Source organism: Microbacterium sp. GXS0129 (assembly GCF_044769785.1).
GTDB classification, from domain to species: Bacteria; Actinomycetota; Actinomycetes; order Actinomycetales; family Microbacteriaceae; genus Microbacterium; species Microbacterium nymphoidis.
On sequence record NZ_JBIZVZ010000002.1, the window covers coordinates 168,113 to 225,783 of the forward strand.

At 67.9% G+C, this 57,671-nt stretch carries 49 protein-coding genes (2 of these 49 running past the window's edge); 30 read left to right on the forward strand and 19 right to left on the reverse strand.

Annotation, left to right across the window (positions count from 1 at the left end; translation table 11 throughout):
- The 3 genes in view from ACIQJ5_RS07190 to ACIQJ5_RS07200 are tightly spaced (at most 1 nt apart) and all read right to left on the reverse strand, a layout consistent with a single transcriptional unit that may run on beyond the window.
- Window positions 1–1,141: the 5' portion of a M1 family metallopeptidase gene (locus ACIQJ5_RS07190; protein WP_231089993.1), read on the reverse strand. Its footprint begins 269 nt before the window's first position; only the first 1,141 of its 1,410 coding nucleotides appear in the window; its start codon is at window positions 1,139–1,141; its stop codon lies off the left edge, out of view.
- The gene (locus tag ACIQJ5_RS07195; RefSeq protein ID WP_402842363.1) at window positions 1,138–5,061 is read right to left on the reverse strand and encodes a Pls/PosA family non-ribosomal peptide synthetase; all 3,924 of its coding nucleotides are present in this window, start codon (window positions 5,059–5,061) and stop codon (window positions 1,138–1,140) included. Before ACIQJ5_RS07195 ends, ACIQJ5_RS07190 begins: the two co-directional genes overlap by 4 nt.
- Window position 5,062: 1 nt before the next feature.
- Window positions 5,063–5,866 (reverse strand): histone H1-like repetitive region-containing protein, encoded by an 804-nt coding sequence (locus tag ACIQJ5_RS07200; protein WP_402842366.1) that lies wholly within the window; start codon window positions 5,864–5,866, stop codon window positions 5,063–5,065.
- Window positions 5,867–6,043: 177 nt separating this feature from the next.
- Between ACIQJ5_RS07200 and ACIQJ5_RS07205 the strand changes: the two genes are divergently transcribed.
- Entirely contained in the window at window positions 6,044–7,645 is a 1,602-nt protein-coding gene (locus tag ACIQJ5_RS07205) for an alginate lyase family protein (protein WP_402842368.1), read from the forward strand.
- On the opposite strand, the gene ACIQJ5_RS07210 is transcribed toward ACIQJ5_RS07205, so the two are convergent.
- Entirely contained in the window at window positions 7,642–8,556 is a 915-nt protein-coding gene (locus ACIQJ5_RS07210; protein WP_402842371.1) for a 3-methyladenine DNA glycosylase, read from the reverse strand. The two genes, ACIQJ5_RS07205 and ACIQJ5_RS07210, sit on opposite strands and share 4 nt — an antisense overlap.
- A 55-nt stretch (window positions 8,557–8,611) precedes the next feature.
- Between ACIQJ5_RS07210 and ACIQJ5_RS07215 the strand changes: the two genes are divergently transcribed.
- Complete coding sequence (locus ACIQJ5_RS07215) at window positions 8,612–9,706, forward strand: hypothetical protein (protein WP_402842374.1); 1,095 nt, start codon at window positions 8,612–8,614, stop codon at window positions 9,704–9,706.
- A 406-nt stretch (window positions 9,707–10,112) separates the two neighbouring features.
- Here the strand turns inward: ACIQJ5_RS07215 and ACIQJ5_RS07220 are convergent, their stop codons facing one another.
- From ACIQJ5_RS07220 to ACIQJ5_RS07235, 4 genes are read right to left on the reverse strand one after another with little or no spacing between them, the layout of a single operon-like run.
- On the reverse strand, window positions 10,113–11,804 hold the full coding sequence (locus ACIQJ5_RS07220) for a cytochrome bc complex cytochrome b subunit (protein WP_402842377.1): 1,692 nt from the start codon (window positions 11,802–11,804) through the stop codon (window positions 10,113–10,115).
- On the reverse strand, window positions 11,801–12,871 hold the full coding sequence (locus ACIQJ5_RS07225; RefSeq protein ID WP_231090000.1) for a ubiquinol-cytochrome c reductase iron-sulfur subunit: 1,071 nt from the start codon (window positions 12,869–12,871) through the stop codon (window positions 11,801–11,803). Before ACIQJ5_RS07225 ends, ACIQJ5_RS07220 begins: the two co-directional genes overlap by 4 nt.
- Window positions 12,872–12,907: 36 nt before the next feature.
- Window positions 12,908–13,708, reverse strand: a complete 801-nt coding sequence (locus ACIQJ5_RS07230; protein ID WP_231090001.1) for a c-type cytochrome — start codon at window positions 13,706–13,708, stop codon at window positions 12,908–12,910.
- A 20-nt stretch (window positions 13,709–13,728) separates the two neighbouring features.
- Window positions 13,729–14,367 carry a heme-copper oxidase subunit III gene (locus tag ACIQJ5_RS07235; protein ID WP_231090002.1) on the reverse strand — a complete coding sequence of 213 codons (639 nt, stop codon included), beginning with the start codon at window positions 14,365–14,367 and terminating at the stop codon, window positions 13,729–13,731.
- Between the two features lie 187 nt (window positions 14,368–14,554).
- Between ACIQJ5_RS07235 and trpD the strand changes: the two genes are divergently transcribed.
- From trpD to ACIQJ5_RS07250, 3 genes are all read left to right on the forward strand, one after another.
- Entirely contained in the window at window positions 14,555–15,619 is a 1,065-nt protein-coding gene (trpD, locus tag ACIQJ5_RS07240) for an anthranilate phosphoribosyltransferase (protein ID WP_231090003.1), read from the forward strand.
- A gap of 19 nt (window positions 15,620–15,638) precedes the next feature.
- Entirely contained in the window at window positions 15,639–16,625 is a 987-nt protein-coding gene (locus tag ACIQJ5_RS07245; protein ID WP_402842383.1) for a PHP domain-containing protein, read from the forward strand.
- Window positions 16,626–16,744: 119 nt separating this feature from the next.
- Window positions 16,745–17,977, forward strand: coding sequence for a CynX/NimT family MFS transporter (locus tag ACIQJ5_RS07250; RefSeq protein WP_402842386.1), 1,233 nt, complete (start codon window positions 16,745–16,747; stop codon window positions 17,975–17,977).
- Here ACIQJ5_RS07250 and ACIQJ5_RS07255 read toward each other — a convergent pair whose 3' ends face one another.
- Window positions 17,978–18,883: a 5'-3' exonuclease gene (locus tag ACIQJ5_RS07255; RefSeq protein ID WP_231091357.1), complete on the reverse strand. Its 906-nt coding sequence runs from the start codon at window positions 18,881–18,883 to the stop codon at window positions 17,978–17,980. It lies immediately after the preceding gene.
- An 84-nt stretch (window positions 18,884–18,967) separates the two neighbouring features.
- Here ACIQJ5_RS07255 and ACIQJ5_RS07260 point away from each other — a divergent pair, with 84 nt between their 5' ends.
- The 3 genes from ACIQJ5_RS07260 (at window position 18,968) to coaE (ending at window position 21,653) form a co-directional block, all read left to right on the forward strand.
- Entirely contained in the window at window positions 18,968–19,339 is a 372-nt protein-coding gene (locus tag ACIQJ5_RS07260; protein WP_402842389.1) for a TraR/DksA family transcriptional regulator, read from the forward strand.
- 180 nt (window positions 19,340–19,519) lie between these two features.
- Window positions 19,520–20,968 (forward strand): 30S ribosomal protein S1, encoded by a 1,449-nt coding sequence (gene rpsA / locus ACIQJ5_RS07265; protein ID WP_231090007.1) that lies wholly within the window; start codon window positions 19,520–19,522, stop codon window positions 20,966–20,968.
- 85 nt (window positions 20,969–21,053) lie between these two features.
- Window positions 21,054–21,653 (forward strand): dephospho-CoA kinase, encoded by a 600-nt coding sequence (gene coaE / locus ACIQJ5_RS07270; RefSeq protein WP_231090008.1) that lies wholly within the window; start codon window positions 21,054–21,056, stop codon window positions 21,651–21,653.
- On the opposite strand, the gene ACIQJ5_RS07275 is transcribed toward coaE, so the two are convergent.
- On the reverse strand, window positions 21,641–22,243 hold the full coding sequence (locus ACIQJ5_RS07275; RefSeq protein WP_402842394.1) for a DUF4126 domain-containing protein: 603 nt from the start codon (window positions 22,241–22,243) through the stop codon (window positions 21,641–21,643). The two genes, coaE and ACIQJ5_RS07275, sit on opposite strands and share 13 nt — an antisense overlap.
- Before the next feature lie 151 nt (window positions 22,244–22,394).
- Here ACIQJ5_RS07275 and ACIQJ5_RS07280 point away from each other — a divergent pair, with 151 nt between their 5' ends.
- The 3 genes from ACIQJ5_RS07280 (at window position 22,395) to uvrB (ending at window position 27,928) form a co-directional block, all read left to right on the forward strand.
- Window positions 22,395–24,428, forward strand: a complete 2,034-nt coding sequence (locus ACIQJ5_RS07280) for a DUF1800 family protein (RefSeq protein ID WP_402842397.1) — start codon at window positions 22,395–22,397, stop codon at window positions 24,426–24,428.
- A gap of 7 nt (window positions 24,429–24,435) precedes the next feature.
- On the forward strand, window positions 24,436–25,806 hold the full coding sequence (locus ACIQJ5_RS07285) for a DUF1501 domain-containing protein (RefSeq protein WP_402842400.1): 1,371 nt from the start codon (window positions 24,436–24,438) through the stop codon (window positions 25,804–25,806).
- 64 nt (window positions 25,807–25,870) lie between these two features.
- Window positions 25,871–27,928, forward strand: coding sequence for an excinuclease ABC subunit UvrB (gene uvrB, locus ACIQJ5_RS07290; RefSeq protein WP_402842403.1), 2,058 nt, complete (start codon window positions 25,871–25,873; stop codon window positions 27,926–27,928).
- Between the two features lie 383 nt (window positions 27,929–28,311).
- Here uvrB and ACIQJ5_RS07295 read toward each other — a convergent pair whose 3' ends face one another.
- Window positions 28,312–28,536, reverse strand: a complete 225-nt coding sequence (locus ACIQJ5_RS07295; RefSeq protein WP_231090013.1) for a hypothetical protein — start codon at window positions 28,534–28,536, stop codon at window positions 28,312–28,314.
- Window positions 28,537–28,577: 41 nt separating this feature from the next.
- Between ACIQJ5_RS07295 and ACIQJ5_RS07300 the strand changes: the two genes are divergently transcribed.
- From ACIQJ5_RS07300 to ACIQJ5_RS07375, 16 genes are all read left to right on the forward strand, one after another.
- Complete coding sequence (locus ACIQJ5_RS07300; RefSeq protein WP_402842406.1) at window positions 28,578–29,018, forward strand: MarR family winged helix-turn-helix transcriptional regulator; 441 nt, start codon at window positions 28,578–28,580, stop codon at window positions 29,016–29,018.
- Window positions 29,019–29,073: 55 nt separating this feature from the next.
- Entirely contained in the window at window positions 29,074–29,796 is a 723-nt protein-coding gene (locus ACIQJ5_RS07305; RefSeq protein WP_402842409.1) for a DUF4129 domain-containing protein, read from the forward strand.
- Window positions 29,793–30,272 (forward strand): hypothetical protein, encoded by a 480-nt coding sequence (locus ACIQJ5_RS07310; RefSeq protein ID WP_402842412.1) that lies wholly within the window; start codon window positions 29,793–29,795, stop codon window positions 30,270–30,272. The genes ACIQJ5_RS07305 and ACIQJ5_RS07310 overlap by 4 nt, the downstream gene beginning before the upstream one ends.
- Window positions 30,269–31,252 (forward strand): AAA family ATPase, encoded by a 984-nt coding sequence (locus ACIQJ5_RS07315; protein WP_402842415.1) that lies wholly within the window; start codon window positions 30,269–30,271, stop codon window positions 31,250–31,252. Before ACIQJ5_RS07310 ends, ACIQJ5_RS07315 begins: the two co-directional genes overlap by 4 nt.
- Complete coding sequence (locus ACIQJ5_RS07320; protein WP_402842418.1) at window positions 31,249–32,523, forward strand: DUF58 domain-containing protein; 1,275 nt, start codon at window positions 31,249–31,251, stop codon at window positions 32,521–32,523. The genes ACIQJ5_RS07315 and ACIQJ5_RS07320 overlap by 4 nt, the downstream gene beginning before the upstream one ends.
- The gene (locus ACIQJ5_RS07325; protein WP_402842421.1) at window positions 32,520–33,056 is read left to right on the forward strand and encodes a hypothetical protein; all 537 of its coding nucleotides are present in this window, start codon (window positions 32,520–32,522) and stop codon (window positions 33,054–33,056) included. Before ACIQJ5_RS07320 ends, ACIQJ5_RS07325 begins: the two co-directional genes overlap by 4 nt.
- A gap of 9 nt (window positions 33,057–33,065) precedes the next feature.
- Window positions 33,066–35,951 carry an excinuclease ABC subunit UvrA gene (uvrA, locus tag ACIQJ5_RS07330; protein WP_402842424.1) on the forward strand — a complete coding sequence of 962 codons (2,886 nt, stop codon included), beginning with the start codon at window positions 33,066–33,068 and terminating at the stop codon, window positions 35,949–35,951.
- Window positions 35,951–37,876 (forward strand): excinuclease ABC subunit UvrC, encoded by a 1,926-nt coding sequence (gene uvrC, locus ACIQJ5_RS07335; protein ID WP_402842427.1) that lies wholly within the window; start codon window positions 35,951–35,953, stop codon window positions 37,874–37,876. Before uvrA ends, uvrC begins: the two co-directional genes overlap by 1 nt.
- Before the next feature lies 1 nt (window position 37,877).
- Complete coding sequence (gene rapZ, locus ACIQJ5_RS07340; RefSeq protein WP_372459770.1) at window positions 37,878–38,834, forward strand: RNase adapter RapZ; 957 nt, start codon at window positions 37,878–37,880, stop codon at window positions 38,832–38,834.
- 77 nt (window positions 38,835–38,911) lie between these two features.
- On the forward strand, window positions 38,912–39,889 hold the full coding sequence (gene whiA, locus ACIQJ5_RS07345; protein ID WP_231090022.1) for a DNA-binding protein WhiA: 978 nt from the start codon (window positions 38,912–38,914) through the stop codon (window positions 39,887–39,889).
- 191 nt (window positions 39,890–40,080) lie between these two features.
- Window positions 40,081–40,707: a superoxide dismutase gene (locus ACIQJ5_RS07350; protein ID WP_231090023.1), complete on the forward strand. Its 627-nt coding sequence runs from the start codon at window positions 40,081–40,083 to the stop codon at window positions 40,705–40,707.
- Window positions 40,708–40,809: 102 nt separating this feature from the next.
- Entirely contained in the window at window positions 40,810–41,817 is a 1,008-nt protein-coding gene (gap, locus tag ACIQJ5_RS07355) for a type I glyceraldehyde-3-phosphate dehydrogenase (protein WP_231090024.1), read from the forward strand.
- Window positions 41,818–41,820: 3 nt separating this feature from the next.
- Complete coding sequence (locus ACIQJ5_RS07360) at window positions 41,821–43,035, forward strand: phosphoglycerate kinase (protein WP_231090025.1); 1,215 nt, start codon at window positions 41,821–41,823, stop codon at window positions 43,033–43,035.
- Window positions 43,026–43,817, forward strand: a complete 792-nt coding sequence (gene tpiA / locus ACIQJ5_RS07365) for a triose-phosphate isomerase (protein WP_231090026.1) — start codon at window positions 43,026–43,028, stop codon at window positions 43,815–43,817. Before ACIQJ5_RS07360 ends, tpiA begins: the two co-directional genes overlap by 10 nt.
- Before the next feature lie 89 nt (window positions 43,818–43,906).
- The gene (gene secG / locus ACIQJ5_RS07370) at window positions 43,907–44,152 is read left to right on the forward strand and encodes a preprotein translocase subunit SecG (RefSeq protein WP_231090027.1); all 246 of its coding nucleotides are present in this window, start codon (window positions 43,907–43,909) and stop codon (window positions 44,150–44,152) included.
- Window positions 44,152–44,505 carry an RNA polymerase-binding protein RbpA gene (locus ACIQJ5_RS07375; RefSeq protein WP_231090028.1) on the forward strand — a complete coding sequence of 118 codons (354 nt, stop codon included), beginning with the start codon at window positions 44,152–44,154 and terminating at the stop codon, window positions 44,503–44,505. The genes secG and ACIQJ5_RS07375 overlap by 1 nt, the downstream gene beginning before the upstream one ends.
- A gap of 126 nt (window positions 44,506–44,631) precedes the next feature.
- On the opposite strand, the gene pgl is transcribed toward ACIQJ5_RS07375, so the two are convergent.
- From pgl to tkt, 6 genes are read right to left on the reverse strand one after another with little or no spacing between them, the layout of a single operon-like run.
- Window positions 44,632–45,399 (reverse strand): 6-phosphogluconolactonase, encoded by a 768-nt coding sequence (gene pgl, locus ACIQJ5_RS07380; RefSeq protein ID WP_402842435.1) that lies wholly within the window; start codon window positions 45,397–45,399, stop codon window positions 44,632–44,634.
- 4 nt (window positions 45,400–45,403) lie between these two features.
- Window positions 45,404–46,345: a glucose-6-phosphate dehydrogenase assembly protein OpcA gene (locus ACIQJ5_RS07385; protein WP_231090030.1), complete on the reverse strand. Its 942-nt coding sequence runs from the start codon at window positions 46,343–46,345 to the stop codon at window positions 45,404–45,406.
- A complete protein-coding gene (zwf, locus tag ACIQJ5_RS07390; RefSeq protein WP_231090031.1) occupies window positions 46,342–47,889 on the reverse strand; it encodes a glucose-6-phosphate dehydrogenase in 1,548 nt (515 codons plus the stop codon). The genes ACIQJ5_RS07385 and zwf overlap by 4 nt, the downstream gene beginning before the upstream one ends.
- Before the next feature lie 19 nt (window positions 47,890–47,908).
- Complete coding sequence (locus ACIQJ5_RS07395; RefSeq protein WP_402842440.1) at window positions 47,909–49,537, reverse strand: glucose-6-phosphate isomerase; 1,629 nt, start codon at window positions 49,535–49,537, stop codon at window positions 47,909–47,911.
- A complete protein-coding gene (gene tal, locus ACIQJ5_RS07400; RefSeq protein ID WP_231090033.1) occupies window positions 49,534–50,643 on the reverse strand; it encodes a transaldolase in 1,110 nt (369 codons plus the stop codon). The genes ACIQJ5_RS07395 and tal overlap by 4 nt, the downstream gene beginning before the upstream one ends.
- Complete coding sequence (gene tkt, locus ACIQJ5_RS07405; protein ID WP_402842443.1) at window positions 50,640–52,769, reverse strand: transketolase; 2,130 nt, start codon at window positions 52,767–52,769, stop codon at window positions 50,640–50,642. The genes tal and tkt overlap by 4 nt, the downstream gene beginning before the upstream one ends.
- A gap of 213 nt (window positions 52,770–52,982) precedes the next feature.
- On the opposite strand from tkt, the gene ACIQJ5_RS07410 reads away from it, so the two are divergent.
- Window positions 52,983–53,921: a heme o synthase gene (locus ACIQJ5_RS07410; RefSeq protein ID WP_372459787.1), complete on the forward strand. Its 939-nt coding sequence runs from the start codon at window positions 52,983–52,985 to the stop codon at window positions 53,919–53,921.
- Window positions 53,922–53,982: 61 nt separating this feature from the next.
- Here the strand turns inward: ACIQJ5_RS07410 and ACIQJ5_RS07415 are convergent, their stop codons facing one another.
- Both ACIQJ5_RS07415 and ACIQJ5_RS07420 read right to left on the reverse strand, forming a co-directional pair.
- The gene (locus ACIQJ5_RS07415; protein WP_402842445.1) at window positions 53,983–54,510 is read right to left on the reverse strand and encodes a hypothetical protein; all 528 of its coding nucleotides are present in this window, start codon (window positions 54,508–54,510) and stop codon (window positions 53,983–53,985) included.
- Between the two features lie 83 nt (window positions 54,511–54,593).
- On the reverse strand, window positions 54,594–55,553 hold the full coding sequence (locus ACIQJ5_RS07420) for a heme A synthase (RefSeq protein WP_402842448.1): 960 nt from the start codon (window positions 55,551–55,553) through the stop codon (window positions 54,594–54,596).
- Window positions 55,554–55,807: 254 nt separating this feature from the next.
- Here ACIQJ5_RS07420 and sufB point away from each other — a divergent pair, with 254 nt between their 5' ends.
- Window positions 55,808–57,226 (forward strand): Fe-S cluster assembly protein SufB, encoded by a 1,419-nt coding sequence (sufB, locus tag ACIQJ5_RS07425; RefSeq protein ID WP_231090037.1) that lies wholly within the window; start codon window positions 55,808–55,810, stop codon window positions 57,224–57,226.
- A gap of 1 nt (window position 57,227) precedes the next feature.
- Window positions 57,228–57,671, forward strand: partial view of a Fe-S cluster assembly protein SufD gene (sufD, locus tag ACIQJ5_RS07430; RefSeq protein WP_231090038.1) — the 5' portion only. Its footprint extends 738 nt past the window's final position; the window shows 444 of its 1,182 coding nt (coding positions 1–444); its start codon is at window positions 57,228–57,230; its stop codon lies beyond the right edge, outside the window.

Consider the following 57,671-nt stretch of genomic DNA (forward strand, 5'->3'; position numbering starts at 1 on the left):
CGAAGAAGGCGTCGTCACCCACTGCCACACGGACCGCATGGAGGGCGAGCGCGCCCCGCTTGTAGACACGGTCGTCGAACATGGCATCCGGCCCGGGATCGGAGACGACGAGGTCCTGACTCTCGGTCAGCATCCGCGCGTAGTGGGCCAGCGCCTTGCGGTGTGCCGTCGGTCCCGCCGAGGCCTCCGACCAGATCCACTCGGCGTAGCAGGCGAACCCCTCATTGAGCCAGATATCGCGCCACTGCGCGAGACCCACGCTGTTGCCGAACCACTGGTGGGCCAGCTCATGCGCGATGAGCCGTTCCAGTCCGCCGTTCCCATCGATGTGATTGGCACCGAAGATGCCCATGGCCTGAGCTTCCAGCGGGATCTCCAGGTCATCAGGGGTCACCACGACGGTGTAGCGCTCGAACGGATACGGGCCGAACAGCGTCTCGTAGGTGCGCATCATCGCATCGAGATCGGCGAAGTCGCGGGATACCCGTTCTTGGAGAAGCGGGGGATACAGGATGGTTCCCGTGGTACTCCCCAGACGGACGTCGGTGCGGGCATAGCGACCGATCTGAACGGTGGACAGGTAGGTCGCCATCGGTGCGGCCGGCGTGAAAGTCCACACCGACCGGCCCTTGGCCTGCCGCCGCGTGGCGGGGGCTCCCGTGGCGACGGTGTACAGCGGATCGGTGGTCAGCACGAGGGTGTGCCGCGCCTTGTCGCGGGGAACGTCGTTGCACGGGAACCAGGTGGCCGCACCGGTGGGTTGCGAAGCCACCAGGACGCCGTCCTCTAGCTCTTCCCAACCGAGTGCTCCCCAGCGTGTGCGGCGCGGCCGTGGCGACCCGCCGTACGAGATCGTGATCTCGAACTGCTCGCCGCGCTCACACTCCGTGCTCAGCGAGATCTTCACTTTGCGATCGGACTGCGTGAACGTCGCTCGGGCATCGCCGGCCACTTTCACCTTGGACACGGCGAGTCCCACGAGGTCGAGACTCATCGTGCGGGTGACCTGCCGGAAGCTCCCGCGGATGACGGCCGTGCCGGTCAGCCGGTTCGTGGACGGCTTGTAGTCCAGGTCGAGGTCGTAGGACGAGACCTCCAGGGCCGCATCTCCCGAGTGCGGTGTGTAGTCGTCCGCGCTCACGCGTCGGCGTCCTGGTAGGACCGCACGCGAACCGCTCGCCACGGACCGATGGGATTGCCGCTCCAGCGGCTGCCGACGGGGACCGTCTCCCCGCGCATCACGAGGGAAGCCGGACCGACGGTGGCGTGTTCTCCGAGCGTCGCCGCGGGCAGGACCACGCTGTGCGGGCCGAGCGTGGCGCCCTCTTGCAATGTGACGGTGTCGAGGCTCATCACTCGATCATGGAACAGATGGGTCTGAACCACACAACCGCGATTCACCACGGCGCCGTCCTCAAGACGCACGAGGTCGGGCTCGGGGAGCCAGTAGCTGTCGGTCCAGACACCGCGGCCGATCTTGGCGCCCAGCGATCGCAGCCAGATTGCGAGGGCAGGGGTTCCGGCTGCCGCGTTGGCGAACCACGGTGCAGCGAGCATCTCGGTAAACGTGTCCGACACCTCGGTGCGCCAGACGAAGCTGGACCACAGGGGATGCTCTCCCGGACGGATCGGACCGACGATCAGCCACTTGGCCGCCGTGGTGATGACGGCGGCCAGGGCACCGGCGGCGAGCAGTACGGGGCCCGAGGCGACGACGGCGACCCATAGTGCGCTGTTCTCGATGATCCAGGCCAGGACGACGAGAACAGCGAGTCCGAGGGCGCACGAGACGACAACGGGAAGAATGCGGCACAGCTCCCATGCGGCTCGTGCCCAGCGGAGCGCGGGACGCGGTCGGTAGGTGCGTTCGAGCTCTGCCGTGTTGACGACGCGCCTCAGTCGCACCGGCGGCGAGCCGAGCCAGGATGATCCCGCTTTCGCCTTGTCGGGAGCGACCGACAGCACCGCGACCAAAGCGTCTTTCGGCACCTTGTGGCCCGCGCCCGCCATACCGGAGTTGCCGAGGAACGCTCGCTTGCCGATGCGCGCCGGCGCCAGCCTCATCCACCCGCCCCGGAGCTCATAGGTGGCCACCATGGTGTCGTCGGCGAGGAACGCACCGTCGTCGATCGTGGTGAGCGAGGGGAGCAGCAGCACGGTGGAGGCCTCGACATCCCGGCCCACGGTGGCGCCCAGCGCCCGCAGCCAGATCGGTGTGGCGAGGCTGGAGTAGAGGGGAAACAGGATGGTCCGGCTGGCATCGAGCAGGCGTTCGGTACTCCACGCCTGCCAGGCCACTCTGCTGCGTACGGGATGCACACCCGGGGTGAGACCGACCGCCAGCAGCCGTACTCCGCCGAGGACGAGCAGCGCGAAGGTGATTCCGACGGACAGCACTGCCGGTACGAGCCAGATGAGGAGGCCAGGAACCGCCCCCGCGATGTCGTCAGCCCCGCGGGTGCCCGCGGCGAGCACGAGCCCGCCCACACCGAACGAGACCAGGGGGAGGAGGCCGAGCGCGACCGAGGATGCGGCGTAGGCCCACAACCAGCGGCGGCGTACGGGTGGGCGCTCGGCGGCGAGAGGGCGGGACTTCCCGCTGATGCGAACGGCGGGTGACCCGGCCCAGCGCTGGCCCGCCCTGACACGACCAAAGACGGCAGAGCCGGGAGCCACCTCCGCACCGCGCCCGATGCGCGTGCCGGGGGCGAGAGTGCTCCGGGCCCCGATGGTCGCGCCGGCCCCGATGCGGATCTCCCCGATACGCACATTGTCGCCGTCGATCCAGTAGCCGGCGAGGTCCACTTCGGGCTCGATGGCAGCCCCTGCGCCCACCTGGAGCATGCCGGTGACAGGCGGCAGAGTGTGCAGATCGACGTCGCGGCCGATCTTCGCGCCCAGTGCGCGAGCGTAGTAGGTCACCCAGGGCGCACCCGCGGAGCCGACGGGATCGATCTGCTGCGCGATTTGCTCGGCCAGCCAGAGGCGAATGTGCACCCCGCCCCCACGCGGGTGGTCGCCGCCACGGACGCCCGCGAGCAGGAGCCGGGCCGCGATCGCGGCGATAGCCATCCTCCCGAACGGCGTCGCGAACAGGAGGAGCCCGGTGAGGAGCACCCAGCCGGGTACCGCAGGGAGGAAGCCGAACCCCGGGACGAGTCGCAGCAGCCACGAGGCCGTGAGCAGCCAGAGCACCCACTTGATGCCGCTCAGAACGAACAATGGCCCGCCCGCGATGGTCTGTACGATCCGCATCGTGAGCGGAGTCGGTGCGGCCGGGGAGAAGGACTCAGCCGTGGGAGCTTCCTCGTCGGCCTCGATCGCCGCCGCCATTCGGCCCAGACGCGGCAGATCGTAGACGTCGGCCATGGTGAACTCGGCGGCGCGCTGCCGGATGCGGGACACCAGCTGGGCCGCGGCGAGCGAACCGCCGCCCAGGGCGAAGAAGTCCGCGTCCTCGTCGGCTGGCCGTTGCCCGAGGACGCCGAACCACTGTTCGGCAAGCCACGCGGCGGTCCCGGTGAAGCCGGAAGCCGCCTCATCCGCGCCGTCGTCGAGCGGCCAGGGGAGGGCTGCCTTGTCGACTTTTCCCGAGGTGCGCACCGGGAGGTCGCTCATCACCGCCAGGAGCGGGATAAGCGGCGTCGGGAGGGTATCGGCGAGCCGTGCACGTGCCTGCTGCCGGTCGAAGCCCGCTGCGGGCACGACATAGCCGACCAGGAGCGGGACCCCGGCGTCCGTACGACGGACGGCGACCGCTGCGGCAGACACGTCGGGGAGATTCTGCAGCGCTGCTTCAACCTCACCGAGCTCGATGCGGCGCCCGCCCACCTTGACCTGATCGTCGGCGCGACCGAGGAAGACCAGGCCGGCGGGTTCGGCACGCACCAGGTCGCCGGATCGGTACGCTCGCTCCCAGCCCAGCGAGGGCATCGGCGCGTACTTCTCGGCGTCCTTGACGGGATCCAGGTAGCGCGCCAGTCCGACACCGCCGATGATGAGCTCGCCCGACTCGCCATCGGCGACCCGATGACCGTCGGCGTCCACCACGGCAAGGGCCCAGCCGTCGAGGGGGAGACCGATGCGGATGGGAACCGAACCGTCCATCAGGGACGCGCAGGCGACCACCGTCGCTTCGGTGGGGCCGTACGTGTTCCAGACTTCCCGGTCGGGGCCGACCAGGCGCGCCGCCAGCTCGGGAGGGCACGCCTCGCCACCGAAGATCAGCAGGCGGACGTTCTCCAGGGCGTCCTGCGGCCAGAGGGCGGCGAGGGTGGGCACGGTCGAGACCACCGTGATGCCGTGTCCGAGAAGCCACGGACCGAGGTCCGATCCCGCGCGCACCAGCGCGCGAGGAGCGGGAACGAGACAGGCGCCGTGCCCCCAGGCGAGCCACATCTCCTCGCAGGACGCATCGAATGCGACCGAGAGCCCTGCCAGCACGCGATCACCGTCACCGATCGGCGCGGACTGCAGGAAGAGACGACGCTCAGCGTCGACGAAGGCGGCAGCGGAGCGATGCGACACGGCGACGCCCTTGGGGACGCCGGTGGAGCCGGAGGTGAAGATGACCCACGCATCGTCGTCCAGTCGCGGCCGATCCAGGATCGGCAGCGCGCGCGTGGTCGGATGGGGGTCGTCTCCCGAGAAGAGCGACTCCGGCGTGAGCGGATCGCCCTGTGCGGTGACGAAGGTTCCGCCGGCGACGATCACCCCGCGGACATCCGCCTCGGTGAACACCAAGGTGGCGCGTTCGTCCGGATCGTCCACGTCGACCGGCACATACGCGGCACCCGCGGCGAGGGTGCCCAGGATCGCGATGTACAGCCAGCGCTCGCCCGACGGCAGGCGGATGCCCACCCGGTCGCCACGGCGCACGCCGGCATCGTGCAGCCGCTGCGCGGTACGCCACACCTGGGCGAGGAGCTCCGCATAGCTGAGGGCGGCCTCGCCGTCGTCGATGGCCGAGGCATCGGGGGATGCGGCAGCGGATGCCTGGAGCACATCCAGCAGGGTTCGTGCGGGGGCGGCGTCCGCTGCGCGGTCGAGGTAGTCCTGCATGTCAGACGAAGAGAGCGATCAGCTCGGCCTTCGACAGCCGGCTGTAGCCTGTGCGTCCCTCTGCCTTCGCCCGCGCGCGCAGAGACGCGACCGTCATGCTGTGCAGGATCGTGGCGCCGTTGCTGGCCCTGACGTCGGGGAGGGGACGGGATTCCGTCACGGGCTCGGTTGCGGCGGGCGCCGCTGCCGCCGGTTCGATCACCTGCACCGCCGGCACGGGGGAGGACTTCCGCTTCCGCGCCTTCTTGGCGTCGGTCTTGGCGCTGGTCTTCTTGGCGTCGGTCTTCTTGGCGTCGGTCTTCTTGGCGTCGGTCTTCTTGGCGTCGGTCTTCTTGGCGTCGGTCTTCTTGGCGTCGGTCTTCTTGGCGTCGGTCTTCTTGGCGTCGGTCTTCTTGGCGTCGGTCTTCTTCGCGTCGGTCTTCTTCGCGTCGGTCTTCTTCGCGTCGGTCTTCTTGGCGTCGGTCTTCTTGGCGTCGGACTTCTTCGCGTCGGACTTCTTCGCGTCGGACTTCTTCGCGTCGGACTTCTTCGCGTCCGCCTTCTCCGCGAGGCGGCGTTCGATCTTGGCAGTGGCGTCCGCGAGGGCGAGGATCGCATCCGTTGCCGTGCGCTCGATGCGACGGGGCTTGTCCTCCAGCTGCTTCTTGGTGACAGAGCCCGCCTTCTTCGCGTCCTTGATGAGCGGTGCCAGCTTCCGGGCTTGCTTGTCCGGAAGCGACTTCGAGAGCGTTACGGCCTTCTTCGCGGCCGCCAGTGCAGAATCCGCCGCCGTCGTCGCGCGACGTGCCTTGTCCGTGGATGCCATCTGTTCCTCACTCTGTCGAAGCCGCAGGGGCACTGCGGTGCCAGGATCATAGTGGGTGTGAGGAAACAGCCGGTGTCGTCGCGGAAACGACTGACGGTGTCAGGGGATGCACGGGGTGGCACCAGGTGAGTTCCACTCGCGTATGCCTAGGCTGACGGAGTTCCCCTCGGAGGCCATATGACACACCGGTCCTCGGCATCGACTTCCCAGACGTCGGCGGCACCCCTCGCCATCGCGACCGCGATCATCCTCGTGCTCGTCATCATCGGGGCCACGATGATCGGCAACGGCCAGGCCGGTGCTGCCATCGCATCCGACCCGTCCTCGTCGAGCACGCCGACGCGAACCGGCACGGCTCAGCCGTCCACGACCAGACCGACGCCGAGCACGGCAGCTTCTCCGAGCAGTCCGACGCCCACCTCGCTGCCGACTCCGGCCACCATCGCCCGGCTCGACGGCCTTCGTCCCATCACGTCGGCTGCGGGCTTCACGCACCCTGGCGTGCTCGTGGATCTCCCCGGACTCGCTTCGACGCGGGCCCACATCCTGGCGGGGGATTCGCCCTGGACCGCCCTGTTCCACGATCTGCGCGCATCTCCGTATCTCGGCCGCGACGCCCCGGACTTCACCGGGTTCGCGCCCGCCGGTGCCGCAGGGCCGGATGCGCCGCCCTGCAGCGCGGCACACTCCGGGGGCTGCGTGTCCTACTGCGGCTCCTTCAACGTGCCGGACGTCGGGTGCTCCCTCCAGCAGTCGGACGGACGCGCCGTCTACGGGCTGTCGCTGATGTACTCCTACACCGGAAAGAGCGTCTACGCTCATCGCGCCATCGCCATCCTCAACGGGTACGCCTCGCACTATCGCGGCAGCGAGGGCTCCAACGGGCCGCTGATCACCGCCTGGATGGCGGAGCAGATGATCCGCGGCGCCGAGTTGATCCGCTACACGTACACGCCGGGGAAGGGCCAGCCGGCCTTCGACGTCGAGGGCTTCAGCTCGATGCTGCGCGCGAGTGTGGTGCCGACGCTGACGACGTTCGACTACGGCCGCAACAACGGCAACTGGAAGCTGTCGGCCGCGGACGGTCTCATGAACGCCGCCGTCTTCCTCGACGATCGCGGGCTCTACGACCAGGCGGTCGCGATGTGGCGTGAGGCGACCCGCGCCTACATCCATCTCAGCTCGGACGGCGGGCAGCCGATCACCCCCGTCGGCGGAGACGGACGTTTCGATTCACGTCCGATGCTCAGCTGCCGCTGGCTCGCGGACAAGCCGAGTGCGTGCCAGACACGTCCTAAGACCGACCCGAATCTGGCCGTGCAGCATGGCCAGAATCAGGAGTCCTGCCGGGACTTCGGGCACGCATCGATGGGGCTCGCGGCAATCGTCAACGCGGCACAGACCGCCTCCCTGCAGGGCACCGACCTGTACGGGGAGGAGCAGGAGCGCATCACCACGGGCGTGCTCTACACGGTGCAAGTGGCCCAGAACCAATCGCGGTACGGGTGGCCCGCCGGCTTCTGCGCGGGAACCACGGAGCCGGCCAACGGGATGAGCCTGACCGAACTGGCGGCTACGCTCGTCTACCGCGAGTACGTCATCCGTCGGGGCATCTCCATGCGGCCCATCGCCATCCCCGGCTATCCCGCATCGTCGGATGCGAACCCGCTGGGGAGCTTCATCGCAGCCCATCGCACCTCGTCCAGCCCGGTGCGCAACGTCAGCTCGTGGGAGGCACTGACGTTCTTCGACGCGCGGATGCCTCGCCGCGGTGGCTAACGGCGAACGAGCGAGGCGTCACCGGCACCGGCTGCCTGACGCGAGGCGAGGACCGCGGCGATGAGGTCATCGCGGAGACGCTGGCCACGCCCGGCGAATGCTCGCTGCTGGCGGACGTAGTCCGCCTTGCCCTCGGGGGTCTCGACCGGGACGGCGGGGAACCCCCACGCGGCGAGGTCATAGGGAGAGGCGCGCATGTCGAGCTCGCGGATATCGCGAGCGAGCTCGAAGCTGTCCAGCAGGATGGGACCCGGCACCAGCGGTCCAAGCTTCAGAGCCCACTTGTAGAGGTCCATGCCCGCGTGGAGGCATCCGGGCTGCTCGGTGAAGGGCTGGGAGGCGCGCGTCAGGAGCTGTTCGTTGCGGGGCTCGGCTTCCGGCGTGAAGAAGCGGAACGCGTCGAAGTGGGTGCATCGCAGTTCGTGTGCCTCCACCACGGCGTCGGTACCCGTCTGACCGAGCCGCAGCGGAACGTCGTGGCGGTGCTCGCGCTGGCGGTACACCATGGCCCATTCGTGCATGCCGAAGCATCCGAATCGCGCCGGTCGTGTGGAGGTCGCTGACAGAAGGTCCAGCACCTGCTGGGCGCTCTCGCCACGATCGCGCCAGAACGATTCCACGTCGACGCCGAGGTCGTGGCCATTACGGGTGGATGCATACCAGCGCCAGGAGGCGTGAGGGGAATCGGCCGCATCCTCCAGGATGGCACCGGCGCCCGGATGCCAGCGTCGCATCACGGACGGCTTGTACGAGTAATAGGTGAAGAGGAAGTCCCACACCGGATGCTTCTCGCGACGCGCCGCGCGCTCTCGATGCGCCGCGGTGAGCTGATCCGCGCGGGACACGTGGGCCTCCTGCAGCTCCTGCCACTGCGCGCGGGGGAGCACCACGGCGGGAGATGAAGACACCATGGTTTAATTCTCGCGCAATTCCGGCGACGATCGGGTGTGTCAGTACCATCTACTCATGCATTCATACCCGACCGGCGGGGCTCCGACGGAACGCGTGTTCCGGCAGTCCCAGACGCGAAAGATCATCTCCGCGATCTTCGTGATCGCGATCCTCGCCGTCCTTGCCTTCCTGTTCATCCCGAAGTTCCTCCCGAACACGATGACGCACGCCCTGCGGTTCACGGTCGCCGGGGCCCTGGTCGCCGTAGTGGCATTCCTCATGCTGGGCTCCGCCCTGGTCTGGACGAACATGCGCGTCGTCGTCACCCCGACGACGGTGGAGGTGCGCCGACCGGGCAAGGTGCTGCACACCTGGGATCGTTCGGTCACCGGGTTCTCGACGCACATCGTCAAGCACAGCACCAACGGCATCCCCACCAACACCGAGCGATCGCTGATCGCCCACTATCCCGGTGGCGAGACGAAGGTCACGTTCAACGCCATGAGCCGCAACGCCTTCAACGAGATGTACGCGCTGCTGACCGCGGAGAGCCGCGCCGCCATGGCGCAGGCCGAGGCCCAGGCGATGGCCGCCACGGGGCAGCCGGTGGTCGATGCGGCCGCAGCGCCGCTGCCGCAGCAGTTCGCTGCGGCGCAGGGCATGGCCGCAGCCGGCCTCCCGCGCACTTTCGAGGTGAACCTCGCTCCCATGCGCAAGCGCGGCCGGATGGCGCTCATCGTGGCCGCCGTGGTGGCGGTGATCGCGGCGGGATTGACGTACATCGGCCTGCAGTCGCCCGATGACTTCGGGCTGCTGATGGGGGCGTTCATCGCCTGGTTGGTGGCCGTGGTGTGCGTGCTGGTCTGGCTCGGTACCGAGACCGAGGGGCGCAAGTACCCGAAGGTGACCGAGGTGAGCGCGGGGGGCATCACCATCGATGGCACCGTGTACCCGTACTCGGGCCTCAGCCGCATCTGGCTGACTCCGGAGACCTACCAGCAGCGCAGGCTGCAGCTGGTGGGTCCCACCGGCGTGCGCAAGAAGTACTCGTACGGCGCAGCGACCGCGAAGCCCGACGTGCAGCCGATGCCGCAGTGGGCCGAGCTGGTCCGTGCCCTTCAGGTGGCCACGGCCCACAACCCCGGCCTGGTCTCCTTCGACCTCAACTGACGCGCTCCGTTCACGGGGCGGCGGACTCGTTCCGCCGCCCCTTTTGCGTGCTGTCCTGTCGGCCCCCAACATCCCGGCGCGGGCCGTTCGCGCGCACGAGAGAGAACGCAGCGCAGAAACTCCGCGAGCTGCGTTGTTTGATCTTCCATCCGCCGTACCGCGACGCGATCCGCGCGGTGCAGTTCGGTGGCCGTCGCGAGCGAGCGGTGGTGCGCATGCTGACGTTCGGAAACGGCGGAGGGCGACGTTCGAACGCGGCGGAGGGCGACGTCCGAAAGCGGCGGAGGGCGCGGAGGCGAGCCGCGCGGTGCAGCTCCTGCGGCCGCGAGAGAGCGGGGGAGCGAGTGCCTGCATCCGGAAACGGTGAAGGGCCCCGACCGAAGTCGGGGCCCTTCATGCTTACTGCTTACTTGTGGTCTTCGCCAGCGCCGATCGCGGCGTGCTCGTCGCCGTGCGATCCCTCGACACCGTGCGCGGCGTGAGCCTCAGCGGCCTCGATCTCGGCCTGGGTGACCGGAGCGAGACGGTCCTCGAAGAACCAGCGCGACAGCGATGCGCGGAGGTTCTGCGTCCACGGAATACGACCCTGAGCGTTGGGACGCACCACGAGAGGAGCGTAGGTCTCGTAGTCCACGAGCTTCACACGCTCGTAGGCATCGACCGGCTTGTGGACCTCGATGAACTCGCCACCGGGGAGACGCACGATGCGACCCGACTCGTAGCCGTGCAGCGCGATCTCGCGATCCTTCTTCTGCAGGGCGATCGCGATGCGCTTCGTGATGAAGTACGCCAGGATCGGGCCCAGGATGAGCGAGACCTGCAGGAAGTGGATCACACCCTCCATCGTGAGGTGGAAGTGCGTCGCGATGAGGTCGGACGACGCCGCCGCCCACATGACCGCGTAGAACGTGACACCGGCCGCACCGATCGCCGTACGGGTCGGCGCGTGACGCGGACGCTGAGCGATGTGGTGCTCGCGCTTGTCACCGGTGACCCAGGCCTCGATGAACGGGTACAGCGCGACCAGCACGATGAATCCGCCGAGGATCACGATCGGGATGATGATGTACCACGTGAACGAGTAGTTGCCGATGATCGTCTCGAGGTGCGGCGGGATGAGACGCAGCATGCCGTCGGCAAAACCGATGTACCAGTCGGGCTGAGTACCGGCGGAGACGGGGGATGGGTCGTACGGGCCGTAGTTCCAGATCGGGTTGATCTGGAAGAGCGAGGCCACCAGCACGATCACACCGAACACGATGAAGAAGAAACCACCCATCTTCGACATGTAGACCGGCATCATCGGGAAGCCCACGACGTTGTTGTTCGTGCGGCCGGGGCCGGCGAACTGCGTGTGCTTGTTGATGATCATCAGCACGAGGTGCAGACCCACCATCGCGATGACGAGCATCGGCAGCAGGAGGATGTGCAGCGTGTAGAGGCGGCCGACGATCTGGTCGCCGGGGAACTCGCCGCCGAAGAGGAGGAACGAGGTCCACGTGCCGATCAGCGGGATGCCCTTGACCATGCCGTCGATGATGCGCAGACCGTTACCGGAGAGCAGGTCGTCCGGCAGCGAGTAGCCGGTGAAACCCTCGGCCATCGCGAGGATGAACAGCACGAAGCCGATCACCCAGTTCAGCTCGCGCGGCTTGCGGAACGCGCCGGTGAAGAACACGCGGAGCATGTGCACGCCGATGCCTGCCACGAAGACGAGCGCCGCCCAGTGGTGGATCTGGCGAACCAGCAGACCGCCGCGGATGTCGAACGACAGGCGCAGCGTGGAGTCCATGGCCGCGGACATCTCGACGCCGTTCATCGGGAGATAAGCGCCCGAGTAGTGCGTCTCGACCATCGAGGCCTGGAAGAAGAACGTGAGGAAGGTTCCGGAGAGGAACACGACCACGAAGCTCCACAGCGCGATCTCACCCAGCATGAACGACCAGTGGTCGGGGAAGATCTTACGACCGAGCTCCTTCACGAAGCCGGAGAGGCTCGTGCGCTCGTCGAGGTAGTTCGCGACGCCGCCGACGAACTTGCCGCCGAGAGGCTTGTTGGCGTTGGCCTTCTGCTCGAAAGGCTCGCTTGCGGTGCTCAATGACGCTCCCAGAAGCTCGGGCCGACGGGCTCCGTGAAGTCGCTGCGCGCGATCAGGTATCCCTCGTCGTCAACGGTGATGGGCAGCTGCGGCAGCGGACGAGCGGCCGGGCCGAAGATGACCTTGGCGTGCTCGGTGATGTCGAACTGCGACTGGTGGCACGGGCACAGCAGGTGGTGGGTCTGCTGCTCGTACAGGGCGACGGGGCAGCCGACGTGGGTGCAGACCTTGGAGTAGGCCACGATGCCCTTGTACGACCAGTCCTTGCGCTCCTCGGTCTCGATGAGCTGCTCGGGGTGCAGACGCACCAGGAGCACGATGGCCTTGGCCTTCTCCTCGAGGTAGCCGTCGTGGTGGGAGACGCTCGCGAGCGACTCCGGGATCACGTGCACGGCCGAGCCGAGGGTGAGGTCGGCCGCACGGATGCGGATGCCCTCGGGGTCACTGGCGAGGTACTCGCCTTCCTTCCACATGGTGTGCTGCAGAAGCTTCACCGGGTCGCCCTTGATGGGGTCTTCCTCGCTGGAGTGCGGTGCCAGGCCGCGGAACAGCGTGATGCCGGGGATGATGGAGGCCGCCACCGCTGCGATGAGCGAGTTGCGGATCATCGTGCGACGGCCGAAGCCGCTCTCCTCGTTTGCAGCCGCGAACGCCTGGACAGCAGCTTCGCGGGTGCTCTCCTTGCCACGGGTGCTGTGGCGCTCCTCGATGAACTCCCGGTCGGACATGAGCGCCTTCGACCAGTGGATGGCGCCGATGCCGATCGCCAGCAGCGCGAGCGCGATGCCGAGACCGATGTAGAGGTTGTTGTGGCGCACATCGATGAGGCGCCCGCTCTCGATCGGGAACAGCATGTAAGCGGCGACCGCCCAGATGCTGCCGGCGAGAGAAAGGTAGAACAGGGTGTAGACCGTGCGCTCCGCGGCCTTCTCGGCCTTCGGGTCCTTGTCCGTCATCCGCTCCCGGTGCGGGGGGAGTCCGGGGTTGCGGGCAGGGTCAGAGACCTCGACGGCGAGACCCGCTGAGGGCTGGTGCTCCAGCGCCTTCGAGTCGTCCTCGTGTGCCATTGTGCTCCTCGTACGTGACTTCTTCTGCGGACCGGGTCAGTTGGACTTCGCCGTGATCCACACGGTGATGGCGACGAGCGCGCCGATACCGAAGATCCAGATGAACAGACCCTCGGAGACGGGGCCGAGCGAACCGAGCGTCGCGCCTCCCGGGGAGACCTCCTGCTGCGTGTACAGCAGCGAGGAGATGATGTCGCGCTTGTCCTCATCGGTGAGCGTCATGTTGTTGAACACCGGCATGTTCTGCGGACCGGTCACCATGGCGGCGTAGATGTGAAGGGCGCTGGTGGACGTCAGCGGCGGGGCGAACTTGCCCTCCGTGAGTGCACCACCTGCGGCGGCGACGTTGTGGCACATGGCGCAGTTGATGCGGAACAGCTCCGCACCGCGCGCGACATCGCCTTCGCCGTCGAGAACGTGGTCGGCCGGGTACGTAGCACCCGGGGCGACGGACTGCACCCAGGCGGCCATCGCCTTGATCTGGTCCTCGGTGAACTGCACCGGCTTTTGCGGCGCCTGCGGACCCTGGAACTGCAGGGGCATGCGACCGGTGGAGACCTGGAACTCGACCGACAGCTCGCCGACGCCGACGAGCGACGGGCCGCTCTCGCTGCCTTCGAGGTTCATGCCGTGGCAGGTGGCGCAGTTGGCCTGGAACAGCTTCTGGCCGTCCTCGATGGTCAGCGTGCTCGCTGCGCTGGTATCGGTCGTCGCGGCGACGGCCGCGGATGCTCCGGCGTAGACGCCGCCCGTGACGATGAGGCCCAGGCCGATCATCGCCACCGCGGCGAGGCGGGAACGACGACCCTTCGCGCGAGTCTTCTTCTCTCGTGCCATGTCGGTATCAGCTCCGGTTCTTACTTGAGGAAGTAGATGACGATGAACAGTGCAATCCACACGACATCGACGAAGTGCCAGTAGTACGAGACCACGATTGCGGTGGTCGCCTCCTTGTGGCGGAAGTTCTTCACGGCGTAGGCGCGTCCGATGACGAGGAGGAACGCGATCAGGCCACCCGTGACGTGGAGGGCGTGGAAGCCGGTGGTGAGGTAGAAGGCGGACGCATAGGAGTCGGCCTGGATGGGCATGCCCTCGGCGACGAGCGTGGCGTACTCCCACACCTGGCCGGTGACGAAGATGGCCCCGAGCACGAAGGTGAGCCAGAACCACTCGACCATTCCCCAGCCGAGGATGCCGCGCTTCTTGGTGGAGTACGGCTGCATACGCTCGGCGGCGAACACGCCCATCTGGCAGGTCACCGAGGACAGCACCAGGATGGCGGTGTTCACGAACGCGTAGGGCACGTTCAGCATCTCGGTGCGGCTACCCCACAGATCGCCCGAGGTGCTCCTCAGGGTGAAGTAGATCGCGAAAAGGCCTGCGAAGAACATGACCTCCGAACCGAGCCACACGATGGTGCCAACGGAGACGGGGTCGGGTCGCTTGATGGTTCGCGCCACGGGGGCATGCGTCACTGTGCTCGTCACAAGTCCCATTATTGCTGATTTTCTGTCAGGGTTTTCGCAGTTGACGCCTTTCGGGCCAGGGGTCGACACTCAGGCGGGCGTGCGCGGACCCTGGGAACCAGCAGTGCATCAGGGGCGGACCAGCCGAACGCCTGCGTGGAAGCCGTCCAAGATGCCGACGCACTGTCGGCGTGTCGCTCGCTTATAGGATCGGCACATGACCGAATCGCTCACCTGGCCTGACCTCCTGACCGCTCTCCTGGAGCGTCGTGACCTCAGCGTGTGGGAGTCGACGTGGGCGATGCGGCAGGTGATGGCGGGCGAGGTGAGCGATGCCCAGCTCGCCGGATTCCTGGTCGCATTGCGAGCCAAGGGCGAGACCGTCGACGAGATCGTGGGCTTCCGGGACGCCATCCTCGAGGCCGCTCTGCCGCTGCCCGTGCCGGTCGACGTCCTCGACATCGTCGGCACCGGGGGAGACCGCCACAGCACGGTGAACGTGTCCACGATGGCGTCCATCGTCTGTGCGGCCGCTGGTGTTCCGGTCGTGAAGCACGGCAACAAAGCCGCGAGTTCCTCTTCCGGCGCTTCGGATGTGGTGACCGCACTGGGCGTGGATCTCTCGCTCTCGCCCGACGGCGTCGCGGAGGTGCTGGCCCGCACCGGGCTCACCTTCGCCTGGGCGGCCGCCTTCCACCCCGGCTTCCGTCACGCCGGAGCGACCCGCAGCCAGCTCGGTGTGCCGACGGTTTTCAACATCCTCGGGCCGTTGTGCAACCCGGCCCGCGCCGAGGCGAATGCGGTCGGCGTCGCGCAGCTCGACCGCGTCCCGCTGATCACCGGAGTCTTCCGGACCCGGGGGGCCACCGCGCTCGTGTTCCGGGGCGATGACGGACTGGATGAGATGACCACCACCGGCCACAGTCGTGTTTGGGAGGTCACGCGCGGCGACATCCACGAGCACGACATCGACCCGCGGGACCTGGGCATCCCTTTCGCGCAGCTGTCGGATCTGCGAGGCGGCGATCCGCAGCACAACGCCGGCGTCGTTCGCTCGGTGCTCGCCGGAACGTCAGGCCCTGTCCGGGACATCGTTGTGCTGAACGCTGCGGCCGGCATGGTCGCGCACCGTCTCTCGCATGATGCGACCCAGGTCCAGCGGCCGATGCTCGAGCGTCTGGCGGAGGCTGCGGACGACGCGCGCGCCGCCATCGACAGCGGTGCCGCGCAGGCGCAGCTTGCTTCGTGGATCGACGTGACACGGGAGCTCGCGACCGCCTGATGGCGCTGCGGAGCAGGCGATGGAACCCGTTGACGCCCTGACCGAGATCGCGACCCTGCTGGAGCGGGAGCGCGCCTCGAAGTACCGGTCGAAGGCGTTCCGCTCGGCGGCAGCGGCCATCGACGGACTGTCGGGGGCGGAACTGGGTGACCGGTTGCGCACCGCACACATTCCGGGCGTGGGGGACACGAGCCGTACGGTGATCCTGCAGTCGCTTGAGGGTCGGGTCCCGGACTATCTCGCCGAGCTCCGTGCACGATACGCCGTGACGGAGAGCACGCTGCGCACCCAATTGCGTGGCGATCTGCACGCTCACACCGATTGGTCGGATGGAACGGCGGGCATCGAGGCTATGATCGACGCCGCCGCGTCCCTGGGGCACGAGTATCAGGCGATCACGGATCACTCGCCACGGCTGCGCGTCGCGCGCGGGCTGACCGCGGAGCGCCTGGCCGCCCAGCTCGACGTGATCGAGCGGATGCAGACGCCCATCCGGGTGCTTCGCGGGATCGAGGTCGACATCCTCGAGGACGGCACCTTGGACCAGACGGACGAGATGCTCGCGCGCCTCGACGTCGTCGTCGGCTCGGTGCACTCGAAGCTGCGCAGCTCGCGTGAAGAGATGACCAGGCGGATGGTGCGCGCGATCGGCTCGGGACGCATGCACGTCCTCGGCCATGTGACGGGTCGTCTCGTGACCGGTGAACGGGGAACGCGCCCGCCCTCCGAGCTGGACGCCCGCGCCGTGTTCGCGGCGTGTGCCCAACACGGTGTCGCGGTCGAGATCAACTCCCGACCGGAGCGTGCCGACCCGCCGGACGACCTCATCGCCGTCGCCCTGGAGGAGGGGTGCCTGTTCGCCATCGATTCGGACGCGCACGCGCCGGGTCAGCTCTCGCTCCTGGACCATGGTGCGGCGCGCGCTGAGGCCTGCGCGGTGCCCGCCCAGCGCATTGTCACCACCTGGCCGCTCGCTCGCCTGGAGGCGTGGCTCGCTCGCGACTGAGGCGAAGCGGCTCGCGATGAGACAGAAGCCGCGGCGTGGCCGATCGCTCGCCTGCAGGCGAGGCTGGCGCGTGGCTGGCGCGGGCCTGAGGCGAAGCGGCTCGCGCCTAGACTGAAGTGATGTCCTCTTCAGCGGTGCGCCGATCACTTCCCTGGCTCGCACTGGCGGGCGTGATGGTGGCTGCTCTCTCGATGCGGTCGCCCATCGTGGCACCGACTCCCGTGATGTCACGCATCACGGCCGATTTCGGCATCGACGCGGGGACGGCCGGTCTGCTGACCACGGCACCCGTGCTGATGTTCGCGCTGATGACTCCGGTCGCGGCACTCGTGATCCGCCGTCGTGGTGCCGAGTTCGCCCTGATGACGACGCTCGTCGGCGTGCTGATCGGCACGTTCGTGCGCGGTCTGCCCGGGTTCGGCTGGATGCTGGTCGGAATGATCATCATCGGCGGCTCGATCACGATCGGCAACGTGGTGGCCCCCGTGATCATCCGCCGCGAGGCCCCGCCGGCGCGCGTGGCGACGATGACGGCCGCCTACACGGCGATGCTCAACGTCGGATCCCTGATCACCTCCCTGGCGACGGCGCCGCTGGCGTCGGCGATCGGATGGCAGTGGGCGCTCATGGCCTGGAGCGGTCTGACGGTGATCGGGATCCTGCTGTGGAGTGCACACATGGCCCGCCGGCGCGCGATCGTGCCCGCCGCGGCTGACGCCCTTCCCGAACGTGATGCTGTCGCGACCATCACAGGCCCCACCCCCGTCGTCGGTGCCGGATCGAGGCAGCGGGTGCTGCGACCGATCACCGTGCTGCTGATGCTCGCCTTCGGATGTCAGTCGGCGGCCTATTACGCGCTGACGACGTGGCTGCCGACGATCGGCGCCGATCGGCTGGGGCTGGACGCGAATGCCGCCGGCGCGATGTCCTCGGTGTTCCAGGGCGTGGCCATCATCGGCGCCTTCCTCGTTCCGGTGCTGGCCCGGTACACGCCGCCGCTCGTTCCGGTGATCGTGGTCGGTGCGACCTGGGTCACCACGACGCTCGGGCTCGCCGTCGCTCCCGAGCTCATGCTGCTCTGGATGTGCGTCGGTGCCGTCGCGCAGGCGGGCGGCTTCGTGGCGATCTTCGCCATGATGGTGCAGATCTCGCGCTCCGACGCCGAGGCTGCTGGCATGAGCGCGCTGGTGCAGGGTGTCGGCTACGTGATCAGCTCGCTCGGTGCACCCCTGACGGGCCTGCTCCACGACCTCTCGGGAGGCTGGACACTGCCGCTGTGGTCGCTCGTCGGCGTGACTGTGGCCTACGCGATCATGCTGATCGGCGCCGCCCTCACGGCACGGCGCGGATGATCAGGCGCTGATCGCCGCCAGGTATCGCTCCAGGGCGGATGCGTAGCCGTGCTTCTCGGCGAGTTCGCGCGCGGCGGCGGCCCGATCGTCGCCCAGCGCACCGACGGAGCCCGCAACGACGTCGATGTCCACGGCCCGGGCGACAGCCACGACCGTGGGGGCGACTTCCAGGTAGACGGCCGCCGCGAGGATCTTCTTCTGCACTCCGGCGCTCATGCCGGTGCCGCTCTCCGCCGCGGTCAGGATGCCCGCCAGCGAGCCATGCTGCTGAAGGAGTGCTGCGGCCGTCTTCTCGCCGACCCCGGCGACGCCGGGGAGACCGTCGGAGGCATCGCCGCGCATGGTGGCGAAATCGGCGTACTGATCGGGGCGGATGCCGTACTTCGCGACGATGGTCTCGTCGGTCACGACTTCGAGGTTGCTCATGCCGCGTGCGGTGTAGATGACACGGACGCCGCGCGCGTCGTCCACGAGCTGGAACAGATCACGATCGCCCGTGACGATGTCCACGGCGCCGGAGGAGCGTGTGGCCAGGGTGCCGATGATGTCATCGGCCTCGTACCCGGCGGCACCCACGATCGGGATGCCCAGCGAATCCAGCATCGCGCGGATGGCCGGAATCTGCGCGGTGAGGTCGTCCGGCGTCTCCTCGACATCCGGCTCACCGGTGCGTTCAGCGATCACCCGGTGCGCCTTGTACGTGGGGATGAGGTCCACCCGCCACTGTGGACGCCAGTCGTCGTCCCAGCAGGCGACGATCCCATCGGGCCGGTAGGTGGTCACGAGCTTGGTGATGATGTCCAGCAGCCCCCGCACCGCGTTGGCCGGGCTGCCGTCTGCCGCGCGTACGGTGTCGGGGACACCGTAGAACGCGCGGAAGTAGAGCGAGGCGGTGTCAAGGAGCATCGTGCGGGTCACGAGGCCATCATGCCCTGTTCGGGGCCCGTGGATGCGCGGCCACGCTGCGGTGGGGCGCGGTACGGTACGAACATGGTGCAGCAGCCGAATGACCCGGCCCGCGCCGGCGACCTTCTCGCGCAGCGGCGCATTGCAGCGGAGGAACGGGCCGCCGGCGTGGCCGAGGTGCTCGCGCACCTCGGCGGACTTCGAGACAGTGCCGGCGGCGATGATGAGCACGACCCCGAGGGCGTGCCGTTGTCGGAGGAGTGGGCGCGGCTGGTCGCGCAGCGCGACGCGGCCGAACACGAGGTCCGGGAGATCGCCGCCGCGCAAGCCCGTCTTGCCGAGGGGCGCTACGGCATCTGCATCGACTGCGGCCGCGAGATCCCCCAGGGCCGCCTGGACGTTCTGCCGTTCGCGCTGCGCTGCGTGCCGTGTGCGGAGAAAGCGGGTTCGCGCTGAGCGAGCCACGACGCGCGCGGGCTACGTCCTTCTGATAGTGTTGACTGTCACGGATTTGTGGCGGTTTCGCCGCGCCGTGATCAGCAACACAATCATCCAATCGCCTCGCGGCTGAGACGTGCTCGCACGTCATCGACGTCGTGCGGCCCGAGAAACATCCACACAAGGACAACCCACTACATGACTAACGCAAGCGCCCCGGCCACCAAGCAGGTCGCGATCAACGACATCGGATCTGCGGAGGACTTCCTGGCCGCGGTCGAGAAGACGCTCAAGTTCTTCAACGACGGCGACATCATCGAGGGCACGATCGTCAAGATCGACCGCGACGAGGTCCTGCTCGACGTCGGCTACAAGACCGAGGGTGTCATCCCCTCGCGTGAGCTTTCCATCAAGCACGACGTCGACCCCAACGAGGTCGTCAGCGTCGGCGACCAGGTCGAAGCCCTCGTTCTTCAGAAGGAGGACAAGGAAGGCCGCCTCATCCTGTCGAAGAAGCGTGCGCAGTACGAGCGCGCGTGGGGCGACGTGGAGAAGATCAAGGAGAACGACGGCGTCGTCACAGGTTCGGTCATCGAGGTCGTCAAGGGCGGCCTCATCGTCGACATCGGCCTGCGCGGCTTCCTCCCGGCTTCGCTCATCGAGCTGCGTCGCGTCCGCGACCTGACCCCGTACCTGGGCCAGGAGATCGAGGCGAAGATCCTCGAGCTGGACAAGAACCGCAACAACGTCGTGCTCTCGCGCCGCGCTCTGCTGGAGCAGACGCAGTCCGAGACCCGCACGCACTTCCTCAACAACCTGCACAAGGGTCAGGTTCGCAAGGGTGTCGTGTCCTCGATCGTCAACTTCGGTGCGTTCGTGGACCTGGGCGGCGTCGACGGTCTCGTCCACGTCTCCGAGCTGTCGTGGAAGCACATCGAGCACGCTTCCGAGGTCGTCGAGGTTGGCCAGGAGGTCACCGTCGAGATCCTCGAGGTCGACCTCGATCGTGAGCGCGTCTCCCTGTCGCTGAAGGCGACGCAGGAGGACCCGTGGCAGGTCTTCGCCCGTACCCACGCCATCGGCCAGGTCACCCCGGGTAAGGTCACCAAGCTCGTTCCGTTCGGTGCGTTCGTTCGCGTCGCAGACGGCATCGAGGGCCTCGTCCACATCTCCGAGCTCTCCGGCAAGCACGTCGAGCTCGCGGAGCAGGTCGTCTCGGTCGGCGAAGAGGTCTTCGTCAAGGTCATCGACATCGACCTGGACCGTCGTCGTATCTCGCTGTCGCTGAAGCAGGCCAACGAGTCGGTCGACCCGTACGGCACCGAGTTCGACCCGGCCCTCTACGGCATGGTGGCGGAGTACGACGAGAACGGCGAGTACCAGTACCCGGAGGGCTTCGACGCCGAGACCGGTGCCTGGAAGGAAGGCTTCGACGCCCAGCGCGAGAAGTGGGAGCAGGAGTACGCTGCTGCCCAGGCTCGCTGGGAGCAGCACAAGGCTCAGGTCCTCAAGGCTGCCGAGGCCGAGGCGCAGAACGACTCGTTCGACGCGTCCTCGTCCTTCACGAGCGACTCCAACTCGTCCGGCACGCTGGCCGACGACGAGGCTCTCGCGGCTCTGCGCGAGAAGCTCGCGGGCAACGCCTGATCCAGCCCTCACACAACGGGGTCGGGACCTTCGGGTCCCGGCCCCGTTGCCGTATGTGCACACGGGGCGGTGGCAGGATGGACCCATGCCCCTGATCGCACTCACCGGCGGAATCGCGTCCGGGAAGTCCACCGTCGCGGCTCGCCTCGCATCTCACGGTGCGATCGTCATCGATGCCGACGCGATCGTGCACGAGCTCCAAGCCCCGCATCAGCCGCTTCTCGACGAGATCGCCGACGCCTTCGGGACCGACATGGTGGTCGATGGCGTTCTCGACCGTGCGCGGCTCGGACGGGCGGTCTTCGGCCGTCCAGACCGGCTCGCGAAACTCAACGCGATCGTGCATCCGGCGGTGAAGCGTGAGTCGCAGCGGCGATTCGCGCAGGCACGCGCCGACGATCCGAACGCCGTGATCGTCTACGACGTGCCTCTGCTCGCCGAGGCGCGCGGCACGGGAGAGTGGGATCTGGTCGTCGTGGCCGATGCTCCCGCTGACGTGCGGGCGGATCGTCTCGTGTCCCTTCGCGGGATGTCCCGGGAGGACGCCCTGCGGCGCATTGGATCCCAGGTCGGAGACGATGAGCGCCGCGCTCTCGCGGACGTGGTGATCGACACCAGCGGTTCGCTCGATCACACCCGTGCGCAGGTCGACGCGCTCTGGGCTCGGCTGACTCAGCCGGCCTGAGCAGCTCGCAGCTCGCGCCGTCGCCGCCGGCCGCGCCGGATCATCATCACCCCCGCGACGACCAGCGCCACGACCAGGAGGATGGCGAGGACCGGCAGCAGGATCGCCAGGACGGACACCACGGCCGACACCCCGTCCTCGATCGTGCTGAGGACGGGCGCAGCGACTCCGCCGGTTGCGATGTTCGCCACCGGGCGCGCAGTGGCCTTGATCCCGTGAACCACCAGGGCGATGACCACACCGGTGATGACCGGCCCCCAGTCGATCGCGCCCCACGAGGAGCCGTCGTCGAGTGACAGCGCCTCGGCGCTGGCCCCGGCGCCGAAGACGATGCCACCGGCGGCAGGACGGATGGCTGTGTGGACGATGTCGTTCACCGTGTCCAGCGCAGGGATCTTGTCCGCGACCACCTCCACGACCAGGAGCGCGCCGATGATCCACAGCGCGAGATCGGATGACAGCCACTGCCACGTTGCAGGCAGGGTCACGAGATCGGTGAACCGCGACAGCAGGCCCAGCACCAGGAGGGGGATCCACGCGTTCAGCCCCGCCGCAGCGGCGAGTGAGGAACCCACGAGAGTCTCGATCACTCCGCCAGCCTATCCAGCGTGAACGTGCTCTCATGAGCGTGAGAGAACCCTCATGCTGGCCTGCGCCCCGCATTCGTGCTGAGTCGCTAGTCTCTAAATACCTCCCTGCGTCCCCTCGTTGAATCTCATTCAGCTGCAGAGGTACCCCACGATGCATCCCGAAGCGGACGTTCCGCACGACATCGTCCCCGCCACTCGTCGCGACGCGCGTCGCCTGCGTGGGGATGCCGACGCCGTAGGAGCGGCGGACGGCACACCAGAGCCGTCGCCTCCACGGCGCGCCGTCGTTCGGCTGGGTGTGGCCGCCGCGGGCACCGCCGCACTAGCGGCGGTGGCTGCGCTGCTCCTTCCGAAGCCGGGATCCGCCCCGGTCACGGCCCCGGCCCCGCGGCCGAGCACGCCGCCAGGCGGTGCCGCCGGTGCGCCCGTCCCGGTGCCGTCATCGCCGGTGCCCCAGCCGTCTCGGGTACCGGATCCGACCAGCACCCCGCAGCCGATTCGGAGCCCGGAAGACAGTGTCGGCCCGGAGGCCCCGAAGGATCGCGATGATTCACTCACGCGTGCGGAGCCCGAGCCGGCAGCACCGCAGCCGGTCGATCCGCCGCTGCCGCGCAATCCCGCCCCCCTGCCTCCGGACGATCCCGAAGATCCCGACGATCCCGCCTCGCCGGAGGACCCGGGTGAACCGAGCACTGAGCCCACGCGTCCGTCTGATCCTGTCGAGCCGACCGCCCCCGCCAAGCCCGCACCTCCGCGACGACCTGCGGATCAGCTCAGCATTCCCGTCGCCGACACCGCCGAGGCCCGCCGCCACCTGCTGCGCCGGGCCGGACTCGCGGTGGGGGCGGGGGCGCTGGGCGAGATCGAGAGCGCAGGGCTGCAATCATGGATCGCTCAGCAGCTCGATCCTTCCGTGGAGGACGTGATCGAGCCGACCTTGCGTGCGTGGTATCCCGCGTCCTACTTCACCATTGACGAGGCGCGCGAGACGCTCGCGGACGACGGCGATCCCACCGCGGCCAGCGAGACCGAGCAGTCCACGCTGGCGCGACGCATGTTCGGATCCCGTCAGATCTTCGAGCAGATCGTCGACGTCTTCGCCAACACCCTCAATGTGCCGCCGGCCTACGGCAACAGCATGACCTGGAGTGTGGCCGACTACCACCGGACGGTGATTCGCGCGCACGCACTGGGCAGATACGCGGACATGCTGCATGCCGCCGCCCGGCACCCAGCGATGATGGTGGTACTGGACAACCGGCGCTCGACCGCTGCCGACGTGAACGAGAACTACGGTCGCGAACTGCTGGAACTGCACACCGTGGGCTATGGCGCGTATACGGAAGCGGAAGTGCGCAGCTCGTCGATGATCATGTCCGGTCGCCGGATCGCCGATCAGGCGTTCAGCTGGGAACCGCAGCATCACGCTCTGGGTCCGGTGAGCGTGCTGGGATTCACCGATGACAATGCGGACCCCACGGCCGGGCTCGACCTCGGTGACCGGTACATCGCCCATTTGGCGCACCACCCGCGTACCGCGGAGACCGTGGCACGCAAGCTCGCCGTCCGCTTCGTCTCCGACCGGCCGTCCGCGGACCTGATCGCGGCGCTGGCGGACGTGTACTTGGCGACGGCTACGGACATCAGGGCCGTGATGGTGGCCTTGTTCGGCAGTGATGAGTTCTGGGATGCCCAGGGAACGAAACTGCGCCGTCCGACGGACGACCTGTGCGGCGTGATCCGGTGCATCGGGATGACCATCGACCGCACCAACATCGACGAAGTGCGCCACATGTTCTGGACCGTCGACAACCTGGGCGACGCGCCGCTGCGCTGGGGGCCACCGAACGGGTACCCGGACGTGGCCGAAGCCTGGCTCGGCGCCGGGCAGGTCGCGGGGCGCTGGGATCATCACCGTGAACTCATCAACGGCGACCGCCTCACCTTCTCGCCCTCCGAGGAATTTCTCGCCGGCATCACCCCGGGCCTCGGGCAGACGGCAGGCAGCTGGGCGGACCAGGTGAGCCGCATCACGCTCGGCGCTCCGATCGATGACCGCGACCTCGCGGCTGTCACCGCCTTCCTGGGTCTGTCCGCAGACGCGGTGGTGGAGCCGCGCCATGCCAATCAGAAGGCGAGCGTGGCTGCTCTGCTCTTCGACTCACCCCGCTACCTCCTGCGATAGGACCCCGATGAGCAACGACTTCATGCCGCACCCGGACTGCCCGGACTGGCGAGACCTTGGTCCGAACGACGACGAGGCGATGATCCGCCTGATGGGCGAGGCCGTTCGCGCCGATGCCGACGAGCGGCCCGAGCAGTGGCGGCGGGGCTTCACCCGTCGGCAGGTGCTCGCCGGCGGTCTTGGTTTCGGCGTCGCGGCCCTGGGGGCGCAGCTGGTGACCACCCGTGTGTCGTATGCCCAGGCTGCGGACGGCGCCGATGAGGTGGGTACACGGCGCACCCTGGTTGTCGTGTTCCTGCGGGGCGGCATGGACGGGCTGTCCGTGCTGGTCCCGGCTGACGACCCGCAGCTGCAGATCTGGCGCCCCGATATCGCCGTCCGCCCGGGCAATCTGATGCGGATGGACGAGAGGTTCGGACTTCACCCCGCCCTGGGCGCCCTGAAGCCCATGATCGACCGAGGGCTCGTGGCCGCGGTCCCCGACATCGCGACGCCGCAGCTGACGCGCAGCCACTTCCAGGCACAGGACTGCCTGGAGCGCGGTGGCTCCGGCGGCGCATCGTCCCGCGGGTGGCTTGATCGGGTGCTGGAAGCCAGCGGAGAGGGGACCACCTTCCGCTCCATGTCGATGACCTCGAACCTCACGCGCTCGCTCGCCGGCGTAAGCCGGTCACTCGTGGCCGAGCACCCGTCGGATCTGACCTTCCGTTCGCCACGTGAATGGGGCGGTGCGACCCGCGATGCCCTCTCGGTGCTGTACACGGGGCTGGATCATCCGATCGCGGTGCATGCCCGCATCGCGCTCGACGTGGACGCACAGGCGGCCACGATCGCCGCCTCGCAGGACTCGCGCCCGGACATCTATCCCGAAGGGGAATTCGGTCAGCAGCTGCGAATGCTCTCGACGCTGATCCGGGATGACATGGGCGTGCGCGTCGCGACCGTGGACCTCGGTGGCTGGGACATGCACACCGGGGTCGGCGATGAGGGCAGCGGAGACATGAAGGACATGCTGACTGCGCTCGGCGATGGACTCGCCGCATTCTTCACCGACCTCGGAGAGAAGGCGGACACCACCACGGTCATCCTGATGAGCGAGTTCGGGCGCCGGGTGAATCAGAACGCGAGCGGGGGTGTGGACCACGGCCATGGCGGCCTCGCGATCGCGATGGGCGGCGGTGTCCGCGGTGGCGTGTACGGCGAATGGCGCGGGCTCGACAGTGCGATGCTCGAGACCGGTGATCTGCCGGGAACGAACGACTTCCGCGACTTCCTGAGCGAGGTGGTGCAAGGGACGGTCGGGCTGAGCAGCGCGCAGACGTCCGCCGTGTTCGATGGCTGGCGGCCGACGACGATGGGCTTCCTCGCGCCGGTCTGAGTGCCGCCGTGCGCCGAGAGCGGACGACGAGCTCAATGTCGGAGGCCCGCTCTAGGCTGGATTCATGCAACCAACCCGTGCCGTTCGTCCGTTCGAGGTCGTCAGCGAGTACATGCCCTCTGGCGACCAGCCCCAGGCCATCGCTGAGCTTGCGGCACGCATCAACGCGGGTGAGACGGATGTTGTGCTGCTTGGCGCCACGGGTACCGGAAAGTCGGCGACCACCGCATGGCTCATCGAGCAAGTCCAGCGCCCGACGCTGGTGCTCGCCCACAACAAGACCCTGGCCGCACAGCTCGCCAACGAGTTCCGTGATCTCATGCCGCACAACGCGGTGGAGTACTTCGTCTCGTACTACGACTACTACCAGCCTGAGGCGTACGTGCCGCAGACGGACACCTTCATCGAGAAGGACTCCTCCGTCAACGCCGAAGTGGAGCGGCTCCGCCACTCCACCACCAACTCGCTGCTGAGCCGTCGTGACGTGGTGGTCGTCTCGACGGTGTCCTGCATCTACGGCCTCGGCGCGCCGGAGGAGTACCTGCGGGCGATGGTCGCGTTGCAGGTGGGGGAGCGGTACGACCGTGACGCCCTCATCCGCCAGTTCATCGCCATGCAGTACAACCGCAACGACGTTGACTTCTCGCGCGGCAACTTCCGGGTGCGCGGCGACACGATCGAGATCATCCCCGTCTACGAGGAGTTCGCGATCCGCATCGAGATGTTCGGGGACGAGATCGAGGCGCTGTACCGGCTCCACCCGCTCACGGGCGACGTCATCGACAAGCTGGACTCGGTGCCCATCTTCCCGGCGTCGCACTACGTTGCGGCCACGGACGTCCTGCAGCGGGCGATTGGCTCCATCGAGGAGGAGCTGGCAGAGCGCCTCGCCGAACTCGAAGGGCAGGGCAAGCTGCTGGAAGCGCAGCGCCTGCGCATGCGCACCACCTTCGATCTGGAGATGCTGCAGCAGCTCGGCTTCTGCTCGGGTATCGAGAACTACTCCCGTCACATGGACGGGAGGCAGGCCGGGGAGCCCCCGCACACGCTGCTGGACTTCTTCCCCGATGACTTCCTTCTCGTGATCGACGAGTCGCACGTCACCGTTCCGCAGATCGGTGCGATGTACGAGGGAGATGCTTCCCGTAAGCGGACGCTCGTGGAGCACGGCTTCCGGCTCCCGTCGGCGATGGACAACCGCCCGCTGCGGTGGGATGAGTTCAAGAACAGGATCGGCCAGACCGTGTACCTGTCAGCCACGCCCGGTCGTTATGAGATGGGCATCGCCGATGGCATCGTGGAGCAGATCATCCGCCCCACCGGGCTCATCGACCCGGAGATCGTGGTGAAGCCGTCGAAGGGACAGATCGACGACCTGCTGGAGCAGATCCGGTTGCGTGTGGAGAAGGACGAGCGCGTCCTTGTGACGACACTCACCAAGAAAATGGCGGAAGAGCTCACCGACTTCCTGGGCGAACACGGGGTGAAGGTGCGTTACCTGCACTCGGACGTCGACACCCTGCGTCGTGTCGAGCTGCTGACCGAACTGCGCGCGGGCGTGTACGACGTGCTCGTCGGTATCAACCTGCTTCGCGAGGGCCTCGACCTGCCGGAGGTCTCACTGGTGGCCATCCTCGACGCGGACAAGGAGGGGTTCCTGCGCAGCGGCACCTCCCTGATCCAGACGATCGGACGCGCCGCACGAAACGTGTCGGGCGAGGTTCACATGTATGCCGATGTGATGACCGACTCCATGAAGACGGCGATCGATGAGACCACCCGCCGCCGGGAGAAGCAGCGCGCCTACAACCTGGAGCACGGCATCGACCCGCAGCCACTTCGCAAGCGGATCGCGGACATCACCGAGGTGCTCGCCCGGGAGGGGGCGGACACCAAGGAACTGCTCGAGCGTGCCAAGAAGGGCAAATCCGGCACCAAGTCCAAGCGCGCGGGTATCGGCGCCGAGGGGGCGGAGCAACTGGAGCAGACCATCGCGGATCTCAGCGACCAGATGCTGACAGCGGCGTCCGAGCTCAAGTTTGAGCTCGCGGCGCGACTGCGCGATGAGGTGCAGGAGTTGAAGAAGGAGCTGCGCGCGATTGAGCGTGCGGGTCACGCCTGAGTGACTCGCCGCGGCGCTGGCGTTGCTCGTCAGTGCCGCGGCGAGTTCTCAGACCCCCGGGAGGATCTGGCGGCGTGCGCCAGGCCTGCCGGGGTGGCCCGGCGCGATCCGCTGCCGCGATCCGCTGCCGGTGTGCCGTCCGCTCTGCCGCCGCGATCTGCCGTCCGGTTTGCCGGTCTGCTGACGCGATCTGCCGCGCCGTCTGCTGACGCGATCTGCCGCGCCGTCTGCTGACGCGATCTGCCGCGCCGTCCGCTGCCGCGATCTGCCGCGCTGTTCGCTCTCGCGATCTGCCGCCAGGTCCGTTGCCGCCAGGTCCGCTGCCGCCTGGTCCGTTGTCGCGCGCCTCACCGCGGCGGGTGCCGAACGCGCGGGAACCGCCGTCACGGGCAATGCATGAGGGGCTTCGGGCCGGAGCGGTCGAAAGTGTGCTCGGACATGGGGTGTCCGCACAGCGGGCACGGGGCGCTCTGACGCGGTGCCGGGGGTTCACTCTCGTAGGGTCCGACCGTCGCCGGCCCGGCGAAGCGGATCAGCGAGGAATTGAACCAGGCGTAAAGACCCCCGGCCTCGCGGATACGGTCGCGCAGACGCTGCTTGTCGCTCATATTCTTAGTGTACTAACTATTTGTCCACCTAAGATCGAACCATGGCTGAAAAGGACGAGTATCTGAAACTCGATGCGCAGCTCTGCTTCGCGCTCGTGACCGCCGCGCGAAACGTGGTCGCGATCTACCGGCCGATCCTGGAGCCGCTGGGGCTCACGCACCCCCAGTACCTGGTGATGCTCTCGCTGTGGGAGCAGTCTCCGCGCACGCTGGGGGAGCTGGCCGATTCGCTTGCTCTCGAATCTGCCACCGTGTCGCCGTTGGTCAAGCGCCTCGAGGCGCAGGGACTCGTTCTCCGTCAGCGCAGCGCTGCGGACGAACGGCGCCTGGAGATCGTCGTCACCGAGGAGGGGCGAGCATTGCGGGAGCGGGCACTGGATGTTCCGCCCGCCGTCATGAACGCCGTCCACATGGACGTGGACCGGGTCAGGGAGCTGCGTGAAGCTCTGCGTCCTTTCGCGGGCGGTCACGACAGGCCCTGAGCCACACCCTTCGTGTCCTCCATCTCCGCGCGGGCCGCTGACGTAGGGTGGGCGCATGCGCAGCCGCCCGGAGACGACCGAGCTCCCGCGGAGGGCGTTGCCAGCTCCCGCAGCCATCGCGCTGGTGACGGCGATCATCGCGATCGTCGCGCTCGTCAGCACTCTGCAGGGAGTTCCACGGGTGGATCCCCCCGATTTCGCAGCCGCGTCGCCACCCCCGCTCACGGCCGCTCCGGCGCCCTCGACCTCCCCGGGAGCACTGCCGACACCACCACCGGTCGACCCCGGCGTATCCGCAGCGATCCAGCTCGTGCTGGCGCTCCTGCTCGCCGCCGTGATCGCGGTGATCGGATTCTGGCTCATCCGCCGGCTGGTCCAGTGGGTTCGGGGGCGCCGTGTCTATGCGCGCACCGGCGTCGCGGTGGCCTCCAGCAGTGGTGGCGCGCCCGAGCCCACCGCCGACGTGCAGGCGATCCGCCGCGGGATTGCCGCTGCCCTGGTGCGAATGGATGCCGATCGTCACCCCTCGGACGCGATCGTCGCGGCGTGGGTCGGCCTGGAGGAATCGGCGGCCGACGCGGGCCTGCTGCGCAGTCCGACCGAGACGGCGGGAGAGTTCGTGACGCGGATCCTCGCGCGTGATGCTGCCGCCGCTGCCGACGTGGACACGCTGTTGCACCTGTACGAGGACGTGCGCTTCGGGGAGCGGAGCATCGGCGATGCAGACCTGCGCGTCGCCCGGGCCGCGCTCGGGCGCATCGAGGCGGTCTGGTCGTGATCCGTCCGTCTGCCGGGGCCTTCGCCGGCGCTCTTCTCGCGGGAGGCGCGGTGATCGCGGGTTGCGCGTTCTTCGGCGTCGAGCTGATGTTCGCACTCGCGTGGGGCGCCGCGGTGAGCGTGGTGGTCGGGGCCCTGCGCATGTTCCAGCCCGGTGACCTCCCCGCCTGGCCGCCGCAGCCTCCCGACGACGATCGTGTCGGTGTTTCCGATGTGGCCCGGCTGGCGTGGACCATCAGCCCTGCCTCGGGAGCCCCGGGCCGCAGTGCGGTACTCCGGGTCACCGACGTCCTGCGTCGTCGGTTGCGCGTTCACGGACTCGAACTCGACGATCCACACGATGCCGCCCCCATCGACGCACTGCTGGGGGCGGGCGTGCGCGCGGGCCTGATTTCCCCGCACCCGAGCGTGGCTGCGCTCGAGGCCGCCGTCAGCGCGGCCGAGAAGCTCGCTCCCGAGATACAGGAGAACATATGACATCAGAGACCGCGCCACGCGCCGTGGCCGACGTGGCGGATGCCGGGGCCCGGATCCTGGACGAGGTGCGCCAGGTCGTCGTCGGGATGGAGGAGAGTCTGGAGCTCGCGCTCGGCGCGGTCCTCGCCGGAGGGCACGTCCTCTTCGAAGACGTGCCCGGACTGGGCAAAACCGTCGCCGCGCGATCCCTGGCCGCAGCGCTGGGCCTGGACTTCCGGCGGCTGCAATGCACGCCCGACATGCTGCCTGGAGACGTGACCGGATCGTTCGTCTATGCTCCCGACTCGGGCGAGTTCCGCTTCCGCCCCGGCCCGATCTTCACCGGGCTGCTGCTCGCGGACGAGATCAATCGCACCACACCGAAGACGCAGTCGGCGATGCTGGAGGCGATGGCGGAACGACAGGTCACCGTGGAAGGTACGCGGTACCCGCTGACGGAGCCGTTCCATGTTTTCGCGACGTCCAATCCCATCGAGTTCGAGGGCACATACGCGCTTCCGGAGGCACAGCTCGACCGCTTCATGGTGCGCCTCGGCGCCGGCTATCCCAGCCCGGAGGGGGAGACGGAGATTCTCCTGCGCCGCGTACGGCGCGCTCGGGAGGACACCTCCGTCGCAGCTGTGACGACGGCGCAGGAGCTGCTGTCGCTGCAGCAGGTGGTCGAGGCCATCCACATCGACGAGGACGTCGCGCGCTATTGCGTCGACATCGCGCGCGCGACCCGGTCGGCGCAGCATGTGGCGGTGGGGGCCTCCCCGCGCGGTTCGCAGGCTCTCCTGCTGCTGGCACGTGCACTGGCCGCCCTGGCGGGCCGGGAGTACGTGCGTCCGGACGATGTGAAGCGTGTCGCGGTTCCGGTCCTGGCGCATCGTCTGACGCTCTCCCCGCAGGCGTGGGCGCAGGGCGTGTCCCCGGAGCGGATCGTGCAGTCGGTGATCGGTCAGGTCCCGGTCCCGCCCACCGTGGGCGCGGCCCGATGAAGCAGGACCGCTCGCAGCCGGGGTGGCACCACGGAGCCGCACTCGGGATCGCGGCAGCCGGAGCGGTCGTGCTGGTGACGGCTGGCGCCGTGCTGGCCCGGCCCGACACGGTCATGTTCGGCCTGCCTTTCGCCGTATGGCTCGTGCTGGCGCTGCGCCAGCGGGAGATACCGAGCACCAAGCAGATCGAGGCGTCACAGGACGCGGAGAGCGCCGCTGACGAGCCCCACTCGCGGGTGCGCGTGCACGCCGACGTCGAGCTCGTGGATCTGTGGGTGCTGCAGGGGCGCCGTCACCGGCGTGAGGTGATCGTGACGCCCGCGCAGGTGCTCCGCGCATCGAGCACCCTGTTGCACTCGGGTCCGGCGCGACTGCTCGATGTGCGCGCGCGGGCGCTCGGCGCTGACGGGGCCCTGATATCCGACGCCGTGGCGGCACCGGCGCTGGAGTGGAACGCGCCGCCGCGCCTGCGCCCCATCGGAGAGCTGGCGCTCGGCTCGCGCCTCGGTGGGCTGCATGGCGCCCACGCCGGGCGCCGTCCCGGAGCGGGCGGCGACTTCCGCGATATCCATCCCTTTGCCCCCGGTGATGAGGTGCGTCGTGTGGACTGGCGGGCGACAGCGCGTCTCGGACGTCGCCCGGGTGAGCTGTACGTGCGGCGTACTCAGGCGATGAGTGAGGCGACGATCCTCGTCGTGCTCGACATCGCCGACGACCTCGGGCAGGTGGTTGCGACGTGGGGGAGCGGCGACGAGGAGCAGAGCGGACCCACCTCACTCGATCTCGGTCGCGAGGCAGCCCGCGCGCTCACGGAGTCGGCACTCGACCGCGGCGACCGTGTCCAGTACCAGGAGCTCGCGACCGCCGGCCGGATCGTCCGCACCGGCTCTGGCGCGCGCCAGCGTGCGCGGGTGCTCACCGCGATCAGCGCGGCGCGACAGCGTCCCATCGGCGAGCGGTACCGCCGTTCGCCCCTCACTCCACCCGGCGCCACGGTGTACGTGCTGTCGACGTTCTTCGATGGCTCGGCTGCGGCTCTTGCCGCACAATGGCGGGCCGGGGGGCATCGCGTCATCGCGGTGGACATCCTCCCTGAGCCTGATCTGTCCCGCCTCTCGGCGTCCCAGCAGCTCGCGGCGCGCACGTTGTTCCTGGAACGAGCGAACACGTTCGCGGACTTCACGCGCGCGGGGATCACCGTGCTCACCTGGTCGGGGGAGGGCTTCGCCGCCGACCTCGCGGCGGCGCGACGCGACCGGGCGACGATATGAGACCGCGGCTGCATCGGCTTCAGGCGGGCCCGGCACTGCCGGTCGTGGTCCTGCGCCTGGGGTTGATGCTCGTGCTCTGGGCCGCTGCCTGGTGGATGCCCGCTGGTCCTGTTCTCGGCTGGCTGGCCGTCGTGACGGCGGCTGCGGGAGCCGTGCTCCCACGCTCTCTCGGGACCTGGATCGCGCTGGGCGCTCTCATCGCAGGCAGTCTGCTCGCGCCCGCAGACCCGGCGCGCACGGCGGTGATCATCCTGCTGATCTCGATCTCGCACGCGTTCGGCTCCCTGCTACTCGCCGTGCCCGGGCGTGCATGGATCACGCTGCGCGCGCTGATGCCCACCACTCGGCGCGTGCTGCTGATTCAGGTGCTGGCGCAGCCGGCGGCCCTGCTCATCGGCATCGTTCCGGTTGTCCGTACGACAGGCGCCGTACCACTTGCGGCGATGGTCGCGGTGGCCGGGTGTGCGGCGCTCGCCGCCCTGCTGCACCGGCTGCTCCGGCCGTCCGGATCCAATGTCCGAGGCCCCGCCTAGACTTGTTCGGTGCCTATCGTTCCTGTCTCCGCTCCGGGAAAACTCACCGTTCGCGGTGCTCGTGTCCACAATCTCCGCAACGTCGATCTTGATATTCCCCGCGACTCGCTGGTCGTTTTCACCGGGCTTTCGGGCTCCGGGAAGTCGAGCCTCGCGTTCGACACGATCTTCGCCGAGGGTCAGCGCCGCTACGTCGAATCACTGAGCGCGTACGCGCGCCAGTTCCTGGGTCAGGTGGACCGCCCCGACGTCGACTTCATCGAGGGGCTGAGCCCCGCCGTCTCCATCGATCAGAAGTCCACGAACCGGAACCCGCGCTCGACCGTGGGCACCATCACGGAGATCTATGACTACATGCGCCTGCTGTGGGCGCGTGTCGGCGTACCGCACTGTCCCGAGTGTGGCGCGGTCATCGAACGACAGACCGTTCAGCAGATCGCCGACCGTCTGATGGAGCTTCCCGAGCGCACGCGATTCCAGGTGGTGGCGCCGGTCGTGAGCCAGAAGAAGGGCGAGTTCGTTGACCTGTTCCGCGAGCTCGGGGCAAAGGGCTTCTCTCGTGCGATCGTCGACGGCGAGATGATCCAGCTCGCCGAGCCGCCGACGCTGAAGAAGTCCTACAAGCACGACATCGCCGTCGTGGTGGACCGCCTGGTGGCGGGCCCCGACATTCTCGGCCGGGTGACCGACTCCGTGGAGACGGCGCTTGGACTCACCGACGGCATCGTGGCGATCAATTTCGTCGATGAGGAAGGCGACGCCGCCTGGACCTCCTTCTCCGAGAAGCTGGCGTGCCCGAACGGTCATGCGGTTCAGCTCACGGAGATCGAGCCGCGCACGTTCTCCTTCAACGCACCTTTCGGCGCCTGCCCCGCATGCTCGGGCCTGGGCACCCGCATGTCCGTGGACACCGACCTCATGCTCGGCGACGAGGACCTGTCGATCCGCGAGGGCGTCATCATCCCGTGGACGACGCAGGGCAAGGGTCTCTACCAGTACTACGAGCGCCTGCTCGAGGGGTTGTCATCCGACCTGGGCTTCTCGCTGGACACGCCGTGGAAGGACCTCGACGAGAGCGTCCAGGAAGCGGTGCTGCGTGGCGACAACTACAAGGTCACGGTGCGCTGGAAGAACCGCTACGGCCGTGAGATGAAATACTCGTCCGGCTTCGAGGGTGTCGTGCCCTATATCGAGCGGCAGTTCGCCACGGCCGATTCCGACAGCGCCCGCCAGCGGTGGCAGGAGTACCTCCGAGAGGTGCCCTGCCCGGTCTGCAATGGTGCGCGTCTCAAGCCCGAGGTGCTCTCGGTGCTGGTGGCGGGCCGTTCCATCGCCGACATCACCTGGCTGAGCCTCGCCGACGCCTACGAGTACTTCCAGACCGTGCAGCTCACCGAGCGTGAGGCGAAGATCGCCGCACAGGTGCTGCGGGAGATCCGTCTGCGTCTGGAGTTCCTGATCCAGGTGGGCCTGAACTACCTCAATCTGGCGCGCTCGGCCGGCTCCCTGTCCGGTGGTGAAGCACAGCGCATCCGTCTGGCCACGCAGATCGGCTCCGGTCTCACCGGGGTGCTCTACGTGCTCGATGAGCCCTCCATCGGACTGCATCAGCGCGATAACCGCCGCCTCATCGAGACGCTCGCCAAGCTGCGTGATCTCGGCAACACTCTCATCGTGGTGGAGCACGACGAGGAGACCATTGAGGCGTCGGACTGGATCGTCGACATCGGTCCGGGTGCCGGCGTGAACGGCGGGGCTGTGGTGCACTCCGGCCCCTACGCCGAACTCCTCGCCGAGAAGGAGTCGATGACCGGCGACTACCTGTCTGGCCGGCGCAGCATCGAGACGCCGAAGAAGCGGCGCAAGCTCGACAAGAAGCGACAGATCAGCGTGGTCGGCGCGCGTGAGAACAACCTGAAGAACGTCACGGCCACGTTCCCGCTCGGCGTCCTCACCGCGGTCACCGGCGTGAGTGGGTCGGGCAAGTCGTCGCTCGTGAACGACATCCTCTATCGGGTACTGGCCTCGCGGCTGAATGGAGCCCGCACGGTGCCGGGCAAGCACACGCGCGTGACGGGACTCGACAACCTCGACAAGGTGGTGCACGTCGATCAGGCGCCGATCGGTCGCACTCCGCGCTCCAACCCGGCGACGTACACGGGTGTGTTCGACCGCATCCGCACGCTGTTCGCGGAGACCACCGAGGCGAAGGTGCGCGGCTACCAGCCGGGCCGGTTCTCCTTCAACGTCAAGGGCGGCCGCTGCGAGGCATGCTCCGGCGACGGCACGATCAAGATCGAGATGAACTTCCTCCCCGACGTGTACGTCGCGTGTGAGGTGTGTGGCGGCAAGCGCTACAACCGCGACACGCTGGCCGTGCACTACAAGGGCAAGAACATCGCCGAGGTGCTGGAGATGCCCATTGCCGAAGCCGCCGTGTTCTTCGAGCCGATCCAGGCGATCCACCGCTACCTGCAGACGCTGGTCGATGTGGGGCTCGGGTACGTGCGCCTCGGACAGTCCGCCACGACGCTCTCGGGTGGTGAAGCGCAGCGCGTGAAGCTGGCCACCGAGCTCCAGCGTCGCAGCAACGGACGCAGCATCTACGTCCTGGACGAGCCGACGACGGGTCTGCACTTCGAAGACGTCCGCAAGCTCCTGGAGGTGCTCAACGGCCTCGTGGACAAGGGGAACACCGTCATCGTCATCGAGCACAACCTCGACGTCATCAAGTCGGCGGACTGGATCATCGATCTCGGCCCCGAGGGCGGCTCGGGCGGTGGCGAGATCATCGCCACCGGAACGCCTGAGCAGGTCGCGAAGGCGGAGGGCAGCCACACCGGCGCGTTCCTTGCCGAGGTCCTCAAGCGCGACGGCGAGCGCGCGGGGCGCTGATGGCCGACGAACTGCCGTACCGCCCGAAGGCGGGGGAGATCCCGACCAATCCCGGGGTCTACCGCTTCCGGGATGCTTCTGGGCGGGTCCTTTACGTGGGCAAGGCCAAGAGCTTGCGCCAGCGGCTGTCGAACTATTTCGCGCCGCTGCGCACCCTGCACGAGCGCACTCGCCGCATGGTCACCACCGCATCCAGCGTGGAATGGACGGTGGTCGACTCCGACGTCGAGGCGCTCCAGCTGGAGTACATGTGGATCAAGGAGTTCGATCCGCCCTTCAACGTCCGCTACAAGGACGACAAGTCGTACCCGTTCTTGGCGATCACCCTGGCGGACGAGGCGCCACGGGTGATCGTCACGCGCAACCACCGCATTCCCGGTGCTCGCTATTTCGGCCCGTACCCGAAGGTGTGGGCCGTGCACGACACGATCGACCAGATGATCCGGATCTTCCCGATCCGCACCTGCAGCGACGCGAGCTACCGCAAGGCCATGCAGACGGGGCGGCCCTGCTTCCCGGGGCAGATCGGCAAGTGCGGCGGACCCTGCTCGATGAAGGTGACCATCGAGGAGCACCGGGCGGTCGTGGACGAGTTCATCGCGTTCATGAACGGCGGCGACCAGCGGGTGCGTCGGGATCTGACCGAGAAGATGGCAGCGGCCGCCCTCGCGATGGACTACGAATCGGCCGCCGTGTTTCGCGACCGCATCGCGTCCGTGGACGCGGTTCTGAGCCGTAGCGCCCTGGTGCTGGCCGAGAACGAGGACGCGGACCTGTTCGGCATCGCGGAGGACGAGCTGTCGGCCGCAGTGCAGCATTTCATCGTGCGGGGTGGCCGTGTACGCGGTGTGCGTGCCACGACCATCGAGAAGGAGATCGACATCTCCGGGGCAGAGCTGGTCGATCAGCTTCTGCAACGCGTCTACGGAGACGCTGCCGCCGCCGACATCCCCCGCAAAGTCCTGGTGCCCGAGCTCCCCGAGGATGCCGAGCAGCTGGAGCAGTGGCTCGAGGAGCGGCGCGGCAAGCGCGTGTCCGTGAAGGTCGCCCAGCGCGGCCGCATGGCCGACCTACTGCGTACGGCGACGACGAACGCGCAGCAGGCGCTCATCCTCCACAAGACGCGACGCACGAGCGACTACGTCGCGCGCACCCAAGCACTCACGGACCTGCAGGAGGCGCTCGGTATGGCCGAGGCGCCGTTGCGGATCGAGTGCTTCGACATCTCTCACCTCTCCGGCACCAACGTGGTGGCGTCGATGGTGGTGTTCGAGGACGGGCTGCCCCGCAAAGACCAGTACCGGACGTTCTCGATCACCGAGACCACCGACGACACGGACTCGATGTACCAGACGCTCATGCGTCGTCTCGCTCGGCTGGATGAGCCGGTCGAGCCCGAACCCGCGGGCGAGGACGGAGAGGAGGCCCCGCGCAAACGCCGTCGGTTCTCCTATCCGCCCCAGCTGCTGATCGTGGACGGCGGTCAGCCCCAGGTGGCCGCTGCCGCGCGCGCCCTCCGCGATTCCGGGCGCACGGACATCGCGCTGTGCGGCATTGCGAAGCGGCTGGAGGAGATCTGGCTGCCCGATGACGACTTTCCCGTGATCCTCCCGCGTACCAGTGAGGCGCTGTATCTCGTTCAGCGGCTACGTGACGAGGCGCACCGGTTCGCCATCACCCACCAGCGCCGCAAGCGTAAGCGCGGCATCGCAACGGTACTGAGCGAGATCCCCGGACTGGGAGAGGCGCGGATCAAGCTCCTGCTCAAGCACTTCGGCTCGGTGTCACGGTTGCGCTCGGCCACGCCGGACGAGATCGCCGAGGTGAACGGCATCGGTCCCGTGCTGGCTCGCACCATCCACTCGCATCTCACCCTCGATGCGCCACCTGCCACGACCGCTGAGGAGCCGGCCGCAGATCGGTAGCATGGTCGTGAGCGAAGGAGAACCCGTGGCTGATCCCCAGGCCGAACACGTGAGCACTGGCGTGACCGGTGCCGCGGACCCCGAAGAGGAATCGGGCGGCCAGAGCGAGGTCCTGATCGTCACCGGGATGTCGGGTGCCGGCCGCTCGACCGTGGGCAACGCGCTGGAGGACCTCGACTGGTATGTCGTGGACAATCTTCCTCCCCAGATGCTCAAGCCGCTGCTTGACCTCTCACTGATCGGCAACTCGGGGCTTCCGCGTGTGGCGGCGATCACCGATGTGCGGGGCCGGGATCTGTTCCGCCAGCTCCCGGAAGTCATGCGCGAGCTTCGCAACCGCAGCGATGTGCGCCTCGTCTTCCTGGATGCATCGGACGAGGTTCTGGTGCGACGATTCGAGTCGGTTCGTCGGCCCCATCCCCTGCAGGGCGACGGCACCCTCCTGGACGGCATCCGGCTGGAGCGGGAGCGTCTGCAGCCCATCCGGGAAGCGTCGGACATCGTCATCGACACCTCGGCCTTCAACGTGCATCAGCTCGCCACCCAGGTGTCGGATCTGTTCAGCGAGGAGGGGAGCGCGAAGCACACCCTCACGGTGATGAGCTTCGGGTTCAAGTACGGCGTGCCCACGGACACCGACTTCGTCGCCGACATGCGTTTCCTGCCGAATCCGTTCTGGATCGATGAACTCCGCCCCCTCACAGGCGAGGACGCCGCGGTTTCCGAGTATGTCCTCGGCCAGCCCGGCGCTCAGGAGTTCATCGAAGCGTACGAGAAGGCGGTCTCGATCGCCCTGGAGGGCTATCAGCGGGAGAACAAGTCCCATTCGACCATCGCGATCGGGTGCACCGGCGGCAAGCATCGTTCGGTGGCGACGGCGATCGAACTCGCCCGGCGGCTGTCATCCCACCCCGGTCTGGCCGTGCGCCTCAAGCATCGGGACCGGGGTCGCGAGTAAGCTTGATCCTCTGCGCCACCGCGCAACCCTGAATCATGATTTCTTGACCGGAAACGGTCGAATGTGAGGATCACATCGTGTCATTGACCGCCGACGTCAAGGGCGAACTCGTCGCCATTCGCGATCCGCGGCCGACCGTCCGGGCAGCCGAACTGACTGCCATTCTGCGCTTCGCAGGCGGACTGCACTCGATCGCCGGTCGAGTAGCCGTTGAAGCCGAAGTCGATGCCGAAGTGCTCGCCCGTCGCGTGACCCGCGACCTGGTCGAGCTCTACGGCGTTCGTCCGGACGTCGCCCATATCCAGTCGTCGAGTGCCCGTACGGGCAATCACTTCGCCGTCCGCGTCATCGAAGGCGGTGAGACGCTTGCTCGCCAGACGGGTCTGCTCGATCAGCGCCGCCGCCCGGTGCGCGGGTTGCCCAACCGTCTCACGACCGGTTCGCGGGCCGATCTCGCCGCCATCTGGCGCGGCGCGTTCCTCGCGGCCGGCACGCTCACCGAGCCGGGCCGCTCCGCGGCGGTGGAGATCAGCTGCCCGTCGGGAGAGGCCGCCATGGCCCTCGTGGGCGCGGCCGGCCGGCTGGGGGTCGCCACGAAGGCTCGCGAGGTCCGCGGCGTTCCCCGTGTCGTCGTCCGCGACGGCGAGGCGATCCGCGCGATCCTCGCGATCATGGGCGCTGAGCGCACCGCTGCCGCGTGGGACGAGATGCGTCAGCGCCGCGAGGTGCGCGCCGGAGTGAACCGGCTCGTGAACTTCGACGATGCGAACCTCCGCCGCTCCGCGCAGGCCGCCGTGGCGGCGTGCGCACGAATCGAGCGGGCGCTGGAGATCCTCGGCGATGAGGTGCCCGATCACCTGAAGCAGGCCGGCGAGCTGCGACTCGCGCACCGCGATGCCAGCCTCGACGAACTGGGCCACCGCGCCGACCCACCGCTGACCAAGGACGCCGTCGCCGGTCGAATCCGTCGCCTGCTCGCCATGGCCGACAAGCGCGCGGAGCAAGACGGGGTGCCGGGCACCGAAGCGGCTGTGCCCACGGGCGCGGTCGACTGAGACCCCTCCTGACGAACCCCGCCGACGCTGTGCCCAGCATCGGCGGGGTTCGTCGTCGCCGGGCGTCATCTGGCAAGCCCGCGGCCCTCGCGCCGGTGGATTTCACTAGGATGAGACTTGTCCGGCCCCGGCCCTTCCGGTCTCCCGGGGCGAATAAGCGCCCTCGTGGCGCAGACAGGAAGAAGTGAAGAATGGCGACGTACACGCTGCCCGAGCTGACCTACGACTACTCGGCTCTGGAGCCCAGCATCAGCGGGGCGATCATGGAGCTGCACCACTCCAAGCACCACCAGGCGTACGTGACGGGCGCGAACACCGCGCTCGAGCAGCTGGCGGCCGCTCGCGAGAAGGGCGACTTCGCGAACATCAACAAGCTCGAGAAGGACCTCGCGTTCAACCTCGGTGGTCACACGAACCACTCCATCTTCTGGACCAACCTCTCGCCCAACGGTGGCGACAAGCCGGTGGGCGACCTCGAGGCCGCCATCACCGATCACTTCGGCTCGTTCGATGCATTCCAGGCGCACTTCACCGCCGCGGCTCTCGGCGTGCAGGGCTCCGGATGGGCAGGTCTGTTCTGGGACTCCATCGGCCAGAACCTGATCATCCAGCAGTTCTTCGACCAGCAGTCGCAGTTCGCCGCGGGCTCCGTGCCGCTGCTGCTGCTGGACGTCTGGGAGCACGCTTACTACCTGGACTACAAGAACGTCCGCGCCGACTACGTGAAGGCGTTCTGGAACATCGCCAACTGGGAGAACGTCCAGCAGCGCTTCGAGGTCGCGCGCACGCAGACGAACGGCCTGCTGGTACTGTCGTAAGCGGCGCGGCGTCCCGACGGGGGCGACCCCGCCGGGACGCCGATGTCCCCGATCTGAATCCATCAACGCGCGCGAGCGCATTCATCTCTCAGGGAGACCTACGTGTCTGTCAAGATCGGTATCAACGGCTTCGGCCGTATCGGGCGCAACTACCTCCGCGCGGCTCTCGCGCAGGGTGCTGACCTCGAGATCGTCGCGGTGAACGACCTCACCGACAACAAGACCCTCGCTCACCTCCTCAAGTACGACTCGATCACGGGCCGGCTGGACCAGGACGTGACCTACGACGAGAACTCGATCACCGTCGGTGATCGCAAGATCCTCGTGTTCGAGGAGCGCGACCCCGCGAACCTCCCCTGGGGCGAGCTGGGCGTCGACATCGTCATCGAGTCGACGGGCCGCTTCACCAAGGCGGAAGACGCACGCAAGCACATCGCTGCCGGCGCGAAGAAGGTGCTGATCTCGGCCCCCGCGTCGGGCGAGGACCGCACCATCGTCATGGGTGTCAACGAGAACACCTACGACCCCGAGAACGACGTCATCATCTCCAACGCGTCCTGCACCACGAACTGCCTGGCGCCGCTGGCCAAGGTGTTCAACGACGAGTTCGGCATCGAGCGCGGTCTGATGACCACCGTTCACGCGTACACCGCCGACCAGAACCTCCAGGACGGACCGCACAGCGACCTGCGTCGTGCGCGTGCCGCCGCCGTGAACATCGTTCCGACCTCCACCGGTGCCGCCAAGGCCATTGGTCTGGTCATGCCGGAGCTGAAGGGCAAGCTCGACGGCTTCGCGCTGCGCGTTCCGATCCCCACCGGCTCGATCACCGACCTCACCATCGAGGCATCGCGCGAGGTCTCGGTCGAGGAGATCAAGGCCGCGTACAAGAAGGCTGCCGAAGAGGGTCCGCTCAAGGGCATCCTCAAGTACACCGAGGACGAGATCGTCTCCAGCGACATCGTCACCGACCCGCACTCGTCGATCTTCGACGCGGGCCTGATCCGCGTGATCGGCAACCAGGTGAAGCTGTCCAGCTGGTACGACAACGAGTGGGGCTACTCGAACCGCCTCGTCGACCTGACCGAGTACGTCGCGGAGAGCATGTAATCCATGGGCCTGCGAACCCTCTCCTCGCTCGGCGATCTCGCCGGCAAGCGCGTCATCATCCGCTGCGATCTCAACGTCCCGCTGAAGGACGGTGTGATCACCGACGATGGTCGCGTGCGCGCATCCCTGCCCACGCTGAACGCTCTCATCAACCAGGGTGCACGCGTCGTCGTGTGCTCTCACCTGGGGCGCCCGGAGGGCGCTCCGGACGAGCGCTACAGCCTCGCCCCCGTGGCTCAGCGGCTCTCGGAGCTGCTCGGCAAGCCGGTGGCCTTCGCACGCGACACGGTGGGCGAGTCCGCCACCGACGCCGTGGCGAGCCTTGCCGACGGTGACGTCGCGGTGATCGAGAACCTCCGGTTCAACCCGGGGGAGACCAGCAAGGATGCCGGCGAGCGAGAGGAGTTCGCAGGCCGCCTCGCGTCTCTCGCGGACGTGATGGTGTCTGACGGCTTCGGCGTCGTGCACCGCAAGCAGGCGAGCGTCTACGAGCTCGCCCGCACCCTTCCGTCGGCAGCCGGCCTGCTGATCGAGAAGGAGCTGGAGGTCCTCGACCGGCTCACGGAGAACCCGGAGCGCCCTTACACAGTGGTGCTGGGTGGTTCGAAGGTGAGCGACAAGCTCGGCGTCATCGACCACCTCCTTCCGCGTGTCGATCGTCTTCTCATCGGCGGCGGCATGCTGTTCACCTTCCTCAAGGCCGAAGGCCACGAGGTCGGCGCCAGCCTCCTCGAGCAGGACCAGCTGGACACCGTGATCGGGTACATCGCGAAGGCGAAGGAGCTCGGCGTCGAGCTCGTCCTCCCCACCGACGTGGTGGTCGCGGACAAGTTCGCCGCCGACGCCGCACACGAGGTTGCCGCAGCGGACGCCATCGAGTCGACGAGCTTCGGTGCTGCCGGGATCGGCCTCGACATCGGTCCGGTCACGGCAGCCGCATTCTCTGAGGCGGTGCGTGGCTCGCGCACGGTCTTCTGGAACGGCCCGATGGGGGTGTTCGAGTTCCCCGCGTTCGCGAACGGTACCCGCGCGGTCGCCGAGGCCCTGACCGCGGTCGACGGGCTCAGCGTGGTGGGCGGCGGCGACTCCGCTGCTGCGGTGCGCCAGCTCGGTTTCTCCGATGACCAGTTCGGTCACATCTCCACGGGTGGCGGCGCCAGCCTGGAGTTCCTCGAAGGCAAGAAGCTTCCCGGACTGGAGGTCCTCGGATGGGCGTGAGCGCTCGTACCCCGCTGATCGCGGGCAACTGGAAGATGAACCTGGATCACCTCCAGGCGGTGGCGTTCGTGCAGAAGCTGCACTGGACGCTGAAGGATGCGAAGTTCGAAGAGGGCTCGGTCGAGGTCGCGGTGTTCCCGCCTTTCACCGACATCCGCAGTGTGCAGACGCTGATCGACGCCGACAAGATCCCGTTTGCGCTCGGCGCACAGGACATCTCGAAGCACGATTCGGGCGCGTACACCGGCGAGGTCTCGGGAGCGTTCCTCGCGAAGCTGCAGTGCGGTTACGTGATCATCGGTCACTCCGAGCGGCGCGAGTACCACAACGAGACCGATGAGGTCGTCGCCGCCAAGACCCGTGCGGCCCTCAAGCACGGCATCGTGCCTGTGATCTGCGTGGGCGAGACCGCGGAGGACCTGGAGAAGCACGGCGCTTCCGCCGTGCCGGTCGCACAGCTGGCCGCGGTGCTCGAGGGTCTGGACAGGAAGTCCGACATCGTCGTCGCCTATGAGCCCGTCTGGGCCATCGGCTCAGGCCAGGCGGCCACCCCGCAGCAGGCTCAGGACGTGTGCGCTGCCCTGCGCGGCGTCATCGCCGACAAGCTGGGACCGGACGCGGCAGCACGCACGCGTGTGCTGTACGGCGGCTCGGTGAAGGCGGCCAACATCGCCTCCTTCATGCGCGAGCCGGATGTCGACGGCGCACTGGTGGGAGGCGCGAGCCTCGTGGTTGACGAGTTCGCCGCGATCGCCCGCTACCAGAAGCACGTCGGCGTCTGACGGCGCGGGCTTCGCGCCCGCTCCGCTCGGCCCCGTATACTGAACGTTCATGCGGTGATTCCTGCCGCGCTCGAAAGGCTGCAACCAAAGTGGAAATTCTCCAGTTCGTGCTGCAGGTGGTGCTCGGCATCACCAGTCTCGCGCTCACCCTTCTGATCCTTCTGCACAAGGGTCGCGGTGGCGGTCTGTCGGATATGTTCGGCGGCGGAACAACGTCGGCCATGGGATCGTCCGGGTACGCGGAGCGCAACCTGAACCGCCTCACGATCATTCTGGCGCTGGTTTGGTTCGGCGTGATCGTCGCGCTCGGTCTGCTGACGAAGTTCGGTCTCTGATGGCGACCGGAGGTAACGCCATCCGCGGCAGCCGCGTCGGCGCCGGCCCGATGGGCGAGCAGGATCACGGATTCCACGCCGAGCGCATCGCGGTCTCGTACTGGGATGCGCTGGGCAACGAGACGGTTCGCTACTTCGCAGCGGGCGTTCCCGACGAGGAGATCCCGGAGACCATCGACAGCCCCCATTCGGGGTTGCCGGCTGGTCGCGACAAGGAGAACCCTCCGATGATCGCGAAGCCGGAGCCGTACAAGACGCACCTGGCCTACGTGAAGGAGCGCCGCACCGAGGAGGAGGCGGTCTCGCTTCTCGACGACGCCCTCGCGGCACTGCGCGAACGTCGCGGTCAGTAACAGACAGCATCATCCGAAGGGGCGGCCACCGATCGTGGCCGCCCCTTCGGCGTCTGTGGCAGCACGGACGAAAGCCCCGCCGACGGTGAAACGCCGACGGGGCTTTCAGAGTTCTCAGCCCGTGGCTCAGAACTCCGGGTCGATGAGCTCAGGAGGAACCTCGCCGGCGGCCGACTCATCCGTGATGATGATGGTGCGGTGAGTGCCCTTCGCGCCGGCGGCGGGAACGCTTGCATAGCTCGCGCCCGCGAGAATGAGTCCGAGGGCTCCGGCCTTCTCCGCGCCCGAGATGACCATCCACACACGGGTGGACGAGTTGATCACCGGACGCGTCAGCGTAATGCGCTCGGGCGGGGGCTTGGGCGAGTCACGAACCGCGAGGACGGTGCGATCCGTCACGCGAACCTCATCGCGGTCGGGGAAGAGGGAGGCGATGTGGCCGTCCGGCCCGACGCCGAGGAGAGTCACGTCGAACGTCGGCCACGGGCGCTCGTCGGTGCCGAACCGGGCGAGCTCCTGCGCGTACCAGTCGGCCGCAGCGTCCAGATCCCGTCCGTCGTCCGCCGCCGGCATCTCGTGGACGTTGGCAGCCGGGATCGGCAGGGCGTCGATGAGTGCCGCGCGAGCCTGCACGGCGTTGCGATCTCCATCGGTGCGCGCGACAAACCGCTCATCGCTCCACCAGAGGTGCACCCGATCCCAGTCGATCATGGCCACGGCGGGCTGCTGTGCCGCCGCGGCCAGGACGGCGATTCCCATGGTGCCGCCGGTGAGCGAAACGTGGACTTCGCGGTCTTCGACGAGACCGAGCACGATTTTGCCCAGGAACCGGCTCGCGACGCTGGTCGCGAGCGTCGCCGCATCGGGGGCGACGACGACTCTCTTCTCGGACATATGCCTACCTCTGCGCGGTGGCGGCGGGACCCAGCTGGGCCCAACCGTCGCTGATCACTCGACCATACAAGACGTCCGCGTCCAGGCGACGCAGCTCCTCGGCGAGGCACTCGCGCACCGTGCGGCGGGGAAGCAGCAGCTCGTGGTCGGGCTGGCCGGGTTGCGTGAGCACCGCGACTCCCGGCTCCGGGCGCTCGAGCACGATATCGCCGGAGGCGCGCGTGAGGCGGACGGACTTGATGCCCTCGCCCCAGCTGTCGCGGGGCTGATAGTGCCAGACCACATCGCAGTCGAGCTTGAGCTTCAGCCACGCGGCCAGGAGCCCGGTCGACGGGGAGTCGTCGGCTCCCTGCACCTCCACCGCCGTGATGGACTCGTACGGCGGCTGGTCCAGCACCGCTGCCAGCTGTTCGCGCCAGTGTGTGAGCCGAGTCCACGCCAGGTCGGTGTCGCCGGGGGAGTAGGACGGTCCCAGCAGCGAGACGCGATCCACGTCCTGCGGGAGCGTGGACGCGTCCGTGATGCGCCGCTGTGCGATCCGGCCCAGCGGGGACTCAGCCGGGGCCGCCGGCGGGTTGTCCGGCCACCACACGACCACCGGTGCATCCGGCAGGAGCAGGCCGGTGACCAGGCTCTCCTCGTTGGATGCTGCGGCACCCGACGCGGACAGCACGATGACCTCGCTCGCTCCGGCGTCGCCGCCGACGCGGATCTGAGCGTCCAGTCGCGATGCCGCCTCGGGGTCTGTGGTGACGACGATCACCCGCATGGGGTGCTCACGCGAAGCGTCGTTGGCGGCCTCGATGGCCTCCTCCATCACTTCGGCGCGGGTCGCGATGATGAGGGTGAGGACGCGGCCGAGAGCGACAGCGCCGCCCTCCTCACGCACCTTCACGAGGGTCTTGGCCACCGCAGACACGGTGGTTTCGGGCAGATCGACGATCACGGGCGCCTCCAGACACGTCCGTCGCGGGCCAACAGCGCGTCGGCCGATGCGGGACCCCACGAGCCGGGGCCGTACTGTTCGAGCGGACCGCCTTCGGCAGCCCAGAACTCCTCGATCGGGTCGAGGATCTTCCAGGAGAGCTCGACCTCCTCGTGCCGCGGGAACAGCGGCGGGTCACCGAGAAGCACGTCCAGGATGAGACGCTCGTACGCCTCGGGGCTGGCCTCGGTGAAGGCGTGGCCGTATCCGAAGTCCATGGTCACATCACGCACGTTGGTGCCGGCACCCGGCACCTTCGAGCCGAAGCGGATGGTGACGCCCTCGTCGGGCTGGATACGGAACACGAGCGCGTTCTGGCCCAGCTCCGCGCTCTGCGCGCGGGAGAACAGGTGCTCGGGGGTGCGCTTGAAGACGACGGCGATCTCCGTGACACGACGGCCCAGTCGCTTGCCGGTGCGCAGGTAGAACGGGACGCCGGCCCAGCGGCGGGTGTTGATCTCGAGCTTGATGGCGGCGAAGGTCTCTGTGGTCGACTGCGGGTCCATGCCGTCCTCGTCGAGGAAGCCGTGCACCTCTTCACCGCCCTGCCAGCCGCCGGCGTACTGACCGCGCGCGGTCGCCGCGCCGAGGTCCTCGGGGAGGACGACGGCTGCGAGCACCTTTTCCTTCTCGGCTCGCAGGTGCTCGGCCTCCAGGCTGATCGGCTCCTCCATCGCGGTGAGGGCCAGCAGCTGCAGCAGATGGTTCTGGATGACGTCGCGGGCGGCGCCGATTCCGTCGTAGTAGCCGGCGCGGCCGCCGACGCCGATGTCCTCGGCCATCGTGATCTGCACGTGGTCGACGTAGTTGCGGTTCCAGATCGGCTCGTACAGCTCGTTGGCGAAGCGCAGCGCGAGGATGTTCTGCACCGTCTCTTTGCCGAGGTAGTGATCGATGCGGAAGATCGAGTCGGCCGGGAAGGCGGACTCCAGCGCCTCGTTCAGAGCGCGTGCCGATGCGAGATCGTCGCCGAAGGGCTTCTCGATCACCACGCGACGCCAGTGGTCGGGGTCCTGCGTGCCGTCGACGAGGCCCGACTCACGCAACTGGGTGGTGACGACGGGGAAGTCCTTGGGCGGGATGGAGAGGTAGAACGCGTGGTTTCCCATCGTGCCGCGTTCGACATCCAGAGCGTCCACGGTGGCTTTCAGACGTGCGAACGCGTCCGGGTCGTCGAACGTTCCCTGGACGAAGCGGATGCCCTGTGACAGCTGGTTCCAGGTGTCCTCGCGGAACTCGGTACGGGCGCCGGCCTTCACCGCGTCACGCACCACCTGGGCGAAGTCCTGGTCTTCCCACTCGCGGCGTGCGAAGCCGACCAGCGCGAAGCCGGGTGGCAGCAGACCGCGGTTGGCGAGGTCGTAGACGGCGGGCATGAGCTTCTTGCGGGACAGGTCGCCGGTCACGCCGAAGATCACGAGGGCGCTGGGCCCCGCGATTCGGTTGAGGCGCCGGTCATCGGGGTCGCGCAGCGGATTGTGCCCGCGCGAGATCGATGCGGTCATCGGGGGAAGAACTCCTGTGTCAGTCGGCGTCGTCGAACAGGTCGACGACATCGTTCTGGGGATCGGTGAGGGTGAGGGTGACGACGGGACGGCCGAGATCGGCGAGGACGCGGGCATCGCCCGCTGCCTGAGCGTTGATCAGCTGCCCGAAGGTGTAGGGGCGACCGGGGATCTCCAGGTCGACGTCCGTGTTCTCCAGAATCTGGAGGAACACGCCGTTGGCGGGTCCGCCCTTGTGGTACTGGCCCGTCGAGTGCAGGAAGCGCGGTCCCCACCCGAAGGTGACCGGTCGCGCTGAGGAGGTGGCGGCGAGTTCACGCAGTCCCGCCAGCTGGGGGAGCGCGTCGCGGTTGACGTAGGCCTGGATAGCGATGTATCCGTCGTCCGCCGCCCGTGCGAACAGGGCGTCGAGCACGGCGCGAACCGAACCGGCGGACACCAGCGCCGCGTCCGTGGAGCGCACTTCGATGCCGCCATCCACGAACGCCGGAGCGCCGGTCTGCGGACGTTCCTCCAGGAGCGCACGCGCGGCCTGTTTGGCGGCCTCGACGTCGGGCTGGTCGAAGGGATTGATCCCGAGGATGCGCCCCGCGATGGCGACGGCGTACTCCCAGACCAGGAACGCGGAACCGAGACTCGCGCTGATCAGGATCTCGTCGTAGTGGTCCTCGAAGATGCCGACATCGTCGACGTCCTGCACGAACCGGACGCGCTGCAGGTCGTCCTGCGGATCCTCGGCCTCGAGCGACACCTCGGTGAGGACGACGGGCAGGATGCCGGTTCCGTCCTTGCCGGTGGACTCGGCGACCAGCTGCTCGATCCAGTCGGCCAGACCGTCCAGGCCGGCATCCGGTTCCACGATGAGGCCGAGCTTGTCCTTGCGCACCGACTCCGCCGTGGCACCGGCGATCGCGGCGCCCAGGATGAGGGCGGGATTGTCCGGACTGTCGACCGCGACCTCCGCGAGCACGGCGTCCGCTTCGTCCAGGACCGCTTCGACGTCAGCGCCGGCGAGCGCGGAGGGGACCACCCCGAACGCCGTCAGCGCGGAGAATCGTCCCCCCACGGTGGGCTGTGCCGTGAAGACGCGGTACCCGCGTTCCACCGCACGGGCTTCGAGAGGAGAGCCCGGGTCGGTCACCACGATGATCCGTTCCGCCGGATCGAGTCCGAGGTCGCTGAACGCCGCCTCGAACGCGCGCTGCGCAGAGTCGGTCTCCACGGTGGAACCGGACTTCGACGACACGACGAGCACAGTGCGGCGAAGATCATCCTCGCTGTCCCCGTCGATGGCGGCGAGGACCTGGCCGGGAGCGGTCGAGTCGAGGATCACCAGTGGCACGTCTGCGCCGCGGGTGATGACCTCGGGGGCGAGCGATGATCCTCCCATGCCGGCCAGCACGATGCGATCCAGTCCCCGCCGGCGGAGGTCGTCGCGCAGGGCGACGACCTCCGACACGAGTGGGCGCGAGATCTCGACCGCCTGGACCCAGCCGAGGCGGATCTCCGCCTCGGCTTGTGCGCCAGGACCCCACAACGTGGGATTCTGATCTGCGATGCCCGATGCGACGAGGTCGTCGACGAGGGCGGGTACCACCGCATCGGCCACCTCACGGGGGTGGCCGGAGAGACGCAGACGGAAGGTCACCGCGCGCTCTCGAGCGCCGTCTGCACGGTGCTCTTGAGGTCCTGCCAGGAGGCGATGAACTTCGAGACGCCCTCATCCTCGAGCAGCTGCGTGACGTCAGCGAAATCGACGCCGACGGCAGCCAGACGGGCCACCACGTCGTGCGCGGCGGGGATGTTCGGCGTGATCGTGTCACCGGTGATGACACCCTCAGCGAACGTGGCCTCCAGCGTCTTCTCCGGCATCGTGTTCACCGTGTCGGCGGCGACCAGCTCGGTGACGTACAGCGTTGCCGGCAGTGCGGGGTCCTTGACACCCGTGGACGCCCACAGCGGTCGCTGCGGGTTCGCACCGGCGGCGGCGAGCTGCCGGGCGCGCTCGGTCGCGGACTTCTGCCCGAACAGCTCGTATGCGAGGCGCGCGTTGGCGAGACCCGCCTGGCTCTTGAGAGCGAGAGCGTCCTCGGTGCCGATCTCTGCGAGGCGCTTGTCGACCTCGGTGTCGACGCGCGACACGAAGAAGGATGCGACCGAGTGGATACGGCTGATGTCGTGACCGTTCGCCTGCGCCTGCTCGATGCCGGCGTAGTACGCGTCGATCACGTCGTTGTAGCGCTCCAGCGAGAAGATCAGCGTGACGTTGACGCTGATGCCCGCGGCAAGGGTCGCCGTGATCGCCGGGATACCGGCCTTCGTGGCGGGGATCTTGATGAGCGTGTTCTCGCGGTCCACCGCGGCCCACAGCTCCTTCGCCTGCGCGACGGTGCCCTCGGTGTCGTGCGCCAGATCGGGGGAGACCTCGATGGACACACGGCCATCGACGCCACCGGTGGCGTCGTACACCGGACGGAAGATGTCGGTCGCGTTGCGCACGTCGTCGGTGGTGAGGGCGAAGATCGCCTCGTCGACGCTGGCGCCGGCCTGCGCGAGCTCCTCCAGCTGCGCTGCGTAGTCACCGCCGCCGTTGCTGATCGCCCCCTGGAAGATCGTGGGGTTGGTGGTGACGCCGGAGACGTTGCGGGTCCGGATCAGCTCGGCGAGGTTGCCGGACGTGATGCGAGAGCGCGAGAGGTCGTCGAGCCAGATGCTGACGCCGGCTGCGGTGAGATCTGCCGTGGGGGTGGTCATGAGTTCTCCTTAACGGTCTCGCGGGCTGCCTGCACGACGTGGTCGACAGTGAACCCGAAGTTTGTGAAGAGCGTCTTCCAGTCGGCGGAGGCGCCGAAGTGGTCGATCGCAACGGTGCGTCCGGTGTCGCCGACGATGCGGTACCAGCTGGCAGCGGAACCGGCCTCGACGGAGACGCGGGCCTTGACGGCGGACGGGATGACGCTCTCGCGGTACTCCTCGTCCTGCTGGGCGAACCATTCGAGCGACGGGGCGGAGATCACGCGGGCGTTGATGCCCTCGCCGCGGAGCACCTCGCGTGCTCCCACGGCGAGCTGTACTTCGGAGCCCGTTGCGATGAGCAGCACGTCCGGGGTGCCGCCCGGAGCCTCCTGCAGGACGTACGCACCGCGGGCGACGCCTTCTGCCGAGGCGAACGAGTCGCCGCTGGCCGGGCCGTCGCCACGCTCGTAGGTGGGCACGTTCTGACGCGTCAGCGCCAGCCCGATGGGGCCCGAGTGGTGGCGCAGAGCCTGCAGCCAGGCCACAGCGGTCTCGTTGGCGTCCGCCGGGCGGACCACCGTCATGTTCGGGATCACGCGCAGCGAGGCGAGCTGCTCGATGGGCTGGTGCGTGGGGCCGTCCTCGCCGAGGGCGACGGAGTCGTGCGTCCAGACGAACACGGGCGCGATACCCATGAGAGCTGCGAGGCGCACCGCGGGGCGCATGTAGTCACTGAAGATGAGGAAGGTGCCGCCGAACGGACGGGTGAGCCCGGAGAGCACGATGCCGTTGAGGATCGAGCCCATGGCGTGCTCGCGGATGCCGAAGTGCATCACGCGGCCGTACGGGCTTCCGCTCCACTCGTGGGTGGACCACTCGGTGGGGATGAAGGACGGGGCGTCCGTGATGGAGGTCATGTTCGACTCGGCGAGATCCGCCGAACCACCCCACAGCTCGGGCAGACGTGCCGCCAGCGCATTGATCACCTTGCCCGAAGCGACGCGGGTGGAGACCTCCTTGCCGGCCTCGAACACGGGGAGGGCGCCCTCGATGTCCTCGGGCAGGGCACGGGCCTCGAGGCGGTCCAGAAGCTGCTTGCGCTCCGGGTTGGCTTCGGCCCAGGCGTCGAAGTCCTGCTGCCAGGCGGCGTGGGCCTCGGCGCCGCGTGCCACGAGGCCGCGCGCGCGCTCGATCACGGCGTCCTCCACGACGAAGTGCTGCTCGGGGTCGAACCCGAGCACCTTCTTCACCGCGGCGAGCTCGTCGGCGCCCAGGGCCGAGCCGTGGATCTTGCCGGAGTTCTGCTTGCCGGGGGACGGCCAGCCGATGATCGTCTTCAGGATGATCAGGGACGGCTTGTCGGTGACACCCTTGGCCGCTTCGATCTCGGCGTACAGTGCGTCGATGTCCTCGACGTACTGGCCGGTCTTCTTCCAGTCGACGACGCGCACGTCCCAGCCGTAGGCCTCGTAGCGCTCGGCGACGTTCTCGGTGAAGGCGACGTTGGTGTCGTCCTCGATCGAGATCTGGTTCGAGTCGTAGATCGCGATGAGGTTGCCGAGCTGCTGGTGTCCAGCCAGCGAGGACGCCTCGCTCGTGACGCCCTCCTGCAGGTCGCCGTCACCGCAGATCACGTAGATGTTGTGATCGAACGGGCTGGTGCCGGCGGGCGCCTCCGGGTCGAACAGGCCACGCTCGTAGCGCTGCGCGTAGGCGAAGCCGACGGCCGAGGCAAGTCCCTGGCCCAGCGGACCCGTGGTGATCTCGACGCCCTTGGTGTGGCCGTACTCGGGGTGCCCCGGTGTGAGCGACCCCCAGGTGCGCAGGCTTTCGATGTCGCCCAGCTCCAGACCGAATCCGCCGTAGTAGAGCTGGATGTACTGGGTCAGCGAGGAGTGGCCGACCGACAGGATGAACCGGTCGCGTCCGATCCAGGTGGGGTCGGAGGGGTCGTGACGCAGTACGCGCTGGTAGAGCAGGTACGCCACCGGGGCGAGGCTCATGGCGGTGCCAGGATGGCCGTTGCCGACCTTCTCCACCGCATCTGCTGCCAGCACACGCGCGGTGTCCACCGCGCGCTTGTCGACGTCATCCCAAAGAAGTTCCGGCACCGGATCACCTTCCGCGAAGTTGGATGCACGCATCGGCGGTCCGCAGGCCGCTACAGCACGGAGAACGGGTCGCGAATGCGCACGTATGGTTCTCTGCCAGCATAGTCATGTAGGGGGTTCCCGGCGTCGAATCGAGGGATTGTGACGATTCACTGCGCGAGGATCGTGCCCGGGTCGCGGCCGTCTGCCCGCGCGGAGTGATGGCATAGACTGAGAAGACCCGTGCCGACACGTCCGAAGGGGGCGATCGAACTGACTGCGACGTCCACGCCGACAGAACAGCTCACCGAGAAGCTGGGAATCGGACGAAAGATCCGAGCCTATGTGGCCCTCACCAAGCCGCGTGTGATGGAGCTCCTGCTCGTCACGACTGTGCCGGTGATGTTCCTCGCGGCGCACGGCATGCCGGACCTGTGGCTTGTGGTCACCACGGTCATCGGCGGCGCGATGAGTGCCGGCTCCGCCGCGGCGTTCAACATGTACATCGACCGCGACATGGATGCGCACATGAAGCGCACCAAGGATCGGCCGCTGGTGACCGGCGAGCTCACGCCGCGGAACGCCCTCGTGTTCGCCTGGGTCATGGCGGCCCTTTCGACGGTCTGGCTCGCGGTGTTCACCAACTGGGTGGCCACAGCGTTCTCGGTGATCGCGATCTTCTTCTACGTCGTCATCTACACGCTCTGGCTCAAGCGCCGCACCGAGCAGAACATCATCTGGGGTGGCATCGCCGGTTGCTTCCCGGTGGTGATCGGCTGGACCGCCGTGGATCCGAGCTTCTCCTGGGCGCCGGTGATCCTCTTCATCGTCGTGTTCCTCTGGACGCCGGCCCACTACTGGCCGCTGTCCATGAAGTACAAGGATCAGTACGGAGCGGTGTCCGTGCCGATGCTCGGCGTCACCCGCGGCACCACACAGGTGGGCCTGCAGGTGATCCTCTACACGTGGGCCACCGTCATCTGCTCCCTGCTGCTCGTTCCGGCGGGCCCGATGCACGCGATCTACACGGTGTCCGCCCTGGTCTCCGGCGGCTGGTTCGTCTACGAGGCGCATCGCCTGTACAACCAGGCGGTGAAGGGCGAGAAGGCACCCGCTCCGATGCGCGTGTTCCATGCTTCGATCACCTACTGCACCATCCTGTTCCTCGCGATCGCGCTGGACGCGCTGTTCCCGATCGCCTTCTGAATGCCGACGCGAAATGCCCCGGATCGAGCGATCCGGGGCATTTCGCATTCATCCGCGTGGTTCAGCGCGTGAGGCTGGGAGAGGTGGGAGCTTCCGTTTCGGCATCACGGTCCGTCGTCTTGTCAGTGTCGGTCGTTTCAGCCTCGGTCTTCTCATCCTCGCTGGCCTTCAGAGGTGACGCCGCGGTCTCCGGCGTTGTCGGCGCGTCTGCGACCCGCGACTGCTGCGCGGTCACGGGGTGCGTGATGTCTGCGCTCTGCTCACGCCAGGACGGCTCTGCAGCGACCGGGCCGTCTGCGCTGGCCTGAGCGGGTTCGACGGGGGCGACAGCTACGGCGCGCGGGCCCAGCGCCCACACGGCGAAGGCGATGAGCACGCCGACGATTCCCGCACCCGCCAGGATGGACTCCAGGACCACCCACGACTGCCCGCCGTACACCTGTGCGGTGGTGGCCGATCCATCGGTCAGGCCCGCCTCCATCGCGGCGATGCGGCTCGTGGCCGCCTGCACGCCGTAGGCGGCGACGCCCACAGAGGCAACCAGCAGGATCCAGAACGGTGCGCTCTTGAGGGCGCTGGGGTTCTTCATGAGTACAAGCTCCTTGTTCGAGCGGAGACGGCCTCCGCTCGAACAAGGGTGACAACCCCGAATCCGAGCCCGCGATGCGCGGGCTATGCCTGGGCTGTGAGGGGCGTCGTCGCCACCGGCCGCTTCAGGGACATGACGACGGTGACCATGGCGGCGGCAGTCAGCGAGGCGAGGACCATGTGCACGCCGACCGCCAGCGGCGGCAGACCGTTCCGGGCCTGATAGAGGCCGACGGCGATCTGGACCAGCTCGACCGCCAGCAGCAGCAAAACCCAGCGCAGGGTCGGCAGCTGCTGACGCCAGGCGGCGACAGCGAGCCCCAGCGTCAGGGCGAACAGGGCGTATCCGGGCCAGGCGTGGATGTGCTCCAGCAGGGTCGCGTCGAAGCCGTTGCGGCGCAGGACGTCGTCATCGCCGGAGTGCGGGCCGGCGCCGGTAGTGAGGACGCCGAACACCACGCTCACCGCCATCGCAAGGGTGGCCACGTGCGTGAGCATGAGGTACCAGGTGGGAACGGCACGCTTGCGCGGACCGACGGGGGAGTACACACGCCAGAGCAGCACGGCGGTGATGCACACCAGGCTCAGCGATGCGACGTAGTGGAAGCCGACGATGAAGGGGTTCAGTCCCGTCCATACCGTGATGCCGCCCACGAGCGCCTGGGCGAGGATCCCCGCCATGACGATCCAGGAGAGCACGAACAGGTCGCGACGCTGCTGCCGCATCCGCCAGATCAGGATGAGAAGGAGCAGCGCCAGGATGCCGAGCACGGGGCTCATCAGGCGATTGCCGAACTCGATGTACTTGTGGTAGCCCTCTTCCATCCCGGGAACGGGCACCAGGGAGTCCGCAGTGCACAGCGGCCAGGTCGGGCACCCGAGGCCGGAGCCGGTGAGGCGCACGGCGCCGCCGGTGGCGATGATGACGACGTTGCCGATGAAGTTCAGCCACGCGATCACGCGCACCCGGCGATCGGGGACGGCCGGCAGCCAAGCGGCGAAACGCGCGAGGGGCGTGGGGGCGGAGGTGGTGGACGCCGACATGCGCAGCCTTCCGAACGGGCGGCGCTGATCGGTGACGGCACCGCGGCAGGTCCGCCCAGTGTCCGAGCAAACCTGTAGAATCGAGGGGTCGAGATGCGGCGTGCAATACGCGGCATCACTACACAGTCTAGGCGTCGGAATCCCGGCGCCTGAGAATGGCCCGAAGCGGCATCCCCACCCCGTCCACCTCGTCGGGCGTTCGGAATGCCGGGACGGATGAGACCGTTTGGGCCACATGAGGAGAGTGTGACGCCATGTCTGATGTGCTCATTGACCGACCCGAGCTCGAGGGGCTGGGGGTGTACGAGTTCGGCTGGCACGATCCCGATGCCGCCGGCGCCAGCGCGAAGCGTGGCCTGAACGAGGCCGTCGTCCGCGACATCTCGGCGCTCAAGAGCGAACCGGAGTGGATGCTCAAAACCCGGCTGAAGGGTCTGCAACTGTTCGGCCGCAAGCCGATGCCCACCTGGGGAGCGGACCTGTCGGACATCGACTTCGACAACATCAAGTACTTCGTGCGGTCCACGGAGAAGCAGGCGCAGTCGTGGGAGGACCTTCCCGAGGACATCCGCAACACGTACGAGCGCCTGGGCATCCCCGAGGCGGAGCGCCAGCGTCTGGTCGCCGGCGTCGCTGCACAGTACGAGTCCGAGGTCGTCTACCACCAGATCCGCGAGGACCTGGAGGAGCAGGGCGTCATCTTCATGGACACCGATACGGCGCTGCGGGAGCACCCCGAGTTCTTCGAGGAGTACTTCGGCACCGTGATCCCGGCGGGCGACAACAAGTTCGCCGCGCTGAACACCGCGGTGTGGTCCGGCGGATCCTTCGTGTACGTGCCCAAGGGCGTTCACGTGGAGATCCCGCTGCAGGCGTACTTCCGCATCAACACCGAGAACATGGGCCAGTTCGAGCGGACCCTGATCATCGCGGACGAGGACAGCTACGTCCACTACATCGAGGGCTGCACGGCGCCGATCTACAAGTCGGACTCGCTGCACTCCGCCGTGGTCGAGATCATCGTGAAGAAGAACGCCCGCGTTCGCTACACCACGATCCAGAACTGGTCGAACAACGTCTACAACCTCGTGACCAAGCGCGCCGTCGCGCACGAGGGAGCCACCATGGAGTGGGTCGATGGCAACATCGGCTCCAAGGTGACGATGAAGTACCCCTCGATCTACCTGATGGGCGAGCACGCCAAGGGCGAGACCCTCTCCGTCGCTTTCGCCGGTCCCGGCCAGCACCAGGACGCCGGCGCGAAGATGATCCACATGGCGCCCTACACACAGTCGTCGATTGTGTCGAAGTCGATCGCACGGGGCGGTGGTCGTGCCGGCTACCGCGGTGAGGTCCGGGTGGACGCCAACGCGCACCACTCCGCCAACACGGTTCGCTGCGACGCGCTTCTCGTGGACACGATGTCGCGGTCGGACACCTATCCCGCCATCGACATCCGCGTGGACGATGTCCAGCTCGGTCACGAGGCCACGGTCTCGAAGGTGAGCGAAGAGCAGCTCTTCTATCTGCAGAGCCGAGGACTGCCCGAGGACGAGGCGATGGCCATGATCGTCCGCGGCTTCATCGAGCCCATCGCACGTGAACTGCCCATGGAGTACGCCCTCGAGCTGAACAAGCTCATCGAGATGGGCATGGAAGGATCGGTCGGCTGAGATGACGACCAACACTGAGGCACCCCAGGTGGTGCCGGGTTCCCTCGCGCACAGCGACGGACCCTTCGTACCCGTCCAGACGCGCTCCGAGCGCCCCACCTCGTTCATCCCGGACGAGCTGCCCATGCCCACCGGGCGTGAGGTGAATTTCCTGCACACACCGGTGGACCGCCTCCGCGGTCTGCTGGTGGACGAGCCGGGTGATGAGGGCGCCGTGCAGTACGACCTCGACGGCGTCGAGGCGCACCTGTCCGCCGACGAGGTCGCGAGCGGCGACGAGTTCTTCCGCCCCGAGGACCGGATGGCCGCCATCGCTTTCAAGCAGGCACCCGGCGTCATCCACCTCAGCATTCCCGCGGGAGAAGAGCTGGATGCTCCTCTCGTCCTGCCCGTGCTCGGCACCGGTGCAGAAAAGCGTGCTTTCGGTCACATCGTGATCGAGGCG

Excerpts from the sequence above, each read along its gene's own strand:
- ACIQJ5_RS07325 (WP_402842421.1), top strand. The coding sequence starts at position 32,520 with ATGAGACCGCGGCTGCATCGGCTTCAGGCGGGCCCGGCACTGCCGGTC.
- rapZ (WP_372459770.1), top strand. The coding sequence starts at position 37,878 with ATGGTCGTGAGCGAAGGAGAACCCGTGGCTGATCCCCAGGCCGAACAC.
- tal (WP_231090033.1), bottom strand. The coding sequence starts at position 50,643 with ATGACCACCCCCACGGCAGATCTCACCGCAGCCGGCGTCAGCATCTGG.
- ACIQJ5_RS07295 (WP_231090013.1), bottom strand. The coding sequence starts at position 28,536 with ATGAGCGACAAGCAGCGTCTGCGCGACCGTATCCGCGAGGCCGGGGGT.
- tkt (WP_402842443.1), bottom strand. The coding sequence starts at position 52,769 with ATGCGTGCATCCAACTTCGCGGAAGGTGATCCGGTGCCGGAACTTCTT.
- ACIQJ5_RS07375 (WP_231090028.1), top strand. The coding sequence starts at position 44,152 with ATGGCGACCGGAGGTAACGCCATCCGCGGCAGCCGCGTCGGCGCCGGC.
- zwf (WP_231090031.1), bottom strand. The coding sequence starts at position 47,889 with ATGACCGCATCGATCTCGCGCGGGCACAATCCGCTGCGCGACCCCGAT.
- ACIQJ5_RS07350 (WP_231090023.1), top strand. The coding sequence starts at position 40,081 with ATGGCGACGTACACGCTGCCCGAGCTGACCTACGACTACTCGGCTCTG.
- tpiA (WP_231090026.1), top strand. The coding sequence starts at position 43,026 with ATGGGCGTGAGCGCTCGTACCCCGCTGATCGCGGGCAACTGGAAGATG.
- ACIQJ5_RS07320 (WP_402842418.1), top strand. The coding sequence starts at position 31,249 with ATGAAGCAGGACCGCTCGCAGCCGGGGTGGCACCACGGAGCCGCACTC.
- ACIQJ5_RS07315 (WP_402842415.1), top strand. The coding sequence starts at position 30,269 with ATGACATCAGAGACCGCGCCACGCGCCGTGGCCGACGTGGCGGATGCC.
- ACIQJ5_RS07280 (WP_402842397.1), top strand. The coding sequence starts at position 22,395 with ATGCATCCCGAAGCGGACGTTCCGCACGACATCGTCCCCGCCACTCGT.
- ACIQJ5_RS07360 (WP_231090025.1), top strand. The coding sequence starts at position 41,821 with ATGGGCCTGCGAACCCTCTCCTCGCTCGGCGATCTCGCCGGCAAGCGC.
- ACIQJ5_RS07305 (WP_402842409.1), top strand. The coding sequence starts at position 29,074 with ATGCGCAGCCGCCCGGAGACGACCGAGCTCCCGCGGAGGGCGTTGCCA.
- ACIQJ5_RS07285 (WP_402842400.1), top strand. The coding sequence starts at position 24,436 with ATGAGCAACGACTTCATGCCGCACCCGGACTGCCCGGACTGGCGAGAC.
- rpsA (WP_231090007.1), top strand. The coding sequence starts at position 19,520 with ATGACTAACGCAAGCGCCCCGGCCACCAAGCAGGTCGCGATCAACGAC.
- ACIQJ5_RS07255 (WP_231091357.1), bottom strand. The coding sequence starts at position 18,883 with ATGCTCCTTGACACCGCCTCGCTCTACTTCCGCGCGTTCTACGGTGTC.
- ACIQJ5_RS07225 (WP_231090000.1), bottom strand. The coding sequence starts at position 12,871 with ATGGCACACGAGGACGACTCGAAGGCGCTGGAGCACCAGCCCTCAGCG.
- ACIQJ5_RS07250 (WP_402842386.1), top strand. The coding sequence starts at position 16,745 with ATGTCCTCTTCAGCGGTGCGCCGATCACTTCCCTGGCTCGCACTGGCG.
- ACIQJ5_RS07200 (WP_402842366.1), bottom strand. The coding sequence starts at position 5,866 with ATGGCATCCACGGACAAGGCACGTCGCGCGACGACGGCGGCGGATTCT.
- ACIQJ5_RS07415 (WP_402842445.1), bottom strand. The coding sequence starts at position 54,510 with ATGAAGAACCCCAGCGCCCTCAAGAGCGCACCGTTCTGGATCCTGCTG.
- trpD (WP_231090003.1), top strand. The coding sequence starts at position 14,555 with ATGACCGAATCGCTCACCTGGCCTGACCTCCTGACCGCTCTCCTGGAG.
- ACIQJ5_RS07260 (WP_402842389.1), top strand. The coding sequence starts at position 18,968 with ATGGTGCAGCAGCCGAATGACCCGGCCCGCGCCGGCGACCTTCTCGCG.
- uvrB (WP_402842403.1), top strand. The coding sequence starts at position 25,871 with ATGCAACCAACCCGTGCCGTTCGTCCGTTCGAGGTCGTCAGCGAGTAC.
- ACIQJ5_RS07300 (WP_402842406.1), top strand. The coding sequence starts at position 28,578 with ATGGCTGAAAAGGACGAGTATCTGAAACTCGATGCGCAGCTCTGCTTC.
- coaE (WP_231090008.1), top strand. The coding sequence starts at position 21,054 with ATGCCCCTGATCGCACTCACCGGCGGAATCGCGTCCGGGAAGTCCACC.
- uvrC (WP_402842427.1), top strand. The coding sequence starts at position 35,951 with ATGGCCGACGAACTGCCGTACCGCCCGAAGGCGGGGGAGATCCCGACC.
- ACIQJ5_RS07245 (WP_402842383.1), top strand. The coding sequence starts at position 15,639 with ATGGAACCCGTTGACGCCCTGACCGAGATCGCGACCCTGCTGGAGCGG.
- ACIQJ5_RS07230 (WP_231090001.1), bottom strand. The coding sequence starts at position 13,708 with ATGGCACGAGAGAAGAAGACTCGCGCGAAGGGTCGTCGTTCCCGCCTC.
- ACIQJ5_RS07215 (WP_402842374.1), top strand. The coding sequence starts at position 8,612 with ATGCATTCATACCCGACCGGCGGGGCTCCGACGGAACGCGTGTTCCGG.
- ACIQJ5_RS07235 (WP_231090002.1), bottom strand. The coding sequence starts at position 14,367 with ATGGGACTTGTGACGAGCACAGTGACGCATGCCCCCGTGGCGCGAACC.
- ACIQJ5_RS07420 (WP_402842448.1), bottom strand. The coding sequence starts at position 55,553 with ATGTCGGCGTCCACCACCTCCGCCCCCACGCCCCTCGCGCGTTTCGCC.
- ACIQJ5_RS07195 (WP_402842363.1), bottom strand. The coding sequence starts at position 5,061 with ATGCAGGACTACCTCGACCGCGCAGCGGACGCCGCCCCCGCACGAACC.
- sufB (WP_231090037.1), top strand. The coding sequence starts at position 55,808 with ATGTCTGATGTGCTCATTGACCGACCCGAGCTCGAGGGGCTGGGGGTG.
- pgl (WP_402842435.1), bottom strand. The coding sequence starts at position 45,399 with ATGTCCGAGAAGAGAGTCGTCGTCGCCCCCGATGCGGCGACGCTCGCG.
- ACIQJ5_RS07210 (WP_402842371.1), bottom strand. The coding sequence starts at position 8,556 with ATGGTGTCTTCATCTCCCGCCGTGGTGCTCCCCCGCGCGCAGTGGCAG.
- ACIQJ5_RS07205 (WP_402842368.1), top strand. The coding sequence starts at position 6,044 with ATGACACACCGGTCCTCGGCATCGACTTCCCAGACGTCGGCGGCACCC.